General features: G+C 56.1%; 45 protein-coding genes and 2 pseudogenes (1 of these 47 running past the window's edge). 34 read left to right on the top strand and 13 right to left on the bottom strand.

What is annotated here, in order from left to right:
• The 5 genes from aceE to msrA all read left to right on the top strand — a co-directional run.
• Positions 1 to 3, top strand: the 3' portion of a protein-coding gene (gene aceE / locus KRR23_RS27425; protein WP_216744979.1) for a pyruvate dehydrogenase (acetyl-transferring), homodimeric type. The gene continues 2643 nt to the left of window position 1, outside the view; the window shows 3 of its 2646 coding nt (coding positions 2644–2646); the start codon falls outside the window, past its left edge; its stop codon occupies positions 1 to 3.
• Positions 4 to 14: 11 nt separating this feature from the next.
• Entirely contained in the window at positions 15 to 1670 is a 1656-nt protein-coding gene (gene aceF / locus KRR23_RS27420) for a dihydrolipoyllysine-residue acetyltransferase (protein ID WP_216744978.1), read from the top strand.
• A 334-nt stretch (positions 1671 to 2004) separates the two neighbouring features.
• Positions 2005 to 3399, top strand: coding sequence for an alkaline phosphatase D family protein (locus tag KRR23_RS27415; protein WP_216744977.1), 1395 nt, complete (start codon positions 2005 to 2007; stop codon positions 3397 to 3399).
• 234 nt (positions 3400 to 3633) lie between these two features.
• Positions 3634 to 6327 carry a GGDEF and EAL domain-containing protein gene (locus tag KRR23_RS27410; protein WP_216744976.1) on the top strand — a complete coding sequence of 898 codons (2694 nt, stop codon included), beginning with the start codon at positions 3634 to 3636 and terminating at the stop codon, positions 6325 to 6327.
• A gap of 77 nt (positions 6328 to 6404) precedes the next feature.
• A complete protein-coding gene (msrA, locus tag KRR23_RS27405; protein ID WP_054595296.1) occupies positions 6405 to 7052 on the top strand; it encodes a peptide-methionine (S)-S-oxide reductase MsrA in 648 nt (215 codons plus the stop codon).
• 152 nt (positions 7053 to 7204) lie between these two features.
• On the opposite strand, the gene KRR23_RS27400 is transcribed toward msrA, so the two are convergent.
• From KRR23_RS27400 to putP, 8 genes are all read right to left on the bottom strand, one after another.
• Positions 7205 to 8041, bottom strand: a complete 837-nt coding sequence (locus tag KRR23_RS27400; RefSeq protein ID WP_054595295.1) for a 23S rRNA (adenine(2030)-N(6))-methyltransferase RlmJ — start codon at positions 8039 to 8041, stop codon at positions 7205 to 7207.
• A 159-nt stretch (positions 8042 to 8200) separates the two neighbouring features.
• Positions 8201 to 8617: a hypothetical protein gene (locus KRR23_RS27395; RefSeq protein WP_253912281.1), complete on the bottom strand. Its 417-nt coding sequence runs from the start codon at positions 8615 to 8617 to the stop codon at positions 8201 to 8203.
• A 59-nt stretch (positions 8618 to 8676) separates the two neighbouring features.
• Positions 8677 to 9168: a hypothetical protein gene (locus KRR23_RS27390; protein WP_216744974.1), complete on the bottom strand. Its 492-nt coding sequence runs from the start codon at positions 9166 to 9168 to the stop codon at positions 8677 to 8679.
• Positions 9169 to 9260: 92 nt separating this feature from the next.
• A complete protein-coding gene (locus KRR23_RS27385; RefSeq protein WP_216744973.1) occupies positions 9261 to 9677 on the bottom strand; it encodes a hypothetical protein in 417 nt (138 codons plus the stop codon).
• Entirely contained in the window at positions 9674 to 14482 is a 4809-nt protein-coding gene (locus KRR23_RS27380) for an RHS repeat-associated core domain-containing protein (protein WP_216744972.1), read from the bottom strand. The genes KRR23_RS27385 and KRR23_RS27380 overlap by 4 nt, the downstream gene beginning before the upstream one ends.
• Positions 14482 to 15219 carry a DUF4123 domain-containing protein gene (locus tag KRR23_RS27375; RefSeq protein ID WP_216744971.1) on the bottom strand — a complete coding sequence of 246 codons (738 nt, stop codon included), beginning with the start codon at positions 15217 to 15219 and terminating at the stop codon, positions 14482 to 14484. The genes KRR23_RS27380 and KRR23_RS27375 overlap by 1 nt, the downstream gene beginning before the upstream one ends.
• Positions 15209 to 17218, bottom strand: coding sequence for a type VI secretion system tip protein VgrG (locus KRR23_RS27370; protein WP_216744970.1), 2010 nt, complete (start codon positions 17216 to 17218; stop codon positions 15209 to 15211). The genes KRR23_RS27375 and KRR23_RS27370 overlap by 11 nt, the downstream gene beginning before the upstream one ends.
• Before the next feature lie 340 nt (positions 17219 to 17558).
• Entirely contained in the window at positions 17559 to 19043 is a 1485-nt protein-coding gene (gene putP / locus KRR23_RS27365) for a sodium/proline symporter PutP (RefSeq protein WP_103320384.1), read from the bottom strand.
• A gap of 461 nt (positions 19044 to 19504) precedes the next feature.
• On the opposite strand from putP, the gene putA reads away from it, so the two are divergent.
• The 3 genes from putA to KRR23_RS27350 all read left to right on the top strand — a co-directional run bounded on the left by putA (position 19505) and on the right by KRR23_RS27350 (position 26399).
• Complete coding sequence (putA, locus tag KRR23_RS27360) at positions 19505 to 23458, top strand: trifunctional transcriptional regulator/proline dehydrogenase/L-glutamate gamma-semialdehyde dehydrogenase (RefSeq protein WP_216744969.1); 3954 nt, start codon at positions 19505 to 19507, stop codon at positions 23456 to 23458.
• 258 nt (positions 23459 to 23716) lie between these two features.
• Positions 23717 to 25519 (top strand): acyl-CoA dehydrogenase, encoded by a 1803-nt coding sequence (locus KRR23_RS27355; protein WP_216744968.1) that lies wholly within the window; start codon positions 23717 to 23719, stop codon positions 25517 to 25519.
• Positions 25520 to 25643: 124 nt separating this feature from the next.
• Positions 25644 to 26399: a hypothetical protein gene (locus KRR23_RS27350; RefSeq protein ID WP_216744967.1), complete on the top strand. Its 756-nt coding sequence runs from the start codon at positions 25644 to 25646 to the stop codon at positions 26397 to 26399.
• A 71-nt stretch (positions 26400 to 26470) separates the two neighbouring features.
• On the opposite strand, the gene KRR23_RS27345 is transcribed toward KRR23_RS27350, so the two are convergent.
• From KRR23_RS27345 to KRR23_RS27335, 3 genes are all read right to left on the bottom strand, one after another.
• The gene (locus tag KRR23_RS27345) at positions 26471 to 28408 is read right to left on the bottom strand and encodes a methyl-accepting chemotaxis protein (RefSeq protein WP_216744966.1); all 1938 of its coding nucleotides are present in this window, start codon (positions 28406 to 28408) and stop codon (positions 26471 to 26473) included.
• A gap of 100 nt (positions 28409 to 28508) precedes the next feature.
• Positions 28509 to 28811, bottom strand: coding sequence for a cell division protein ZapA (locus KRR23_RS27340; RefSeq protein WP_145018461.1), 303 nt, complete (start codon positions 28809 to 28811; stop codon positions 28509 to 28511).
• On the bottom strand, positions 28808 to 29038 hold the full coding sequence (locus KRR23_RS27335; RefSeq protein ID WP_019691434.1) for a hypothetical protein: 231 nt from the start codon (positions 29036 to 29038) through the stop codon (positions 28808 to 28810). Before KRR23_RS27335 ends, KRR23_RS27340 begins: the two co-directional genes overlap by 4 nt.
• A gap of 274 nt (positions 29039 to 29312) precedes the next feature.
• Here KRR23_RS27335 and KRR23_RS27330 point away from each other — a divergent pair, with 274 nt between their 5' ends.
• From KRR23_RS27330 to KRR23_RS27305, 6 genes are all read left to right on the top strand, one after another.
• On the top strand, positions 29313 to 30938 hold the full coding sequence (locus tag KRR23_RS27330; RefSeq protein ID WP_216744965.1) for a methyl-accepting chemotaxis protein: 1626 nt from the start codon (positions 29313 to 29315) through the stop codon (positions 30936 to 30938).
• 289 nt (positions 30939 to 31227) lie between these two features.
• Positions 31228 to 32970, top strand: coding sequence for a potassium/proton antiporter (locus KRR23_RS27325; protein ID WP_216744964.1), 1743 nt, complete (start codon positions 31228 to 31230; stop codon positions 32968 to 32970).
• A 34-nt stretch (positions 32971 to 33004) separates the two neighbouring features.
• Entirely contained in the window at positions 33005 to 36352 is a 3348-nt protein-coding gene (gene mscK / locus KRR23_RS27320; RefSeq protein ID WP_216744963.1) for a mechanosensitive channel MscK, read from the top strand.
• Between the two features lie 58 nt (positions 36353 to 36410).
• Positions 36411 to 37874 (top strand): protein adenylyltransferase SelO, encoded by a 1464-nt coding sequence (gene selO / locus KRR23_RS27315; RefSeq protein ID WP_216744962.1) that lies wholly within the window; start codon positions 36411 to 36413, stop codon positions 37872 to 37874.
• Between the two features lie 61 nt (positions 37875 to 37935).
• Complete coding sequence (locus tag KRR23_RS27310) at positions 37936 to 38295, top strand: hypothetical protein (protein WP_216744961.1); 360 nt, start codon at positions 37936 to 37938, stop codon at positions 38293 to 38295.
• A gap of 335 nt (positions 38296 to 38630) precedes the next feature.
• A complete protein-coding gene (locus KRR23_RS27305) occupies positions 38631 to 39269 on the top strand; it encodes a hypothetical protein (RefSeq protein ID WP_216744960.1) in 639 nt (212 codons plus the stop codon).
• Positions 39270 to 39424: 155 nt separating this feature from the next.
• Here KRR23_RS27305 and KRR23_RS29225 read toward each other — a convergent pair.
• Positions 39425 to 39582, bottom strand: a pseudogene (locus KRR23_RS29225) (thioredoxin TrxC); the annotation flags it as partial.
• Positions 39583 to 39678: 96 nt separating this feature from the next.
• Positions 39679 to 39852: a hypothetical protein gene (locus KRR23_RS27295; RefSeq protein WP_216744959.1), complete on the bottom strand. Its 174-nt coding sequence runs from the start codon at positions 39850 to 39852 to the stop codon at positions 39679 to 39681.
• A gap of 123 nt (positions 39853 to 39975) precedes the next feature.
• On the opposite strand from KRR23_RS27295, the gene KRR23_RS27290 reads away from it, so the two are divergent.
• The 20 genes and pseudogenes from KRR23_RS27290 (at position 39976) to KRR23_RS27195 (ending at position 57640) form a co-directional block, all read left to right on the top strand.
• On the top strand, positions 39976 to 40494 hold the full coding sequence (locus KRR23_RS27290; RefSeq protein ID WP_216744958.1) for an Hcp family type VI secretion system effector: 519 nt from the start codon (positions 39976 to 39978) through the stop codon (positions 40492 to 40494).
• Between the two features lie 352 nt (positions 40495 to 40846).
• On the top strand, positions 40847 to 41365 hold the full coding sequence (locus KRR23_RS27285) for an Hcp family type VI secretion system effector (RefSeq protein WP_216744957.1): 519 nt from the start codon (positions 40847 to 40849) through the stop codon (positions 41363 to 41365).
• A gap of 133 nt (positions 41366 to 41498) precedes the next feature.
• A complete protein-coding gene (tssI, locus tag KRR23_RS27280) occupies positions 41499 to 43553 on the top strand; it encodes a type VI secretion system tip protein TssI/VgrG (RefSeq protein ID WP_216744956.1) in 2055 nt (684 codons plus the stop codon).
• Positions 43550 to 44428, top strand: a complete 879-nt coding sequence (locus tag KRR23_RS27275; RefSeq protein WP_216744955.1) for a DUF4123 domain-containing protein — start codon at positions 43550 to 43552, stop codon at positions 44426 to 44428. The genes tssI and KRR23_RS27275 overlap by 4 nt, the downstream gene beginning before the upstream one ends.
• Entirely contained in the window at positions 44428 to 47892 is a 3465-nt protein-coding gene (locus tag KRR23_RS27270; protein WP_216744954.1) for a T6SS effector BTH_I2691 family protein, read from the top strand. Before KRR23_RS27275 ends, KRR23_RS27270 begins: the two co-directional genes overlap by 1 nt.
• Positions 47893 to 47912: 20 nt before the next feature.
• Positions 47913 to 48668 (top strand): hypothetical protein, encoded by a 756-nt coding sequence (locus tag KRR23_RS27265; protein ID WP_216744953.1) that lies wholly within the window; start codon positions 47913 to 47915, stop codon positions 48666 to 48668.
• A 423-nt stretch (positions 48669 to 49091) separates the two neighbouring features.
• Positions 49092 to 49835: a permease gene (locus KRR23_RS27260; RefSeq protein ID WP_216744952.1), complete on the top strand. Its 744-nt coding sequence runs from the start codon at positions 49092 to 49094 to the stop codon at positions 49833 to 49835.
• 257 nt (positions 49836 to 50092) lie between these two features.
• A complete protein-coding gene (locus tag KRR23_RS27255) occupies positions 50093 to 50359 on the top strand; it encodes a hypothetical protein (protein WP_216744951.1) in 267 nt (88 codons plus the stop codon).
• Positions 50360 to 50387: 28 nt separating this feature from the next.
• A complete protein-coding gene (locus KRR23_RS29220) occupies positions 50388 to 51197 on the top strand; it encodes a hypothetical protein (protein WP_253912280.1) in 810 nt (269 codons plus the stop codon).
• An 80-nt stretch (positions 51198 to 51277) separates the two neighbouring features.
• Positions 51278 to 51723: pseudogene (locus KRR23_RS27245) on the top strand (DUF4123 domain-containing protein); the annotation flags it as partial.
• Between the two features lie 103 nt (positions 51724 to 51826).
• Entirely contained in the window at positions 51827 to 52186 is a 360-nt protein-coding gene (locus tag KRR23_RS27240; RefSeq protein ID WP_216744950.1) for a hypothetical protein, read from the top strand.
• Between the two features lie 592 nt (positions 52187 to 52778).
• Positions 52779 to 53105: a hypothetical protein gene (locus KRR23_RS27235; protein ID WP_253912279.1), complete on the top strand. Its 327-nt coding sequence runs from the start codon at positions 52779 to 52781 to the stop codon at positions 53103 to 53105.
• A 65-nt stretch (positions 53106 to 53170) separates the two neighbouring features.
• Complete coding sequence (locus tag KRR23_RS27230; protein ID WP_216744949.1) at positions 53171 to 53605, top strand: SMI1/KNR4 family protein; 435 nt, start codon at positions 53171 to 53173, stop codon at positions 53603 to 53605.
• Positions 53606 to 53748: 143 nt separating this feature from the next.
• Positions 53749 to 54006 carry a hypothetical protein gene (locus tag KRR23_RS27225; RefSeq protein ID WP_216744948.1) on the top strand — a complete coding sequence of 86 codons (258 nt, stop codon included), beginning with the start codon at positions 53749 to 53751 and terminating at the stop codon, positions 54004 to 54006.
• Between the two features lie 138 nt (positions 54007 to 54144).
• Positions 54145 to 55119: a tetratricopeptide repeat protein gene (locus tag KRR23_RS27220; protein WP_253912278.1), complete on the top strand. Its 975-nt coding sequence runs from the start codon at positions 54145 to 54147 to the stop codon at positions 55117 to 55119.
• A gap of 110 nt (positions 55120 to 55229) precedes the next feature.
• A complete protein-coding gene (locus tag KRR23_RS27215) occupies positions 55230 to 55505 on the top strand; it encodes a hypothetical protein (protein ID WP_216744947.1) in 276 nt (91 codons plus the stop codon).
• Positions 55506 to 55657: 152 nt separating this feature from the next.
• Positions 55658 to 55996 carry a hypothetical protein gene (locus KRR23_RS27210; protein WP_216744946.1) on the top strand — a complete coding sequence of 113 codons (339 nt, stop codon included), beginning with the start codon at positions 55658 to 55660 and terminating at the stop codon, positions 55994 to 55996.
• Positions 55997 to 56148: 152 nt separating this feature from the next.
• Positions 56149 to 56595 (top strand): SMI1/KNR4 family protein, encoded by a 447-nt coding sequence (locus tag KRR23_RS27205; protein WP_216744945.1) that lies wholly within the window; start codon positions 56149 to 56151, stop codon positions 56593 to 56595.
• A 74-nt stretch (positions 56596 to 56669) separates the two neighbouring features.
• Positions 56670 to 57191 carry an SMI1/KNR4 family protein gene (locus KRR23_RS27200; RefSeq protein WP_216744944.1) on the top strand — a complete coding sequence of 174 codons (522 nt, stop codon included), beginning with the start codon at positions 56670 to 56672 and terminating at the stop codon, positions 57189 to 57191.
• Positions 57192 to 57475: 284 nt separating this feature from the next.
• The gene (locus KRR23_RS27195) at positions 57476 to 57640 is read left to right on the top strand and encodes a hypothetical protein (RefSeq protein WP_216744943.1); all 165 of its coding nucleotides are present in this window, start codon (positions 57476 to 57478) and stop codon (positions 57638 to 57640) included.
• Positions 57641 to 57671 lie beyond the last annotated feature (31 nt).

Genomic DNA, 57671 nt, shown 5'->3' with positions numbered 1-57671 from the left:
TGAGGAGAGACTCTGTGAGCGAACTCATTCGCGTACCTGACATCGGCAGCGGTGAAGGTGAAGTAATTGAATTGCTGGTCAAGGTCGGTGATCGCATCGAAGCTGACCAGAGCCTGCTGACACTTGAGTCGGACAAGGCGAGCATGGAGATTCCGGCCCCCAAGGCCGGCGTCATCAAGAGCCTGAAAGTGAAGCTGGGCGATCGCCTGAAAGAAGGCGACGAGCTGATGGAACTGGAAGTCGAGGGTGCCGCTGCGGCACCTCAGGCGACCGCTGCTCCTGCACCTGCCGCCGCTGCAGCACCTGCTGCAGCACCTGCTGCTGCACCGGCACCGCAAGCTGCTCCAGCGCCAGCCGCTGCGCCCGCTGCTGCCACCGTTCAGGACATTCACGTCCCGGACATCGGCTCGTCGGGCAAGGCCAAGATCATCGAAGTACTGGTCAAGGTTGGCGACACCGTTGAGGCTGATCAATCGCTGATCACCCTGGAGTCTGACAAGGCCAGCATGGAAATCCCTTCGCCGGCTGCCGGCGTAGTGGAAAGCATCGCGGTCAAGCTCGAAGACGAAGTCGGCACTGGCGACTTTATCCTCAAGCTGAAAGTGGCAGGCGCTGCGGCACCTGCTGCGCCAGCACCAGCTGCCGCTGCCCCGGCTCAAGCCGCTGCGCCTGCCGCTGCTGCACCTGCTGCGCCTGTTGCAAAAACCGAGGCCGCTCCGGCGCCGGTATCTGCTCCAGCGCCAAGCGGTGCCAAGGTTCACGCAGGTCCTGCGGTGCGCCAACTGGCCCGTGAATTCGGCGTCGAGCTGAACGCGGTGAGCCCAAGTGGCCCACACGGTCGTGTGCTCAAGGAAGACGTGCAGGTTTACGTCAAAGCCATGATGCAGAAGGCCAAAGAAGCTCCAGCTCCAGCCGCAGGCGCAACCGGCGGTGCCGGTATTCCGCCGATTCCGGTCGTGGACTTCAGCCGCTTCGGTGAAATCGAAGAAGTGCCGATGACCCGCCTGATGCAGGCTGGCGCCGCCAACCTGCACCGCAGCTGGCTGAACGTGCCTCACGTGACCCAGTTCGATTCGGCTGATATCACTGAGCTGGAAGCTTTCCGTGTCGCACAGAAAGCCGTGGCCGAGAAGGCTGGCGTCAAGCTGACCGTACTGCCACTGCTGCTCAAGTCCTGCGCGCACCTGCTCAAGGAGCTGCCGGACTTCAACAGCTCGCTGGCGCCAAGCGGCAAAGCGATCATCCGCAAGAAATACGTGAACATCGGCTTCGCCGTCGACACCCCTGAAGGCCTGCTGGTACCGGTCATCAAGAACGTCGACCAGAAGAGCCTGCTGCAGCTTGCGGCTGAGGCAGCTTCCCTGGCTGAAAAAGCCCGGACCAAGAAGCTCTCGGCTGACGAGATGCAAGGTGCCTGCTTCACGATTTCCAGCCTCGGGCACATTGGCGGCACCGGCTTCACGCCGATCGTCAACGCGCCAGAAGTGGCGATCCTCGGTGTTTCCAAGGCAACCATCCAGCCAGTCTGGGACGGTAAAGCCTTCCAGCCGAAACTGATGCTGCCACTGTCGCTGTCCTACGATCACCGTGTGATCAACGGCGCTGCTGCTGCACGCTTCACCAAGCGTCTGAGCGACCTGCTGGGCGACATCCGCACCATTCTGCTGTAAGACCGAGCGGCCCTCCTTCACCGGAGGGCCACTCGCGCTCCACGTTTTCCGAGCGCCACGCTCGTACCTCAACCCCGCCAATTTGGCGGGGCTTTTTTTGCCCGGAAAACAGCCGCCACTTAAGCATGCGTCAACGTTCGATCAAGCGTTGTATATATTCCTACCGCCGATAGCAGTCGAGACTACTTTCGTGGCTTATTCAGACCACAGCCAAAGTCCACTTACCTATCAATATTTATCACCCAACGAACAATAGGATAGTGCCAACAAAGCACACTGACTGCTTTCACAACACACTGTAACTTTCACCGCTACATTTCGAACGGATTCGAAAATGTTTAAACCGACTGTCGGCCCGATTATTGGCCATACCACAACTAACCATGTGCGCATTTTTTTACGCGGCGATATAGAAAACAATGCCCCGGCCTTTGCGGGGATACGTTATCGCCGCGCCGGTGATACTCACTGGCCCACCGGTCAGTTTGTTGCGTTAACAGCACTTCGCGACCTGTCCGACGTTATTGCGCTCAACAACCTCGACGCCGATACCGCCTATGAGTACCAGGCCGGCTGGTTCAGTACCATGAGCCCGGTACACACCGTGGAAACGGTGCAAGAGCTACTCCTGCAATGGCCGAAAGAGATCTACCACTTTCGCACCGCCTCAAGCAAAACCACTGCAGCACGCGGCTATATCGTTGGCTCATGCCGCTACCTGCGCATGACCGCGGGCGAGCCGTCGGCACCCGCCAAGGGCGACCGGATTTTTGCCGCTATCGGCGCCCTGGCTGAAACAGCATCGCCACCGATCAGCGCCTTGTTGATGACGGGTGACCAGGTTTATCTGGATGACCTGAACATAATCGCCCCCGACCGGGAGTACACGGACATTCTCGGCAAGTATCGAGCCGCTTTTTCCCAGCCACATATAAAGAAGGTAATGGCATCCCTTCCGACTTACATGATCCTCGATGACCACGAAATAGAAGACAACTGGCCCGCCAACGAAAGCGCAGACGACAAACTCCTCTACACCAACGCAATGGCCGCGTATGAGTTATATCAGGCCAGTCATAGCCCTGTTCATGAGTTACTGCCCAATGGGCAACCCAGCCGCGCACTAAAACATTACTGGTATCAGTTTTCCGAAGGGGATATCGAATGGTTCGTGACCGACAGTCGAACCCGACGCACGCTCGCGGCCGATGACCGACGTATCCTCGATGCGGAGCAGGAACAAGCCTTGTTCAAATGGCTGATCAACAGCCCGGCACGGGTCAAATTCGTGGTCACCAGCGTGATGCTCTACCCCGATCGCAAGCACTATGGCGACGACGCCTGGCAAGCCTTTCCCGAGCAGCGCCTGCGTCTGCTGGAAACCATCCGGACCCACAAGATCAAGAACGTCATCGTCGTTTCCGGTGATGTTCATGGTTCGCTCACCAGCCGCCTGAGTCACAGCGAAGACCCGGACTTCGAGGTTCACACCATCGTCTCGTCGCCTCTGTGCAACAGCGCACTGCTGCCCTACGCCAAAGCCTCGACCTTCGTACTCGACCAGCCACTGGTGCGGACTGCCGCGGGCGACTATCACCACCAACTGACCAGTAACGTGGTCAGCCAGGATAACTTTGCGCATCTAGTGGTCGACGCACAGCAGATTCGCGTCGGTTATCACGACCGGGAGGGCAACCCTCTGCAATCGACAAACATTAAATTGCGTTAAGCCTGGAAAAGATCGCAGCCTTCGGCAGCGCCTACAAGGCTGCGATCTTTTCGCTCTACTACATTACTTTCAGCCCCTCGCTGGAGAAAACCCCGCCCTCGCCGATACAGTCTTATAGCACTTAGCCTTCATCCTTACTTGTCAGTCAGTGCAGCATGATGCAACCTTGCCGCAGGCAACAGTAAAGAGGGCGCGAGCCCGGCGCGATCAGCATTTTCGAAGCGAGTTTCTTCCATGAAAAGCCATCCCGATGCCGCCAGCCGTATGGTGGCCGAGGTAGTGACGCAGTTGCCCGTGCCCTCGCGGCTCGGCATGCTGCGTTTCGAACGGCTGAATGAACCAAGCTGGGCGCTGCTGTTCCTTGACCCAAACTGCGAACGCCAGTTCGGTTTGCCCGCTGTCGAGCTGTGCGCTCTGGTCGGCTCACCCTATGCGAGCCTGATGGAGCCCGAAGCGCGCTATCAGTTGCACGATGCGATCCAGCAGCAATTGACCGCAAGCCCGCATTACCTGATCCGCTACACGCTTCACACCGCCCAAGGCTCCCTCAGCCTGCTCGAATTGGGCGAAGCCTATAAACAACACAATCGCCACCTGCTACGCGGCTATCTGCTGGTGGTCGACGGTTTGTTTACCGATGATCCGCTGCTACCGGTGCTGGACCTGGAAACCCAGAACTCGCGCCTGCAGATTGCCCTGGAACTGAACCAGCGCGCCCAGCAGGAACAACTGCTGCACCTGGATCGCGTTCGCGCCCAGCAAGACCTGATCCTGCTGCTCGCCCGCCAGCGCTACAGCACCGGCAACTCCTTGCAAGAAGCCGCCGAACTGATCACCCGCAGCGCCTGCGACATCTACGAAATCGACTGCGCGAGCCTGTGGAACCTCGAAGGCCAGATGCTGGTGCCGATTTCCGCCTACCACCGTGCCTCTCAAAAGTACTGGTTACCGGACGTGATTGACGCCAGCAACTTCCCCGATTATCTGGAAGCCCTGCATACCAGTCGTGCAATCGACGCCCACAATGCCATGCGTGACCCGCGTACCCGGGGCATGGCCGAGAGCCTGCGCCCGCGTGACATCAATGCCATGCTCGACGCCAGCATCCGTGTCGATGGTCAGGTAGTCGGCGTGCTGTGCCTGGAGCAAACCGGCATGACCCGCGCCTGGCAGTCGGACGAAATCGCCTTCGCCGGCGAGCTGGCCGACCAATTCGCCCAGGTCATCAACAACCACAACCGCCGCACTGCCACCAGCGCCCTGCACCTGTTCCAGCGCGCGGTCGAGCAAAGTGCCAACGCCTTTTTGCTGGTCAATTGCGACGGTGTGGTCGAGTACGTCAACCCGAGCTTCACCGCGATCACCCAGTACAGCACCGAAGAAGTCCACGGCCATCGGCTGTCGGAACTGCCGGCGCTGGAGAACCTCAGCGAATTGCTGTTCGACGCGCCCTCAAGCCTGGCCAAGAGCAACAGCTGGCAGGGCGAGTTCAAGAGCCGACGGAAAAACCTCGAACCCTACTGGGGCCAGTTGTCGATCTCCAAGGTCTACGGCGACAACCGTGAACTGACCCACTACATCGGCATCTACGAAGACATCACCCAGACCAAGCTCGCCCAGCAACGTATCGAGCGCCTGGCCTACACCGACAACCTGACCAACCTGGGCAACCGTCCGGCGTTCATCCGCAACCTCGACGAGCGTTTCGCCCGCGACAGCGACAGCCCGATCTGCCTGCTGCTGGTGGACATCGACAACTTCAAGCGGATCAATGACAGCCTCGGCCACCAGACCGGCGACAAACTGTTGATCAGCCTGGCCCGGCGACTGCGCAACAGCCTGAGCCCGAGCGGCAGCCTGGCGCGTTTCGCCAGTAACGAGTTCGCGGTGCTGCTCGACGACACCAGCCTTAAGGCCGGACAACAGATCGCCAGCCAATTGTTGATGACGCTGGATAAACCGATGTTCGTCGACAACCAGTTGATCAGCGTCACGGGTTCCGTGGGGCTGGCTTGCGCACCGCTGCACGGCCGCGATCCGCAAACCCTGATGCGTAACGCAGGGCTCGCGCTGCACAAGGCCAAGGCCAACGGCAAACATCAGGTCCAGGTGTTTACCGAAGCGCTGAACGCCGAGGCCAGCTACAAGCTGTTTGTGGAAAACAACCTGCGCCGCGCCCTGACCCAGAACGAGCTGGACGTGTTCTACCAGCCCAAGCTGTGCCTGCGCTCCGGGCGCTTGCTGGGGATGGAAGCGTTACTGCGCTGGAACCATCCGGAAAAGGGCATGATCCGCCCGGATCAGTTCATCAGCGTCGCCGAAGAAACCGGCCTGATCATTCCCATCGGCAAATGGATTGCCCGCCAGGCGTGTCGCATGAGCAAAGAGCTGACAGCCGCCGGGTTGGGCAATTTGCAGGTAGCGATCAACCTGTCGCCCAAGCAGTTTTCCGATCCGGACCTGGTGTCGTCGATTGCCAACATCCTCAAGGAAGAGCAACTGCCCGCGCGCTTGCTGGAGCTGGAGCTGACCGAAGGCCTGCTGCTGGAAGCCACCGAAGATACGCACTTGCAGCTCGACCAACTCAAGCGTCTGGGCCTGACCCTGGCCATGGACGACTTCGGCACCGGTTACTCATCGCTCAGCTACCTGAAAAAATTCCCGATCGACATCATCAAGATCGATCGCAGCTTCATCCATGAAATCCCGGACAACCAGGACGACATGGAAATCACCTCGGCCGTGATCGCCATGGCCCACAACCTCAAGCTCAAAGTGGTCGCCGAAGGCATCGAAACCGCCGAACAACTGGCGTTCCTCCGTCGCCACCGTTGCGACGTCGGCCAGGGCTACCTGTTCGACCGACCGATCCCGGGCTTTGATCTGATCGAGAAGCTGAAACGCTATCCGCGTGGCCCAATCGCCTGACAGCGCTGTAACACTCGGGCACACTGTGGGTCTTATTGCGTATATCGCTCATCCCAACCTGACTGAGAGGACTGATCATGGTTCTGCGCTCGGAAATCCTGGTGAACAAAAACGTGCTCCCGACTAAAGAACAAGCTCTGCCTGGCCGCGAAACCCCGATAAAAGTACCGGACGAACACTTCGTCAACGGCCATCCGCTGCTGGGTCCGTTTCCGGGCAATGTGGATTTCGCGATCTTCGGCCTGGGTTGCTTCTGGGGCGCCGAGCGGCGCTTCTGGCAGCGCGAAGGTGTGTACAGCACGTCGGTGGGTTACGCCGGTGGCTTCACACCGAACCCGACCTACGAAGAAGTCTGCTCGGGCCTGACCGGCCACAGCGAAGTCGTGCTCGTAGTCTACGAGCCGGAAAAGGTCAGCTACGAACAATTGCTGGCGATGTTCTGGGAACTGCACAACCCGACGCAGGGTATGCGCCAGGGCAACGACATCGGTACTCAGTACCGCTCGGTGATCTACGCCACCAACCCAAGCCAACTGGCAGCGGCCAAGGCCAGCAAGGAAGTGTTCCAGGCTGAACTGACCAAGGCCGGCCTCGGCACCATCACCACTGAAATCGAAGAAGCCCCGACGTTTTACTACGCCGAGGCCTATCACCAGCAATACCTGGCGAAGAACCCTGAAGGGTATTGCGGGATTGGCGGCACAGGCGTGACCTGCCCGATTTGATGGGTGAGCACGGTACCTGTGGCGAGGGAGCTTGCTCCCGCTGGGGCGCGAAGCGGCCCTAAAATCAGTGACAACGTTCTTTCAGATAGAACCTATATACCGATTTTACGACTGCTTCGCAGCCGAGCGGGAGCAAGCTCCCTCGCCACACATTACTCGGCGATCAACCAATCCATCTGCCACCCGCCCTGGGTCTGACCGAGTTTCTTCGACAGCCACGGCAGCAACTCGCGCAACTCTTCCTCTAGCCCCCACGGCGGATTGGCAATTGCCAGCCCGGAACCGTTCAGGCTGTTTGGCGTATCCAGCGGATGCACCAGCAACTCCACGCGCAGCAACTTCGGCGCACCGGTGCCCGCCAGGTCCTGGTAGAAACGACGCAACATGCGCTGGTCCTTCACCGGGTACCAGATCGCCGCCACGGTTTGACGCATCCGGCCAATCGCCTCTTTCAGCGACGCGGCACAACGCTGCATCTCGTCGAGTTTCTCGAACGGCGGATCAATCAGCATCAACCCACGCTTCTCCGGCACCGGCAACAGTGCCCGGGGCACGTGCCAGCCTTCGCCCAAGTGCACTTTGACCCGGCGATCGCCTTTCATGTTGTCCTTGAGCAGCAACCCGTCTTCCGGGTGTTTTTCGTTGAGCAACACCCGGTCCTGTGGGCGGGTCAAACGCCGCGCCAGCTCAGGCGAGCCAGGGTAGTAGCGCAACTCGCCATCCGGGTTCATCTCATGCAAGACGCGCATGTAGTCGGCGGTCAGCGGCGGCAGATCCTGCTCGCCCCACAAGCGTGCGATGCCTTCCAGGTATTCACCGGTACGGCTCGCCTGATCGCCCTGCAAGTCATACAGACCAATGCCGGCGTGGGTGTCGAGATAGGCAAACGGCTGCTCCTTGCGCGACATCAAGGCGATGAGGCGGGTCAAGGTCAGGTGTTTGAACACATCGGCGTGATTGCCGGCGTGGAAGGCGTGACGATAATTCATGGCTGCTCCTGCGAAGGAGGCGAAGTTTACCTTGTACCGCGTCCAGCGTCAGGGGGTCGCAGCTGAGCGGGCGGACAAACCACGATCATTGATGCGGGCCTGTAGAAGCAAGGCTGCCCGCGATCGAGTGCGAAGCGGTCGTAGACCCTTCCCTGATTATTACCAAGTGGACTGATCTTCGAGGCTGGCTTTATGAAGATCACTTTCCCAAGCCTCCAAAGCCAACGTATAAACATCTTGGAGAAAACCCCGAGGATCTTTCAATTCATACCACTCTCCCCGAGGCCAACTCGCAGCTTCTTCCTCATCAATTCCAAACAAACTCTGAAAATCATAGCTTTGGTCACTCAACTTTTCTGCCAGAGCTTCTATCAGTACAAATTTATGCCGATAGGACAAATAATTTAAATTCAGGCTGTACTTATTGATCAACACCGCCCTATCAGTCGCATTGTCAGGGTCATACACCTCAAGCTCTGCACCTAGGGTTTCTTCGCGATCATACACACCGAAAACGCCAATGAACCACATCAGCTCGGCCTCAAACTCTTCATTAAGAAAAGGATGGCGCAGCATCACTTAGCCTCTGTCGGGAAACCGGTATTGATGCTCGCTCCCACGTAAAGTGGGAGTGATCATTTAGACTCAAACAAACCCAGATCAAGCTTAGCCCAACACTCATAATAAAATTTCGAATCATTCGAAGTACGATCATGTCTAAAATCAAGAATCTGCTTATAAAGCGACTGAATTGCAGGATCATTGATATGCCGCATACTATCTAGCACAAGGCAAATTTCATAAAGCTCACCCTCTCGCTCCATATTCATACGCCTATAATCATCACGAGACATAATCCCAAGAAACCTAGAAAAATGAAAAGGCAACTCAGAACCACGTCTAAACATCCACAGAAAACGTCGCACAAGTAAATTTACGAAATAAGATCGAGCTAAACACGCAGGATCAGCAGCAAACGCCAACAATCCTTTAACACCAACTAACGCATTAACAGCAGCATCAAAACTCTCCGAGTCTCCAGCTTCGTCACTTTCATACAGTTCAATGACCGTATCCCCATAGGCCCACTCTTTAATCAGCTCCATGGTCAATTTTTGATCCGTCATTCTACCCACCATCCATTTTATTAAGAGTCAACTGCTTCAATCAGCTCAAGTAGCAGGCACCGTTCACGCAATTCTCTTCCCCATCATTCTGGTCACCAAGTCGACTGATCTTCGAGGCTGGCTTTTAGCAATTCATCTTTCCACTCATCACTCAGCACACTGTAAATGTCTTCAAAAAACGCTCGGGGATTTTCCATCACATCCCAGTAATCCGGAAATCGATTGGTGCTTTCGCAGTCATGCTCTAGCAATGCCTGAAAATCATATGATTCGTCTTGCAGTGCAGCCTCAAGCACAGCAACCAGTAAAAATTTATGCCTATAACTCAAATAATCGTAGCTTTCTACGATATATTTTTTCGTGAGTACTCTTCTATCAACAGAAAGATTAACGTTGTATTTTTCGAGTTCTAGACCAAGAGTGTGCTCCCGATCATAGATATCAAAATCACCGATAATTTCCCTCACCGTAGGCGCATATGGCACATCTAAAATTGGATCTTTAATCATTTAATTATCACCGGATGCGATGTAAAAGGTTTCTGAGTTCGCCCTTTACTAAACTTTGTTTCTGAACCATTCATATCCTCGATAAAAAGAGGATTTTCTTTGTCTTTTTTATTCGGCTTGTAACCTCGCCCAACATTTTTACTCTCCCTACGGACCACCCAGTATCCATTGACATCCTTTCCGGTAAACTGCGGAAGCCCTCGAACAACTCTTGTCATATCATCATTTAACGTATGCATATGTAAACTCCAGCTTTTATATTGCGAGCTCAAGTTCCCTCTTTTTTCTCTATGAGGAATTTTGGTTATGGGATCCGTACCATCTACCGAACGTTGTCGAATTACCGCATCAGGAACCTCGACACTATGCTTACCTATGGAATGCATTCCAGGGTACTCAGCCTCAAAACGCTCAACCCAACGCTTAGCAACCTCCTCCTTAAGAACTTCAATCCTCTCCCTCCGCTGCTCACCCGTCAGCTTCGGCAGTGGCGGCTCGCCCTCATCAACCTTAGCGCCACCCACATCATCCGGCGCCTTACAATCTGGCTTGTTCGGTGGCGGACATTTTCCGCTCAGCCCCAGCGGGTCAATCCACCCCGTCGGATTCGGGGTGTACTGGTAGCCGTTCAGCCCGCCCGCCAACTTGATCGGGTCGGGTGTCAGGTAGCGGCCGATGTCCGGATTGTAGTAGCGATGGCGGTTGTAGTGCAGGCCGCTTTCGGCATCGAAGTACTGCCCCTGAAAGCGTAACGGTTGCTCGAGTTGTTCTTCGCCGAAGTGCTTCAGGCTGGCGAGTTTGCCGTAGGCCTTGTAGGTCGCCGACCAGACGATTTCGCCACCGTAATCCGTCAGCTCCTGCGGGGTGCCGAGGTGGTCGAGTTGGTAGTAGAACGGACAGGCCTTGCGCGGACCGAAGCCGTCGAGCATGGCCAGGGGGCGGAAGCTGCCGGGTTCGTAGAGGTAGCTGCGGTAGTGTTCTTTGCCGCGTTCGGCGACGAGGTTGTCGCCTTGCCAGAAGAACTCGGTGGTGTGGTCGTCGACGGTTTTGGCGATGCGCCGGCCGAAGGCGTCGTAGCGATAGGTCGCGCTGTTACCATCGGGCAGCATGACGCCGATCAACCGGTGCTGGCAGTCGTAGCGGTATTCGGTGACGAGTTTTTGTGCAGTGCCGCGGCGCTCAAAGATCAGGTTGCCGAAGGCGTCGTAGTCGTAATGGCGGTCGCCTTGCAGCAGCAGGCGGTTGCCTTTGATCGTCGCCAGGCCTGGGCGATCGTGCATTTGCAGGTTGCCGGCCGGGTCGTGTTCAAAGCTTTGCGCCGGTTCGCCGCGGGCATGGCGTACGCGGGTCAGGCGGTTGAGCGCGTCGTAGTAATAGCTGCGCTGACCGTGGCGACTGTCAGCGATGGCAGCCAGGTTGCCATTGACCCCATAGCTGTAGTGGCGCATGTACAGCGGTCGGTCTGACTGGTTGACCGCGTGGGATTGCAACCGGCCCTGTTCGTCATGGTGGTACTGGCTAAGCAGTTGGCCTTGCTGGCGTTGTTGCTCACGCCCTGCGTTAAAGACGTGCGTGGTCAGCCGTGTGCCGTTGAGGTCGATAGCGGTGAGCGCGCCGCCCTTGACGTGGTGATAATCGAGTGTGCTGTTGTCCGGCAAGCGCAGGCGATTGAGCTGGCCGCAGGCGTCGTAGCCATAACGCAAGGTGCCCCAACCCTGATGTTCGGTGATCAGGCGGTCCTGCTGGTCGTACTCGAACTCCAACGGGTGGTCGTGACCGTCATCGACGCTGACCAGTCGGCCAAGACCGTCGTAGCAATACTCGACGTTGACGCCATCGGGCAGCGTCTTGAGCAGCAGTCGTCCTGCCGAGTCCCGCTGATAGGTGGTGATCAGCGTTGAGCCGTCATCGCCGAACTCGGTTTTCTCCAGCAGATGGCCGTTGAGGTCGTAGGCATAGGCGGTGCGGCGGCCGTCGAAACCGGTTTCCTGTCGGATCAGGCCATTGGGCGTGTAGTCCAGCTGGTACTTTTCGCCGGATTCGTTCTCGATTTCTGTCAGCAACAACAGCGCGTTGTCGTAGCGATAACGCAGTTGCGTGCCGTCGGCATTAATTCGACGGCTGACCAGGTGCAGGTCGTCGGCGTATTCATAGCGCGTGACCTGGCCCTGCTCATCGCGTTCGGCGATGATTTTTCCGTAGGCGTTGTAGCTGAAGGCGCGACTGGCACCGGTGGGAAGTGTTGTCTGAATCAGCCTTCCGACGGCATCCCATTGGTAGTGGGTGACGGCACCGTGTTCGTCCTGCCGGGTAATCTGCCGCCCCAAGGCATCATAGGAAAACCGACGCTGGCCGCCGTCTGGCAACGTTTCTTCGAGCAATTGACCCAAGTCGTTCCAGACGAACATATGCCGACTGGTGTCCGGATAACGAATCGACTGCAGCCGCCCCCGAGGGTCGTAGAGGTAATGCGTGACATGCCCATCGGGATCGGTCGATTCAGTGACATCACCCTGAGCATTGCGCCGATACATCCACACGGCTTTACCGCGATACCGCGCATGCAGGAAACCGTCGCGGTATTCGTAGGCCGTCGGTTCGTCTTCCGGTGGAATCAGCGCGACAAGCCGTCCAACCTCGTCGTAACGGTACTCAGTGACGGCCCCCAGCGGATCCTGCTCGGCAATCAGCCGACCTTTGTCATCGTAGGCCTTGAGATGTTCACCACCTTCCTGGTCGACCTTGCGCACTAGCCGCGCCCGATCGTCATGGACGTAAACCTCTTCGCTGCCGTCGATATTCAGGACGGTGACACCGCCCTGGTCATCCCAGACGTACTGCGCATCCATCTGCGAAAACGACGCCCAGTGGCGAATGCATCTGGCAGCCTTGCCGGACCTTTCCCACTCCCAGAAAAAGCTCGCGCCACCGGCCAATTGCCGCTGCAAAATGACGTGCTGATCGTCGTAGTCGTAGCGCTCGCTTTCGCCTGCGGCGTTGGTCGCTTCGATCAGTTGATCGCGTTCGTCGTAGCGATAATTGACCAGCGTCTGCTCGGTGTGCCACGCCTCGTCGAGGGTTGGAGCCGGGACAAAACGCTGGTAATCGACGGCGATCAAATGTCTGCGGTCATAGCGCAACAGCAAGGCGCGGCCCACGCCGTTATCGAGGCGCTTGATGCGCTCCTGACGGTCGCGGGTGATGCGCAATCGGTTGTTGTAAGCGTCGCTGACGGTCGTCAGCCGGCCGTTATGAAAGTGATAAAAACGCGCGTCGTCGCCGGCCTGGGCAAGGATCAGTTCCTCGGGCTCATCGCCCAGATAAATCGCCGCCCGCGACAGACTGTTGTGGATCGCCGGGCGCTCGACGTTCGGTAACGGCAATGCCGTACGACGGTTTTCGTGGTCGATCCAGACGACGTTGTCGCCGTCGATTTCCAGGCGGTGCGCCAGCGAATGGCTCCAGCCAAAGCCCAGTCCGCTATCGATCTCGGCGGCGCTGGTGCGATAGAGCCGGGTGAAGTCGAACGGCAGAATCCCGTCCAGCGAACCATCGACCAGGGTCAGCAGTTCTTCGCCAGTGACCATCGACACCGGGCACTTGTTGGTAGCGGTTTTATCTGCCGAATCGGCGCTGTCGCCGTTGGGGTTTTTCGCCTGCGCCGGGACGTCGACGTGAGGTTCGTGTTTATTCAGCGTGGAGTTCTTGCGGCCATTCCAGCGCAGTTGCATCCGACCTTTTTTCAGACCCGCCGCGATACCTCGTGCGGCGATTTTTTTGTAGCGGTCGACATAGCCCATGAAGTTGTTGATGATCGTGATCATCGACCTCACGAAGCCCATGGCGGCCTGAAAAATCTGCGGGCCGTACTTGGCCAGGCGCACCGTCAACCAGGCAACTCCGATGCCGACCACGCTCAGCACCAGGCCAATCAGCAGGTCGATGATCAAACCAACCACCACCTTGGAAATGGCCTCGGCCGAGGCACCGGCCAGTTGCGTCGGCGGCAACATTTCCAGCCACAGTGCTGCGGTGCGCATCAACAAACACAGCGCCGCCTCGTCACTGGCCAGCAACATGGCTTTTTCCATCAAGTCCGGAGCACTTTCGGCCAGCCTGACAAGTTGCCCGGCGCTGTCCCCAAGCTTTTCGGCAAAGGCTTCGGGATCCTTCAGGATCTCGCTCAGCTCGCCAATACCATCCCAAACACCCTGAATCGCCGCCCAGCTTCCCGCGAGCATTCCATTGCCCACCGCCGCCAGCGATGCCGACGCCGACTGCTGCGACCACTGCGGCTTAAAGCCTTTCCACTCGTTGCGCAGCCAGGTTTCCAGCTCATCGGTCAATCCGTCGTAAGCATCGAAAAGGTCATCGATTTGCCCCGCTGTCACTTCGCTCTGGACATGCACGCGATAGAACTTCCCGGCGGTCCCCTTAAACGTCCCTTTGCCGTTTTCATCCAGCCGGACCGGCGTCTTTTCACCGCCCTCCACGGCAATCACATCGACCTGAATATTCCCCAAGGGAATGTCGTAGACCGATTCGAACTTGCTCTCGATCTGCAACAGGCCGTTGGCCGGACACTGCGCCACACTGGAGATGAAATCGTCATCGCCGCTGCTCACCGCGGTGGTCGTGCTGCCGAACTTGATCAACCGCTCCATGCCCATCAGCGACGGCATATCCGCAGCATGGCTAACCTTGTCGGCGGCCTTGATGAACCAATGGTTGAGTTGTTCGCGGTAGAGGCTGAGGGTGTCTTTAAAGCTGTCGAGTTCCTGCTCGATACGTACGATCTGATCCATCAGCTACGCTCCGCCATCAAGAACTCCACCAAGGCAGTTTTCGGTGCTTGAGGCAGGTCTGGCGCGTCAAGAAAGATCGCGACTTTGTGCCACAAAACGCTTTCGGAAAACGCTTCGTACAGGTCCGGGCGAGCGTCACTCAGCCACGACAGCAGGTTGTTGATTCGGGTGGCGGCAGACTGCGCCGCGAGTTGCTCCAATAGCGCCTCGGGAATCTCCCACCATGGAAAAACCTTCGATGTTTTCAGCGCACAGCCACCGATTTCCAGGGCCTGCCCATTGATCAGGCAGCGCCCGATCGGCGGCATCAGTTGCGCGACATCAACCTGTGCAGATTGAAGAATCGGCAGCAAATAACGTCCGTCCCAGAAACGGAAAAATACTGCGTTGCCGTTGGGTAACAGGGCTTGCGTAAGGCTGCGCAGATGGTCGACAAAAGCCTCTTGAGGAGCAGAAGACACCGCCAGCCAACCCCAGTCGCGAGACTCCGTAGCGGCGACCCACTCCAGAAACTCACTGTCCGCAGCGACGACGCCGACATAGGGCATCACCGACATCCACTCGGCGTAAGCGCTGTCGGCCCAGATGGCGCTCGGTGCTTGCGTAGTGATCGAGCGTTGCCAGGCTTTAAGGGGCTCGGCAGAGCTCGCATTGCCGAACACCGCGAACAACAGCTCGGAAGGTTTCAGCGGATGGCGCTCCAGCCAGGCACGAGGTGACAAGGCATCAGGCTGCACAGACACCCTCCTTGCAGCGCTCGCATTCTTCGCAGAACGGCGCGTCGCTTTTCAGGCTCAGAATCTGTGCGGCGCTCAGCAGCGCAGCTGGCGCTGCGGTGAGTTTCAATGGAACGTCCGGCAACCTTGGTGCAGCAGCCATCGCCGCCATCGGCGCGCCACCCAGCTGAATCGGCACACTGCTGAAGATCCCGGCAGCGCTGATGTTGATCCACTGCCCGCCCGCCTGAATGGTCGCGCTGGCACCACCGTCGATGACCACTTGCTGTCCGGCGCTGACATGGAATTGCTGACTGGCATTGAGCGCCTGACTGGTCACCCGAATGTGCCGGTCGCCAACCACTACCAGATGATCGTCCTGCTTCACTTCGGTTTGGCGCTGACCGTGGGTGATGCGCTGTTCGTCAGCCTTCAGTTCATGGCGATCGAGACCCGCGACCACCACACTTCGCTGGTTGCCCACTTGCGTGTGCAAGTCGTGCAATACGTGTTGTGTCCAGTCGCGCTGTGCCCGCAGATAGATTTCCTCGGCGCCCTTGCGGTCTTCAACGCGCAGTTCGTTGTAACCACCGCCACCGGGACTGCTCTGGCTGCGGAAAATGCTGCGGGTCTTGTCTGCCGGCAGATCGAGCGGCACCGAATTGGCCCCATTTGCCAAGCACGCCATGACCAAGGGCTTGTCCGGGTCGGCATCGACAAACCCCACCAACACTTCCATTCCAACCCGCGGGATCAGCGCACTGCCGTAACCGTCATGAGCCCAGCCACTGGCGACTCGCAGCCAACAACTGGAATGTTCGTTGCGCTGGCCTTCGCGGTCCCAGGCAAATTGCACCTTGACCCGCCCAAACTCGTCGCAATGGATTTCGCTATCGGTCGGCCCAGTGACGACCGCGTTCTGATAGCCCGGAACCCGCGGCTTGTTTTCGGCCAAAGGCGGACGAAACGGTACGTCCCACGGCGTCGCCAGAAAGGTATTGCGATACCCCTGAAAATCACCGCTGTCAGCGGACTCTTCCAGCACTTGCGGTTGCCGGCCGTGGTGCTGAATTTCTGTCAGTAGCCACAGGTCATTCCACTCTGTGCGCGGGTGTTCGGCGATCTTCAGAAAATGGCCGGTGAGCAACGCCGATTGATCACTGCGACCTTCGGCCTGACGGAAATCCGCGCCATGGCGCTCCAGCGCCCGTTGCGCCAGGTGTTTGCCGTGGTCGCGATCGGTGAACTGACCGGGATAGCGGTAATCCTCCAGCACCGTACGCTGCTCGCTGTCGACAGCGCTTTGCAGCAACAGGCCGGGTTTGTTGAAGTCGTAGTCGCGACGGGTGACTGCGGTGGTGCGGGTTTCCAGGCGGACGTTGAAGCGCTTGATCGCAGGCTGGTCGGCGGCCATTCCGCTGCCTGGCAAGTAAAGGGTCGGCTGCGCCGGTTTGCGGAAAACTGTCTGGTCGTCACCGAACACCAGCAGATGGCCGTGCGGGCTGTGCTGGAAGTGGTAGTGAATGCCGATCTCGGCGCACAACCGCTGAATAAATTCCAGATCGCTTTCGGAAAATTGCACGCAGTACTCGCGCTTGGGGTATTGGCTGCCAAGCTGTAACTCGAATGCATCACCCAGAATGCCGTGATCCTTGAGCACCAGAGCAATGATCTCGGGAACGCTTTTATGCTGGAAGATTCTCTGGTTGGTGCGTTGACCAAGATAGGCCAGGCGCGGCACCAGACTAATCTGATAACGAGTCAGGCGCGTGCCCGAATCGCCTTGGGCGACGCGATAAACCTGACCGTGAACACCAGCGCCTTGCGCATCAAAACCGAGAAAAGCCTGGCGATACAGCAGGCTCTCGAGGTCGAGGTCCGGATGTTCACTGACCAGTTCCAGGTCAAAACGATAGGGTTGGCTGATGGCTTCCTTGCCCGTGAACTCAAGCACTTTGAGCTCATTCTGGTCGCCGTCGAGGGTCAACGTGAAATGCGGTTGATGGGCAGACGTGAGCATCCGATGCCTCTGAAGCAGAATGAAGGCGGGCGATTCTGCATGAGCGACAAGGGGGGGTGATCGAGGGTCAGAAAAATCAGATTTACCCTGATTTTTTAGAGAATTTTCCTTCAGATATCGGGATGAACCACTACAGACATTCCTGTCGAACAGGCTGTGTTGAAGGTTCTGGCGCCATCGCGGGCAAGCCTTGCTCCTACAGGTACGCGTGGTATGCAGGAGCAAGGCTTGCCCGCGATGGCGTCTTCAAATCTGAACCACGGAGGAAAAAAACGGCCCGCATCCATAAGGCTGCGAGCCGTTTTTATTCAGCGAAGGATTAGAGCATCAGCTCATCCGATCACTTGTTCAGGTGGAAATCTTTTTCCGCCGCGGCGAAACGCTGCAGCATACCGGCCGACGGCTCACCCATTTTGCTGACCAGCAAAATAGCGAGGCTGGCGAAGATGAAGCCCGGGATGATTTCGTACAGACCCAGCAGGTTGAAGTGCTTCCAGACGATCACGGTGAGCGCACCCACCACGATACCGGCGAGTGCGCCGTTACGGGTCATGCCTTTCCACAGTACCGAGATCAGGACTACCGGACCGAACGCCGCACCGAAGCCGGCCCAAGCGTAGCTGACCAGACCCAGCACGCGGTTTTCCGGGTTGGCAGCCAATGCGATGGCGATCAGTGCAACGGCCAGAACCATGGCGCGGCCGACCCAGACCAGTTCAACCTGGGAAGCGTTTTTACGCAGGAAGGATTTGTAGAAGTCTTCGGTCAGGGCACTCGAGCACACCAGCAACTGGCAGCTCAGGGTGCTCATCACGGCAGCCAGAATGGCCGACAGCAGCACGCCGGCGATCCATGGGTTGAACAGGATCTTGGCCAGTTCGATGAACACGCGTTCGTGGTTTTCACTCACTGGCATCGCCACGGCCGGGTTCGCCGAGAAGTAAGCGATACCGAAGAAGCCCACCGCCACGGTGCCGCCCAGGCACAGGATCATCCAGGTCATGGAAATGCGACGCGCGTTGGCGATCGACTTAACCGAATCCGCCGCCATGAAGCGCGCCAGGATGTGCGGTTGACCAAAGTAGCCCAGACCCCAACCCATCAATGAAATGATGCCGATGAAGCTGGTGTTTTTCAGCATGTCGAAGTTGCCTGGATCTTGTGCTTCGATGGCCAGGAACGTGGTGTCGATGCCACCAGTGGCCAGCAGCACGATGATTGGCGTCAGCAACAAAGCGAAGATCATCAGTGTGGCTTGTACGGTGTCAGTCCAGCTCACTGCCAGGAAACCACCGACAAAGGTGTAGGCAATCGTCGCCGCAGCGCCGGCCCACAATGCAGTCTCGTAGGACATGCCGAAGGTGCTTTCGAACAGACGGGCACCGGCCACGATGCCGGAGGCGCAATAAATGGTGAAGAACACCAGAATCACCACAGCAGAGATGATCCGCAGCAAGCCGCTCTTGTCTTCAAAACGGCTGGAGAAGTAATCCGGCAGCGTCAGCGCATCGCCGTTGTGTTCGGTCTGCACGCGCAGCCGGCCGGCCACGAACAGCCAGTTCAGGTACGCACCGACGATCAGGCCGATGGCGATCCAGCTTTCCGACAGACCCGACATGTAGATGGCGCCCGGCAGGCCCATCAACAACCAGCCGCTCATGTCGGAGGCGCCCGCGGAAAGCGCAGTCACGACGCTGCCCAGGCTACGGCCACCCAGAATGTAGTCAGAAAGGTTGTTGGTGGAGCGATAGGCCATGAAGCCGATCAGCACCATTGCCGCGATGTAGATCACGAACGTGATCAAGGTTGGATTGCTTGCACTCATTGAGTTACGCCCTGGCTTTGTTTTTATGTAGCAGCGGTCTGTCGAATCGCCGCCAAACGCTTGCGTTTGAGAGACGATCGGGTAATCCGCGCATTTATGACTGATGTTTCCCCAGGAAAGCCATCAGCCGATGAGCCGTCTGCGTGGACGGTTGCACCTTGGTGCGCGAATGCTATTCAACAAAGCAAATAAGGTGCAACCAGTTTCTGGGAATAAGTTGCACCTAATACAATTTTTCTTTTTAACAGCGGTTTTTGCTCCTTTTCGGAGCAAGAACCTTTGCTAACTGCTGCAAAAAGCACCAAGCAAGAGCAGAGGCCACGAACCAGAATTTATTTCCTGACAAGCTGCCGATTATTCCGACAAAAAAAGGGTTGCACCCGGTTGCACCTCTTTCAGCGCACGGCTAATCTTGCCGCCAGCTGATGCCACGCAGTCGTGGCAAACATGAGGATAAAAATATGGCTACCACCACCCTTGGGGTCAAACTCGATGACCCGACCCGCGAGCGCCTCAAAGCCGCCGCGACCTCGATCGATCGCACGCCGCATTGGCTGATCAAACAGGCGATTTTCAATTACCTGGAAAAACTCGAGGGTGGTGCAACCCTGACCGAGCTGAGCGGCTTGACCCGCTCCGAAGCCGATGAAGGCGCCGAGGTCCACGTCGATCACGCCCATCAGTGCTTCCTCGAATTCGCTGAAAGCATCCTTCCGCAATCGGTACTGCGCGCCTCGATCACCGCCGCCTACCGTCGTCCGGAGCCGGAAGTGGTGCCGATGCTGATCGAGCAGGCTCGCCTGCCGGCACCAATGGCCGAAGCCACTAACAAGCTTGCCGCCTCGATTGCTGAAAAACTGCGCAATCAGAAGAGCGCCGGCGGCCGTGCAGGTATTGTTCAGGGCCTGTTGCAGGAGTTTTCCCTGTCGTCCCAGGAAGGCGTGGCGCTGATGTGCCTGGCCGAAGCGCTGCTGCGCATCCCGGACAAGGGCACTCGCGACGCGTTGATCCGCGACAAGATCAGCACCGGTAACTGGCAGCCACATTTGGGCAACAGCCCGTCGCTGTTCGTCAACGCTGCTACTTGGGGTCTGTTGCTGACCGGCAAACTGGTCGCCACCCACAACGAAGCAGGCCTGACTTCGTCCCTGAGCCGGATCATCGGCAAAAGCGGCGAGCCGATGATCCGCAAAGGCGTCGACATGGCCATGCGCCTGATGGGCGAGCAGTTCGTCACCGGCGAAACCATCGCCGAAGCCCTGGCCAACGCCAGCAAGTTCGAAGCCAAAGGCTTCCGCTATTCCTACGACATGCTCGGTGAAGCCGCACTGACCGAACATGACGCGCAGAAATACCTCGCGTCCTACGAGCAAGCCATCCACTCGATCGGCAAGGCTTCCCACGGTCGTGGCATTTATGAAGGCCCGGGCATCTCGATCAAGCTCTCGGCCCTGCACCCGCGTTACAGCCGTGCCCAGTACGAGCGCGTGATGGACGAGCTGTACCCGCGCCTGCTGTCGCTGACCCTGCTGGCCAAGCAATACGATATCGGCCTGAACATCGACGCCGAAGAAGCCGACCGCCTCGAGCTGTCGCTGGATCTGCTCGAGCGCCTGTGCTTCGAGCCGCAACTGACCGGCTGGAACGGCATCGGTTTCGTGATCCAGGCCTACCAGAAGCGTTGCCCGTACGTGATCGACTACGTGATCGACCTGGCTCGCCGCAGCCGTCATCGCCTGATGATCCGTCTGGTGAAAGGCGCCTATTGGGACAGCGAAATCAAGCGCGCCCAGGTCGAAGGCCTGGAAGGCTATCCGGTCTACACCCGCAAGGTGTACACCGACGTTTCCTACATCGCCTGCGCGCGCAAACTGCTCTCGGTACCGGAAGTTATCTACCCGCAGTTCGCCACGCACAACGCCCATACCCTGTCGGCGATTTATCACATTGCCGGTCAGAACTATTACCCCGGCCAGTACGAGTTCCAGTGCCTGCACGGTATGGGCGAACCGCTGTACGAACAGGTTGTAGGCAAGGTTTCCGAAGGCAAGCTGAACCGTCCGTGCCGCGTGTACGCGCCGGTCGGCACTCACGAAACCCTGTTGGCGTACCTGGTACGTCGCCTGCTGGAAAACGGCGCGAACACTTCGTTCGTCAACCGTATCGCCGACCAGTCGATCTCGATTCAGGAGCTGGTAGCCGATCCGGTGAGCAGCATCGAGCAGATGGCCACGCTGGAAGGCGGCTTCGGTCTGCCGCACCCGCGTATCCCACTGCCGCGTGACCTCTATGGCAGCGAGCGCGCCAACTCCAGCGGCATCGACCTGGCCAACGAACATCGCCTGGCATCGCTGTCATGCGCCCTGCTGGCCACTGCCCACAACAACTGGAAAGCCGCGCCGATGCTGGGCTGCGCCGCCAGCGCCGAAACACCGGCACCGGTGTTGAACCCATCGGACCTGCGCGACGTGGTCGGTCATGTGCAAGAAGCCACCGTCACCGACGTCGACAACGCCATCCAGTGCGCACTGAACGCTGCTCCGATCTGGCAGGCCACCCCGCCCGCCGAGCGCGCCGCGATCCTCGAACGTGCCGCCGATTTGATGGAAGGCGAGATTCAGCCGCTGATGGGCCTATTGGCTCGTGAAGCCGGCAAAACCTTCGCCAATGCCATTGCCGAAGTGCGCGAAGCCGTGGACTTCCTGCGTTACTACGCGGTGCAGGCGCGCAACGATTTCACCAACGACGCCCACCGCCCATTGGGTCCGGTGGTGTGCATCAGCCCGTGGAACTTCCCGCTGGCCATTTTCAGCGGTCAAGTCGCCGCCGCACTGGCCGCCGGCAACCCGGTCCTGGCCAAGCCTGCGGAACAAACGCCGCTGGTCGCCGCTCAAGCCGTGCGCTTGCTGCTCGAAGCCGGGATTCCCGAAGGCGTGCTGCAACTGCTGCCGGGCCGTGGCGAAACCGTCGGTGCCCGCCTGGTTGGCGATGATCGGGTCAAAGGCGTGATGTTCACCGGCTCCACCGAAGTCGCGCGGTTGCTGCAACGCAACGTCGCCGGTCGTCTGGATAGCCAGGGCCGTCCGATCCCGCTGATCGCCGAAACCGGTGGCCAGAACGCGATGATCGTCGACTCCTCGGCGCTGACCGAACAAGTGGTCATTGATGTGGTGTCCTCGGCCTTCGACAGCGCCGGCCAACGCTGCTCGGCCCTGCGCGTACTGTGCTTGCAGGAAGATTCCGCCGACCGCGTGATCGAAATGCTCAAAGGCGCCATGGCTGAATGCCGCCTCGGCAACCCTGAGCGCCTGTCCGTGGACATCGGCCCGGTGATCGATGCCGAAGCCAAGGCCGGCATCGAGAAACACATCCAGGCCATGCGTGACAAAGGTCGCAACGTCTACCAGGTCGCCATCGCCGACCTGGAAGAATGCAAGCGCGGCACGTTCGTCATGCCAACCCTGATCGAGCTGGAAAGCTTCGACGAATTGCAGCGGGAGATCTTCGGCCCGGTGCTGCACGTGGTGCGCTACAAGCGCAAAGACATCGATCAACTGATCGGGCAGATCAACGCTTCCGGCTACGGTCTGACACTGGGCGTGCACACCCGTATCGACGAAACCATCGCCAAGGTGATCGACAACGTCAACGCCGGTAACGTCTACGTCAACCGCAACATCGTCGGTGCCGTGGTCGGCGTGCAACCATTCGGTGGCGAAGGCCTGTCGGGTACCGGCCCGAAAGCCGGTGGTCCGTTGTACCTGTACCGCTTGCTGTCGACGCGTCCTACCGACGCGATCGAACAATCCTTCGCTCGCGGCGATACCCTGAGCGCGCCGGATGTGCGTCTGCGTGACGCCATGAGCAAACCGCTGACCGCCCTGAAAACCTGGGCCGACAGCCACAAGCTGACTGAACTGAGCGCGTTGTGCGCGCAGTTCGCCACACAATCGCAAAGCGGTATCACCCGTACGCTGAACGGCCCGACAGGCGAGCGCAACAGCTACGCCATCCTGCCGCGTGAACACGTGCTGTGCCTGGCGGAAGTCGAAAGTGATCTGTTGAGCCAACTGGCTGCAGTACTGGCCGTGGGCGGCTCGGCGGTGTGGCCGGAAGGTGAACTGAGCAAAGCGTTGTTGGCTCGCCTGCCGAAAGACGTGCAAGCGCGCATCAAGCTGGTCGCCGACTGGAACAAGGATGAAGTGGTGTTCGATGCAGTCCTGCATCACGGCCACTCCGACCAGTTGCGCGCGGTCTGCCAGCAAGTGGCCAAGCGTGCTGGCGCGATCATTGGGGTTCAGGGCCTGTCGCAGGGCGAAACCAACATTGCGCTGGAACGCCTGGTGATCGAGCGCGCGCTGAGCGTCAACACCGCTGCAGCGGGTGGTAATGCCAGCTTGATGACCATCGGTTAAACCGCAATACGACCGGGTGCCTGCAATGGGCGCCCGGTATGCAAATCCCTGTGGGAGCGGGCTTGCTCGCGAAGAGGTCGGCACATTCAACATAGATGTTGGCTGTCAGTCCGTCTTCGCGAGCAAGCCCGCTCCCACATTTGATTGATGGCGCCCGCTAAGCCGTTGTTCTGCCCCTCCATCACCCACATCAATCATCCTGTTCAGCCCGCTCTCCCCGCGCCTAGACTCGGTCCATTCCAATATAGGTAGGCCGCCATGTCCGAGACGTTGCTCAGTTCCCGCAATCTGGCTTTCGAGCTGTATGAAGTCCTTGATGCCGAGGGCCTGACCCAGCGCGAGCGTTTCGCCGAGCACAATCGCGAGACGTTCGACGCCGCCATTGGTACGGCGCGCAGCCTTGCCGAGAAGTTCTTTGCCCCGCACAACCGCAAGGGCGACGAGAACGAACCGCGCTACGAAGACGGCAAGGCGATCCTGATTCCGGAAGTGAAACCTGCGGTGGATGCATTCCTCGAAGCTGGCTTTCTCAACGCCGCACGCAGTTTCGAGGCCGGCGGCATGCAGTTGCCGACGCTGCTGTCGCAAGCCTGCTTCGCGCACTTCCAGTCAGCCAACGCCGCGACGACTTCCTACCCGTTCCTGACCATGGGCGCGGCCAACCTGATTGAAAGCTTCGGCAGCGATGAGCAGAAACGGCGCTTCCTGCAACCGATGATCGACGGCCGCTTCTTCGGCACCATGGCCCTGACCGAACCTCACGCCGGCTCCTCGCTGTCGGACATCCGCACCCGCGCCGAGCCGGCCGCCGATGGCACATACCGACTCAAGGGCAACAAGATCTTCATCTCCGGCGGCGACCACCCGCTGTCGGAAAACATCGTGCACATGGTGCTGGCAAAGCTGCCGGATGCACCGGCCGGGGTGAAAGGCATTTCGCTGTTTATCGTGCCTAAATTCCTGGTCAACGATGACGGCAGCCTGGGCAAGCGCAACGACGTGTTGCTGGCCGGGCTGTTCCACAAGATGGGCTGGCGTGGCACCACCTCCACCGCGTTGAATTTCGGCGATAACGGCGAGTGTGTCGGCTACCTGGTGGGCAAGCCGCACCAAGGCCTGAGCTGCATGTTCCAGATGATGAACGAAGCGCGAATCGGCGTCGGCATGGGCGCAGTGATGCTCGGTTACGCCGGTTACCTGTACTCGCTGGAATACGCCCGCGAGCGCCCGCAAGGTCGCCTGCCAGACAGCAAGGACCCGAACACAGCGCCGGTCTCGATCATTCAGCACGCCGACGTCAAACGCATGCTGCTGACCCAGAAGGCTTACGTCGAAGGCGCCTTCGACCTCGGTTTGTATGCCGCACGACTGTTCGACGACACCACCACGCTGGAGACCGAAGCCGAGCGTAAACAGGCCCATGAATTGCTCGACCTGCTGACGCCGATCGTCAAATCCTGGCCGTCAGAGTTCTGCCTGAAGGCCAATGAACTGGCGATCCAGATCCTCGGCGGCCACGGTTACACCCGCGAGTACCCGGTGGAACAGTACTACCGCGACAACCGCCTGAACCCGATCCACGAAGGCACTCACGGCATTCAATCGCTGGACCTGCTGGGTCGCAAACTGGCGCAAAACGGTGGTGCCGGGCTCAAGCAGTTGATCCGACTGATCGCCAATACCGCCAAACGCGCCCATGCGTACGAATCATTAACGCCACTGCGTGAGCCGCTGGAAAAACTGGTGGCACGCCTGCAAACCGTGACCATCGGCCTGCTGACAGATCTGGGCCAAGGCAAGGTCAACAGCAGTCTGGCGAACTCGGCGCTGTATCTGAAAGTTTTTGGCCACACGGTGATCGGCTGGCGCTGGCTGGAACAGGCGATCCGCGCAGAAGAAGGGTTGGCCAAGGGCAATGCGGCGGATATCGGCTTCTATAAAGGCAAGCTGCAAGCGGCGCGGTATTTCCTGACGTGGGAAGTGCCGGGTTGTCATCATGAACTGGCGATTCTAGAGGCGCGGGATGATACGTGCCAGAGCATGCAGGATGAGTGGTTCTGAGTTCACCTGTTATTTCTGACAGGTGTGCATTCAGCATTGATTCGATAGGCTCATTGTCCGACGTGAAGTTTGCTCGGCAACGACGGACAAGGCCTGTCCGCCTCATACTCCTGAATGAGCGCTCATGATGAACAGCCCAATTGTTAACGCAGAGAAAATCATCAAAATCCCAGGACTTGTCGACCGTGACTACTGCATTCTGGCATCCATTTCAGGCACGCCTCAAAGGGTCGGAACGCTCTGGATCGACTCCGATGGGTTCGAATACATCGTCAATGCCAAAAACCATCATAGACCTTCCAACGAAAGGTCTCTGATCACTATTGAGAGAGGACGCCTCAGCGCAACCGACCAGACAACCGAGCATGCTACGGACAGTGCAGAAACTACTGCCAAGGTAATGTTTGAGATCGCCTCGGTCGATGACCGGTATGAGTGGCAGTACCTCATTACGTACAAGGACTATGAGCTCATCTCTGACAACCAGTGGCGATCCGTTGTTTACGGTACCCCTGCTGCAATAGACACAGTAGGTGTAGACCCTTACGTACATCTCACCCACGACGAATTCATTCAGTCGTGCAGAGTGGGTGACAAGATAAGAGGTGGCCGCAACAGCACAGTTACAAGCAAAGAATATCGCTGGCAAGCCGAAAACGGTTATCGCATAACCGTCAAAACTGATGGCGACACCCAAATTGGTAACCGGTTGTTCAACCGCGATGAAATATTCAGGTCAATGACCGCTGGCGACATCTATATCGATACCCAGAGTTCCTGGACAGTATTGGAAAAGCGAGTTTTTTATATTGATACCGTTAACAATTTCAAGGTTTATGGAAAGGAGCTTTTGGTCACGCCAAATGTCTCCGATTTGTAACCAGTGATCCGAGAGCGCGCCAAGCTATTGTCGCGCCCTCGATCAGACTGTATGTGCCAGATAGTAGAAATTCAGCTCAACCGAAACCCACCCATCTGCCGCGCCAAATCATCCGCCAACCGCTGCAACGTCTGGCAATCCTCACGACACGCCCTCACCTCACCCGCCGTAGCCCGCGCCAGATCGGAAATCCCCTGCACGTTGCGGTTGATCTCTTCAGTCACCGCCGACTGTTCTTCGGTAGCCGTCGCCACCTGATGGTTCATGTCGCTGATGCGTTCGACCTGCCCGGTAATCGCGGTCAACGACGCCCCGGTGCGCTGGCTCGACTCGACGCCGGTACCGGTTGCCGCTTGCCCGGAGTGCATCGACGACACGGCATTCTCCGCGCCCTGCTTGAGGCTGCCGATCATCTGCTGGATTTCATCGGTGGACGATTGCGTACGGCGCGCCAGTGTCCGCACTTCATCCGCCACCACCGCAAAGCCCCGGCCCATGTCTCCGGCCCGCGCCGCTTCAATCGCTGCGTTCAATGCCAGCAAATTGGTCTGTTCGGAGATCCCGCGAATCACCGCCAGCACCTGATCAATGGACGCTACCTGAGTCGCCAGCTCACCGACGGCACTGGCGGCAATGCCGATTTCATCGGACATGCTTTCGATATGCCGAATGGAACCGCCGACGACCTCTCGCGCCTGCAACGCTTCATCGCGGGCCGTTTGTGAGGCGACCGCCGCGTTGCCGGCGTTCTGCGCGATTTCCTGTACGGTGAGGCCCATCTCGTGCACAGCGGTGGCGACCATGTCGGTCATTTCCTGCTGCCGACCGGAACGCTCGGCGGTGTTCTCCACCACTCGCGCGACTTGCCCGACGGCGGTGCGCAAACGCTCGCTGGTGGTCAGCACTTCGCCGATCATATTGCGTTGATTTTCAAGGAAACGGTTGAAGCCGCGAGCCAGGTCACCCAGCTCATCGGCGCGACTGGAATCTAACCTGTGGGTCAAATCGCCACCACCGCTACCAATCGCTACCAGTGCCGCTGTTACCTGCCGGATCGGCCGAACCAGACCGCGAGCCAGCAACACCACCAATAACAGGCACACCAGCGCAACGCCCAAACCGATGGCGCTGGTCAGCCACATCGCGTGTCGGGCCTCGGCGTAAATTTGCGATTGCGGCACTTCGGCCACCAGGGTCCAACCCAGATCGCGCAATGGCAGGCTCAGGGCCAGATAATCTTCACCATCGCGCACAAAGCCGCTGCTGGTCGGGCCTTGATGGCCCATCACCGCTTGCGCTGCCGAGTCGCCGATCTGTTCGGCTAGCTGGCGTTTGTTGCTGAGCCCGGCCTCGGGATGGACCTGGATCAACCCGTCGGAACGCACCAGATAGACCTTCCCGCGCTCGCCAAAGCTGAAGTTGTGAATCAGCTCCGAGAGTTCCTTCATGCTCAGGCCCAGCCCGGCAACGCCCACGACTTTACCGCCCTGCGAGACCTTGAGGTCGATGAACAAGGCCAATTCGCCGGTCGCCGTATCGTTGTCGATATTGAGGGTGCGCGGCTGGTTGCCGTCGAGGAAGGCGTAGAACCAGGCGTCTGCGGGATTGGATCGACTGAGGGTCCGATCAAGCCCTTTTTCGGTGAAGTAGTGGCCCGACGCAGTGCCTGCGATCAACGCGGTAAAGGCTTTATGCTCGGCGCGGATACCTTCCAGGTAGCTGACGAAGCCGCTGGCCCGGTCGGCGTTTTCTCCTTCGGCCAACCACTCGCGCACCATGCTGTTGCTGGCGATGTCCTTGGCCGCGGTGAGCGGCTGGACCAGAATCCGCTCGATGTCGTTGCGCATCGCTTCGATGCTCGACGGCAGCGCTTGCTCGACCAGATAGCGCTGGGCGAGGCGGTTGACCACCAGGGTATAAATGCCGACCACGATCAGAATACTGACCAGCAGGGCGGTGCCCATACTGAGGATCAACTGCCATTGAATACTGCGTCGCCAGAACTGCATGAAGCACCCCCAAAGAGTAAGAGGCAAAAACTACTGCAACAGCCATGCCGATTGTATACAACTAAATCGACAATCTACTCTTTGGTTGTGCGCAAGCTGATCAAGCCTGATTGATCGTCTTCGAAATCACTTCAACCGTGGCGCTGACTTGCTCTTGGTAACGGTCGAGTTCCCGCTGATGACGTTTCTGCATGTCGAGCTGCTGCGAGCACAGGTTCATTGCCGTCAGCACCAGCAGTTTGTCCCCGATCAGGGTCGGGTATTTCTTTTTGGTCTCGGCCAGCACCGCTTTCAACATTAATGCGGCGTCCAGCAGGGTCTGCTCTTCCCCGGCCGGCGCCTTGATCGAATAGTCTTCCCCAAGAATCGAGACGACTTTTATCCCGTCGGCACCGTGTCTCATGCGTTCACAGGACCTGCGCTCACGCGCTCAACCAGCGCTTGAATGCGCGCGACGGTAGCGCCCTGTTTCTCTTCCTGTTCCATCAGGCTCAGTTGCAGGCTTTCGTTTTCATCCTTGGCCTGGGCCAGTTCTGCGCTCAGTGTTGCGTTCGTGCCGAGCAGCTCCTGGTTCTGTTGCACCAGATCGCTGACCAGTTGTTCCAATTGGCTTAGGGATGCTTCCAACATTTTGATTTTCCGAGCATTTTCAAAGGGCGCGTACGATAAAGAAAAGTCACCACTGGCGCCAGGGTTATTCAGGCGTAAAGCCTTGATTTCCCTGGCGGCAACCTTGCTTGCGAGTTTTAAAGACTGCGTTTGTCCGCTCTGGTTCCTGACAGCTCGTCAGTACGACTGATCTGCGGCAAAAGCGCACAGCGGCTCAAGACTTTAGTCGTATGACCGATAAGTCATACATACCTCGTCTCAGACTCGTGCCAATGCGCGCTTTACGGTGAACACCATGTCCCTTCGCAATATGAATATCGCCCCTAGGGCGTTCACAGGCTTCACCCTGATTGGCGCACTGATGTTGATTCTGGGTGTGTTCGCCTTGAACCAGATGAGCAAGATTCGCGCTGCCGGCGAAGACATCGTTCAGAACAGTGTGCCGAGTATCAAGGCCCTGGACGAGTTCACTCAAATCGGCCTGCGCCAGCGCACTCTGGCCTATCGCCTGCTGGTCAACCGCGAACCGGATATCCAGCAAAAAACCATAGAGTTGCTCGACACCCGCAACCAGCAGATCCGTACGGCGCAGACCGCCTATGAAAAACTGATCAGCAGCCCTCAGGAACGCGCGGCCTACGACCAGTACGTGCAATTGCTGGGTCAATACCGCCAGATTGAAGACCGGATGAAGACGCTGTCGCGTAATAACCAACTCGACGAACTGCGCACGCTTCTGAATACCGAATTGCTGACCAACTCCGATGCGATTAACACCACTCTGAACCGCCTGGTGGAGATCAACAACGATCAAGCCGCCGACTTCAACCAGAAAGCCGCCGACCAATATTCCTCCGCCTTCAATCTGGTAGTGACCCTGCTGGTGATCGCCACGGGTTTGACCCTGCTGTTTGCCTGGCTGCTGACCAACAGCATCACGCAGCCCATCGCCAAGGCACTGAGCGCCGCCGAAGAAATCGCCGAGGGTAATTTGACCCGGCCGATCATCGTCGACGGTAGCGACGAAGCTGGCCGCTTGTTGCAGGCCATGTTGAAGATGCAGGAAAAACTGCGCGACACCCTGCAGCGGATCTCGGGTTCGGCGACTCAGCTGGCCTCCGCCGCCGAAGAGCTGAACAGCGTCACCGACGAAAGCGCCCGTGGCCTGACTCAGCAGAACAACGAAATCGAGCAAGCCGCAACGGCCGTCAACGAAATGACCAGCGCCGTGGAAGAAGTTGCGCGCAACGCGGTGAGCACCTCCGAAGCGTCGAAAAACGCCACCACTTCTGCCGGTGACGGCCGTGACCTGGTGCAGGAAACCGTCAGCGCCATCGAACGCATGAGCGCCGATGTACAGAGCACTGCCACCCTGATCGGCGATCTGGCCAACGAGTCGCGCGACATCGGCAAGGTGCTGGACGTGATTCGCGGCCTGGCTGACCAGACCAACCTGCTGGCACTGAACGCCGCCATCGAAGCTGCACGAGCCGGTGAAGCCGGTCGCGGTTTTGCGGTGGTGGCCGACGAAGTTCGCGCCCTGGCGCATCGCACGCAGCAATCGACCAGCGAAATCGAACGCATGATCGGCAGCATCCAGAGCGGTACCGAACACGCCGTTGATTCGATGCGCAACAGCACCGAGCGCGCTGAATCGACCCTGAACATCGCCCGTGGTGCCGGCCTGTCGCTGGACACCATCAACAGCGCCATCGTCGAAATCAACGAGCGCAACCTGGTGATCGCCAGCGCCGCCGAAGAGCAGGCCCAGGTGGCCCGTGAAGTCGACCGCAACCTGGTGAACATCCGCGACCTGTCGGTGCAGTCGGCCACTGGCGCCAACCAGACCAGCGCCGCCAGCAACGAGCTGTCGCGTTTGGCGCTGGACCTGAACAATATGGTTGGGCGGTTTAGCCTTTAACAGTCACTGAATACCCTGTGGCGAGGGAGCTTGCTCCCGCTCGGGTGCGCAGCAGCCGTAAAATTGCTGATGAGTTTTTTCTGGAAGACCGCAGCGTCTGTTTTGGGGCCGCTGCGCGCCCCAGCGGGAGCAAGCTCCCTCGCCACAGTGATCGCGCCCGACCAAAGGGGTTGTGGTCGATCGCCGTCAAAAGCTTTTTGACAGCATCACATTTCAACAGGTTAGAATCGCTGGCACGCAGACTGCATGGTCAGTTTGCGCCCGCCTTTAGCTTTCTGGAGTACTGCCATTGAATGCGACGACCATCAACAGCCTGTTCTTGATCGGCGCGTTGCTGGTAGGTGCGAGCATTCTGGTGAGCTCACTTTCGTCCCGCCTCGGGATCCCGATTCTGGTGATCATCCTGGCCGTGGGCATGGCTGCCGGCGTCGACGGCGGCGGCATCATCTTCGATAACTACCCCACCGCTTATCTGGTCGGCAACCTCGCGCTGGCCGTGATCCTGCTCGACGGCGGGTTGCGCACCCGGGTCGCGAGTTTCCGCGTGGCGTTGTGGCCCGCATTGTCGCTGGCCACGGTCGGGGTGCTGATCACCACCGTGCTGACCGGCATGGCCGCCGCCTGGTTGTTCAACCTGAACCTGATCCAGGGCCTGCTGATCGGTGCCATCGTCGGCTCCACCGACGCCGCGGCGGTGTTCTCGCTGCTGGGTGGCAAAGGCCTGAACGAGCGGGTGACCGCCAGCCTGGAAATCGAATCCGGCAGCAACGACCCGATGGCGGTGTTTCTCACCGTCACCCTGATCGACATGCTCGCCAGCGGCCAGACAGGTCTGCACTGGAGCCTGCTCGGGCACCTGGTCCGCGAGTTCGGCATCGGCGCAATCATCGGTCTGAGCGGCGGTTGGCTGATGCTGCAAATGGTCAATCGAATCCACCTGGCTGCCGGTCTGTACCCGATTCTGGTGATCGCTGGCGGTCTGGTGGTGTTCGCCCTGACCAACGCCTTGCACGGCAGTGGCTTTCTTGCGGTGTACCTGTGCGGCCTGGTGATCGGCAACCGTCCGGTGCGCAGCCGCCACGGCATTCTGCACATGCTCGACGGCATGGCCTGGCTGGCACAAATTGGTATGTTCCTGGTGCTGGGGCTGCTGGTGACACCTCACGACTTGCTGCCCATCGCCCTGCCCGCCCTCGGCCTGGCGCTGTGGATGATTCTGTTTGCGCGTCCGCTGTCGGTGATGGTCGGCCTGCTGCCGTTCAAGGCTTTCCATGGGCGCGAAAAGGCCTTTATCTCCTGGGTTGGCTTGCGCGGTGCGGTACCGATCATTCTGGCGGTGTTCCCGTTGATGGCCGGGCTGCCGAATGCCCAGCTGTATTTCAACCTCGCGTTCTTCATCGTGCTGGTTTCGCTGCTGGTGCAGGGCACCAGCCTGCCGTGGGTCGCCAAGCTGCTGAAGGTGACTGTCCCGCCTGAACCCGCGCCGATCTCCCGGGCTGCCCTCGAAGTGCATGTCACCAGCGAGTGGGAGTTGTTCGTTTATCGCCTTGGCGCGGAAAAATGGTGCATCGGCGCCGCCCTTCGCGAGCTGAAAATGCCCGAAGGCACGCGTATCGCGGCGCTGTTTCGTGGCCAGCAACTGCTCCATCCGTCGGGTAGTACGGTGCTCGAAGTTGGCGATTTGCTCTGCGTTATCGGCCATGAACACAACCTGCCGGCACTCGGGAAGCTCTTCAGCCAGGCACCCCAACGAGGTCTCGATTTGCGCTTCTTCGGCGACTTCGTTCTGGAAGGCGACGCCCAGCTGGGCGCGGTTTCAGCGCTGTACGGGCTGCAACTCGAAGGGGTCGATCCGGACATGCCGCTGGGTCGTTTCATCACCCAGAAAGTCGGCGGTGCTCCGGTGGTCGGCGACCAGGTGGAATGGAATAACACCATTTGGACCGTCGCGGTCATGGACGGGAACAAGATCGCCAAAGTGGGCGTCAGATTCCCCGAAGGAAGTCGCCCAGGCCCCGGATTGTTCCTCTAAACTCCTTTTTTCGTTACGTTTTCGATCGGTCTCTATGCCAACTTTGCGCACATTTTTAGCTATTGCCCTGCTAGGGCTGAGTCTCTCCGTCGGCACCCTGCAAGCGGCCGAACCACCGTCCGCCGAGTCTGTCCAGAAGAGCCTGGACAAGATCGCCGAGCGCAAACTGCCCGAGGCCGATCAAAAAGCCCTGCAACTGGTGCTGCAACAGACGCTGACCCAGTTGTCCAACCGCGACGATTATGAAAAGCGCCTGGACAACCTCAAGCAGCAACTGAGCACGGCACCCAAGCAGAACATCGAAAACCAGCGTGAGCTGGAGCGCCTCAAGGCCAGCAAAGCCGTACCGGTCGAGCAACGTTACGCCAACCTGTCGGTGCCACAACTCGAGCAGATGCTGACTGAGCGCAGCACCCAGCAAAGCGATTTGCAAAAAGCCCTGGCCGATGCCAACAGCCTGATCATCACCGCCCAGACCCGCCCCGAGCGCGCCCAGGCCGAGATCAGCACCAGCCAGACACGGATCCTGCAAATCAACGGCATCCTCAAGCTGGGCAGAGACAACGGCAAAGCCCTGACGAATGAACAACGCGACACCCTCAACGCCGAGCTGGCCGCGTTGAATGCGCTGATCCCGCTGCGTCGTCAGGAACTGGCTGGCAACAGTCAACTGCAGGACCTGGGCAGCAGCCAACATGACTTGCTGCTGGAAAAAACCGCACGGATGGAGCGGGAGATCCAGGACCTGCAAACCCTGATCAACCAAAAGCGCCTGGCCCAGTCTCAACAGACGGTGACCCAGCAATCGATCGAAGCGCAAAAGGCTGGCGGCAGCAATCTGCTGGCCACCGAAAGCGCCGCCAATCTCAAGCTCTCCGACTACCTGCTCAAAAGCACCGACCGTCTCAACGAACTGACCCAGCAGAACCTGCAGACCAAGCAACAACTCGACAGCGTGACCCAAAGCGACGCCGCGCTGGACGAGCAGATCAGCGTACTCAAGGGCAGTCTGTTGCTGTCCAAGATCCTCTACAAACAAAAGCAGGCCTTGCCCCGCCTCAAGCTTGACCGGGACCTGGCCAATGACATCGCCGACATTCGCCTGTACCAGTTCGAGGTCAATCAACAACGCGAGCTGATCAGCACGCCCGGCGCCTATGTGGATAACTTGCTGGCGAGCCAGCCACCCGATCAGGTCACCCCGCAACTGCGCAAGAACCTGTTGGACCTGGCTGTCACCCGCGCCGACCTGCTGGAGCGCCTGAGCCGCGAACTGAGTGCGCTGCTCAACGAATCCATCACCCTGCAACTGAACCAGAAACAGTTGCTCACTACCGCTCAGAACCTGCGCGCGACCCTCGACGAACAGATGTTCTGGATTCCCAGCAACAAGCCGCTGGATTTCGAATGGATGCGCGGCGTGCCGGACCGCCTGGAGAAACAGGTCGTCACTCTGCCGTGGGCTTCGAGCCTGAGCGAGCTGGCCGACGGGCTAACCCAGCGGCCACTGCTGTTTCTGCCGCTGGTGCTGCTGATCGGCTTCCTGGTCTGGCGGCGCAAGTACCTCTATGCGCGACTGAACAAGGTGCACCAGGACATCGGTCACTTCAAACGTGACAGTCAATGGCACACACCACAGGCGATCCTGATCAACGTGCTGCTGGCAATGCCGGTGTCCCTGGCCCTGGCCCTGTGCGGTTTCGCCTTGCAGATCGACGCCCGCGGGCAAAACGCCAACCTCGGCGCCGCCCTGTTGCAAATTGCCCAAGCGTGGCTGGTGTTCTACACCGCGTACCGGGTCCTGGCACCGGGTGGGGTGGCGGAACTGCACTTTCGCTGGGAAAGACCGCAGGTGGAGTTTCTCCGCGGCTGGATCCGCCGTCTTGGCCTGGTCGTACTGGCGCTGGTCGCCGTGGTGGCAGTGGCCGAATTACAACCGGCGGCCCTGACGGACGACGTAATCGGCATCGCCGTGGTGCTGACCTGCTACGCCTTGATGGCCTGGCTGCTCAGCCGCCTGCTGATCAACAGTCCGACCCATAACAGCGCCTCCCTGTTTCGCAAAGCTGTCGGCGTTCTATTCACTGTGCTGCCGATCGCCTTGTTTATCGCCGTGTGCTTTGGCTACTTCTACACCGCACTGAAACTCAGCGACCGGTTGATCAACACCCTGTACCTGCTGATGTTCTGGCTAATCATCGAAGCCACCTTTGTGCGCGGTCTGGCCGTCGCGGCGCGGCGCCTGGCCTACCAGCGCGCCCTGACCAAACGCCAGGCCGCCAAGGAAGCCGGCGACGGTGAAGCGGTCGTCGAAGAGCCGACACTGGACATCGAGAAAGTCAACGAACAGTCCCTGCGCCTGATCCGTCTGGCCTTGCTCGGCGGCTTCATCGCTGCGTTGTATTGGGTCTGGAAAGACCTGATCTCGGTGTTCTCGTACCTGGACAACATCACATTGTACGAATACACCAGCGGCGTCGGCGCCAACATGAGCATGGTGCCGATCAGCATCGGCGACATGCTCGGGGCGTTGATCATCATCGGTATTACCGTAGCCCTGGCGCGAAACCTGCCGGGGTTGCTCGAGGTGCTGGTGCTGTCCAAGCTAGACCTGGCTCAGGGCAGTGCCTACGCCACGACCACCCTGCTGACCTATGTGATTGCCGGTGTGGGTTTCGTTTCCACCCTGTCGACCCTCGGCGTGAGCTGGGACAAACTGCAATGGCTGGTGGCCGCGCTCTCGGTCGGCCTGGGTTTCGGTATGCAGGAGATCTTCGCCAACTTCATCTCCGGGATCATGATCCTGTTCGAACGCCCGGTGCGGATCGGCGACACGATCACCATCGGCAACCTGTCAGGCACGGTGAGCAAAATCCGCATCCGCGCCACCACCATCACCGACTTCGACCGCAAGGACATCATTGTCCCGAACAAGACGTTCATCACCGGGCAACTGATCAACTGGTCGCTGACCGACACCGTGACCCGGGTCACCCTCAAGCTGGGTGTCGGCTACGATTCGGATCTGGAGCTGGTACGCACCCTGTTGCTCAGAGCGGCCATGGAAAACCCGCGCGTGCTGAAGGACCCTGCGCCCTCGGTGTACTTCCTGAACTTTGGTGAAAGCACCCTGGATCACGAGCTGCGTATTCATGTGCGCGACCTCGGCGACCGTAACCCGGCACTCGATGAAATCAACCGGTTCATCAACAGCGAGTTCAAGAAGCACGACATCAACATCGCTTTCCGTCAGGTGGATATCCACCTGAAAAACCTGACAGGCCAGGAACAGTTGTTGCTGACCAGCGATGCGGTCAAACCCGCCACGTCTCCCGATAAAGGCAAGACTCCACCCGAGCCACCGTCGGTGCATCTCGACTGACTGGACGCCACGCGCCATTCCCCAGCAGAATGCTCGGACATTCTGCTGGAGATGGCCGTTGAAAGCCCTCGACGAACTGACCTTCGACAACCGCTTCGCCCGCCTGGGCGACGCGCTCTCAACTCATGTACTGCCTGAGCCCATCGGCGAACCGCGACTGGTGGTTGCCAGCCCTGCGGCCATGGCCCTGCTTGACCTCGACCCAAGCGTTGCCGAAACGCCAGTGTTCGCCGAATTGTTCAGCGGTCACACGCTGTGGGCAGAAGCCGAGCCGCGGGCGATGGTCTATTCCGGGCACCAGTTCGGTTCCTACAACCCGCAATTGGGCGATGGTCGCGGGCTGCTGCTGGGCGAGGTCTACAACGAGGCCGGCGAACACTGGGACTTGCACCTCAAGGGTGCCGGGCAAACACCGTACTCGCGCATGGGCGATGGCCGGGCGGTGTTGCGTTCGTCGATTCGTGAGTTTCTGGCGTCCGAAGCGTTGCACGCACTGGGCATCCCGACCACCCGCGCACTGTGCGTCATCGGTTCGAACACCCCGGTCTGGCGCGAGAAACAGGAACGCGCGGCCATGGTCCTGCGCCTGGCGGCGAGCCATGTGCGCTTCGGGCACTTCGAATACTTCTACTACACCAAACGGCCCGAACAGCAGAAAGCCCTCGGCGAGCACGTGTTGGCGATGCATTTCCCCGAGTGCCTGGAAGCGCCTGCACCGTACCTGGCGATGTTCCGCGAAGTCGTCGAGCGCAACGCCGAGCTGATCGCCAAATGGCAGGCCTATGGCTTCTGCCACGGGGTGATGAACACCGACAATATGTCGATCCTCGGCGTCACGTTCGACTTCGGCCCGTTTGCCTTCCTCGACGACTTTGACGCCAATTTCATCTGTAACCATTCCGATGATCAGGGTCGCTACTCGTTCAGCAATCAAGTGCCGATCGGCCAATGGAACCTCAGCGCACTGGCCCAGGCCCTGACACCGTTCATCAGCGTCAAAGCCCTGCGCGAAACCCTCGGCCTGTACTTCCCGCTGTATCAGGCTCATTACCTGGACCTGATGCGCCGTCGCCTCGGCTTGACCACTGGCGAAGAAGACGACCAGCAACTGGTCGAAAACCTGCTGCAACTGATGCAAAACAGCAGCGTCGACTACAGCCTGTTTTTCCGCCGTTTGGGCGATCAAGCCGCCGAGCTTGCCGTCACCCGCTTGCGCGACGACTTCGTCGACATCAAGGGCTTCGATGCCTGGGCCGAGCGCTACTGCGCACGTGTCGCCCGCGACGGCAACAGCGATCAAGCACAGCGCCGCGCCCGCATGCACGCGGTCAACCCGCTCTACATCCTGCGCAACTATCTGGCGCAGAAAGCGATCGATGCGGCGGAGAGTGGCGACTATGCCGAGGTCCGCCGCCTGCATGCAGTGCTGAGCAAGCCGTTCGAGGAACAACCTGGGATGGAAAGTTATGCAGAGCGGCCGCCGGAGTGGGGCAAGCATTTGGAAATCAGTTGTTCGTCTTGAAACCCGTCAAGTACCGACCGGCCAGCTAAATGTTTACTCCAAAAATGAACAGGGACGTTCCATGCATTACCAACAGCATCTCAGCATCGGAGAACTGATCGGACTTCTCAGACAACAGGAAAAAACCCTGCATTTCTGTGTCTATGGCACTCAGGATTCCAGCACCATCACCTTGCAAACCGTGTGCGTGATCGAAGCCTTTCCGCAAATCACCGACAACGACGAAGAAATCTATCCGGACTTTGTCATCCGCCAGGGTCTTGAGTTCTGGTTCAGTGACGACTTGCTCGAAGATGTGGTGATGAGTGCACTGCAGCACAAACCCTCGGTAACAGACGTCGAGTTGCTCAAGGCAATCAGGTATTACGCCGAGCACGATTGCTTCATGAGTTTATACACCCCCCCTCCTGCCACCCCGTAACAACACGCGACAAGGACGTTCCCGTGCAAGGATTGCTGTCAATCGGCATCATGCTGCTCCAAGTGCTGTCACTGGCGATTTTCATCGGCGGCATTTGGGCGTATCGCTTCAAGTTCAAGTGGTTTCGTGGCTTACGCCAGTGGCGGGCTATGCATTGCTTACGGCATCAACATGTTACGGCGGATTCGCCAACGTCGGCCTCATGCCGAAGACGCTCAAACGTCCATTGCTACAACGATGCCCCTTTCTAACCAAGACGAGGTATCGGAGTGATGAGCAACGGCGGCAAAAACGACTTCCTTGCACAAGGATCGGACTCGACTGAGTCCGCGCTCATGAGCTGGTCGATCAACGTTCAAACACGACCGACCGGTGCATGGGATATCACGATGGCGTTGCTGATGCTGCTCGGAGTCGTCTCCCTGACAAACGGCCTCTATGAAGACCACTTCAGCGCACCCGGCTGTGAGGCAAAGTCCGTGCTGTTCAGCACTGGCTTTGGCGCGGCCTGGCTGTTCATCACCGGTTACCTGTGGACCATGGTGGTTCACCGCAAAATCACCTATCACTACAGCATCCACACCGGTAATGGTTGGTGCCTGCAGCATTTGGCCGTCCCGAACCATGCAGGCCGGATCCTTGAACTGCTGCAGATCGGCGTCCCTCTACTGAGTTTTGTTCTGATACTCGACAACCCGCCACTGGCCTGGTTGCTCGCACTGCCCGTCGCAGTGACCCTGATAGGTCCACGCTCTTGGTTGGGATTGGACGTCAACACGCGCTCGAAAATCTCGGCACCCTGGAGCACCTGTCAACGCGTGCTAATCGACCGCCAAAATAACCGGGTTATCGCCTATCAGGCTGACCGCAATGACATGTTCGAGGTTTATCTGCCAGAACACCTGCTGGAGAGCTACCTGAAGACACTGGGTTCGTTACTGCCAAGCAATGCCCTGTTCGAGCAGGCTCACTAACTCCGCGCGCGATCCTGACAGCGTGCGCCAACCATTCCAGCGAATGTCCCCGGCAACTTGATATTCGCCCGCGCGCCACCACTTACCCTACTTCTTATCGTTTTTTGTGGAGCTGCACGCATTTCCGAGCTACTGCTCATCCCCTGCCCCCACTGCAACGACCTCAATCGCATCCCCGCCGAGCGCCTCGCTGTCGAGCTTGGCCAACCGACACTTGCCCGCCAACTGCCCCGCCGCTTGCTCGAACACCGGCGTAATCGCCTTGCGTCAGCTCAAAGGGTTTGCCCAGCAGGACTTCTGATTTGCAGCGCCCGCCTGAGTGGGGCAAGCATCTGGAGATCAGCTGTTCGTCTTGAGGGCGGTCAGATAAAGGTTTCTATCGCCGTTCTGAAGCCGGCACTACAGGCAGTCACATGGCCATGATGCGCAAGAACTTGCGCAGCATGCCTGTGGATAACCGGCTTTTGATCAGGCTCGCAGCATCGCCTGTATGGCTTTCAAGGCACTGCGCAAGTTCTTGCGCTGTGGTGCGCAAGAACTTGCGCACTTTTCTTGAAAATTTATCGATATCAGCTTTAGACAAACTATAACTTATTGATTTTTATAGATTAAATTTAAGTGGCATGAAGCTTGATCACTATCAGGTGTGCATCGGGCGATTTTCCTCTCCCGGATACCTTCGATTGATCAGGCAAGGAAACCATTCATGCCAACACCCGCATATCTGTCCCTATCAGGCGCCACGCAAGGATTCATCACTGAGGGCAACCTCACTCGATACTCGGTAGGGAATGTCTATCAGGACGCCCATCAAGATCAGATTCTGGTTCAGGCATTCAGTCACCAGGTCATCATCCCTCGCGACCCGCAGTCCGGACAGCCAACCGGTCAACGCGTTCACAAACCCCTGATGATCACCAAAATCTTCGACAGGTCCTCGCCACTGCTTTTCGCGGCCCTGACCAGCGGCGAGCAAATGACCGAATGCCACATTGAGTGGTACCGAACCTCAACTCTTGGTACTCAGGAGCTCTACTTCACCACCACCCTCGAAGACGCCATCATCGTAGAGATCCAGTCGCGCATGCCCAATTGCCAGGATCCTGGCAACGCGCACTTCACTCACCTGGAAGATGTGTACTTCAGCTACCGCAAAATCACATGGGAGCATGTCATCTCCAATACATCCGGTTCTGATGACTGGCGTGTTCCAATCCCAGGCTAAGGCTGCACCACCGATTCGTTGCAGCGGCCAGCGTTGCTAATGGCATCCAAAAACCCAAGTGCGCAAGAAGTTGCGCACTTACCTTCTGAAAAACACCACCCCATCCTGCTCCAGGCCACACCACACAAGGCCTGTAGCCAAGTGCGCAAGAAGTTGCGCAGCACTGTGCAACTTCTTGCGCACATTAGCGACTTTTCCTACAGCAAAACAGGGCAAGTCCGACGCTGGCAACGCATATCTACTTGATTTATATGCGAAATGTACTACATGGCACGAAGCTTGAGATGTAGGAGTACCCACCGGGCGATTTCGCCTCCCGGGCACCCTCATTTATTTAGCAAGGAGAGCATCCATGGCTACACCAGCGTATATGTCCATCACTGGCACCAAACAAGGCCTGATCACTGCCGGTGCATTCACCGCTGATTCGATTGGCAACACCTACCAGGAAGGTCACGAAGACCAGGTCATGGTTCAGGGTTTCAGCCACGAAGTGATCATCCCGCGTGACCCGCAGTCCGGCCAACCCACCGGCCAGCGCGTTCACAAGCCAGTAAAAATCACCAAGGTTTTCGACAAGTCCTCGCCACTGCTGCTGGCTGCCCTGACTTCCGGCGAGCGTCTGACTTCTATCGAAATCAAGTGGTACCGCACTTCGGCTGCCGGCACCCAGGAGCACTACTTCACCACCAAGCTTGAAGACGCGATCATCGTCGACATCAAAGACTACATGCACAACTGCCAAGACCCGGCGAACTCGCACTTCACTCACCTGGAAGACGTAGAGTTCACCTACCGCAAAATCACCTGGACCCACGAAGTCTCCGGTACTTCGGGTTCCGATGACTGGCGCTCCCCGGTCGCTGGCTAAGTCTGGCCGACCGTTTCAAGACATCGGCCAGATCTGCTGGTCGATGTTGTTTGCGCCACCCAAGAATTCTTGCGTTCGTTGATCGCCCACTCAGGGCTTGATGGATGCTGCTGCACTGCATGAGGAACAACGGATGTTCGCGCCGGCCAATCAGACTCACTTCGCCTTGACCGTAGAAGGTCTGGCAAACGGTCTCCAGGTACTTGCCCTCACCGGTCGAGAAGCCATCAGTCAGCCATTTCAGTTCGACGTCGAACTGGTCAGCGAAAACCCGTCCCTGGACCTCGAAAGCCTGTTGCACAAACCGGCGTTTTTGCAGCTCGCGCAAAACGGCACGGGCATTCACGGGCAGATCTATCGCGTGGCCCAAGGCGATACCGGTAAACGGCTGACCCGCTACTCGGTGACCCTGCGCCCGCAGCTGTCTTACCTTGCGCACAGCATCAACCAACGCATCTTCCAGAACCTCAGCGTGCCGAAAATCATCGGCCAGGTCCTCGAAGAGCACGGCATCCAAAGCAATGCCTACGAATTCAAAGTCGGGGCGATTTATCCCGAGCGCGTGTATTGCGTTCAGTACGATGAATCGGACCTGCATTTCATCCAGCGCCTGTGCGAGGAGGAAGGTATCCACTACCACTTCCAGCACAGCGCCACCGCCCACAAGCTGGTGTTCGGCGATGACCAGACGGTGTTCCCGAAACTCGCGCCCGTGGCCTACCAGCAAGACTCCGGCATGGTCGCCAACGACCCGGTGATCAAGCGCTTCGACCTGCGCCTGGAAACCCGCACCAGCCGCACCACGCGCCGCGACTACGACTTCGAAAAACCACGCATCACCCTCGAAAGCGAGTCCCGTGGCGACACAAAACCGGACCTCGAAGACTACGACTACCCAGGCCGTTTCATCGACCGCGAACGCGGCAAGCACTTGGCCAAGCGAAGCCTTGAACGGCATCGCAGCGACTACCAACTGGCCGAAGGCAAAAGCGATCAGCCGCTGCTGGTCAGCGGGCATTTCCTCGCCCTGAGCCAACACCCTAAGCCTAAGTGGAACGACCTCTGGCTGCTCACCGAAATCCTTCACGAAGGCAAGCAGCCGCAAGTGCTGGAAGAGTCGGTAACCAGCAACACCACCGACCTCAAGGACGACTTCCACCAGGGCTACCGCAACCGCTTTCGGGCCACACCGTGGGACGTGCCCAACCGCCCGCCGCTGGTGCATCCGAAACCGCGCATTCTCGGCAGCCAGAGCGCCGTGGTCACCGGCCCTAAAGGTGAAGAGATCCACTGCGACCAGTACGGTCGGGTGAAGGTGCAATTTCACTGGGACCGCATCGGTGCGGCCGACGACAAGACCAGCTGCTGGCTGCGCGTCTCGTCCGCCTGGGCCGGCGCCCACTACGGCGGCATCGCCATCCCGCGGATCGGCATGGAAGTGCTCGTCACCTTTCTCGAAGGCGACCCCGACCAGCCGCTGATCAGCGGCTGCCTGTACCACAAGGAAAACGTCGTCCCCTACGACCTGCCGGCGAACAAAACCCGCAGTACTTTCAAGAGCCTCAGCTCACCCGGTGGCGGTGGCTACAACGAGCTGCGCATCGAAGACAAGAAAGGCCAGGAACAGATCTTCCTGCACGCCCAGCGCGACTGGGATGAAAACATCGAACACGACCAGAAGATCCGCGTCGGCAACGAACGCCACGACACCGTCGAGGCCAACAGCTATAGCGAGTTCAAGGCCGAAGAACACCACACCGTCCACAAAGACCGCAAAGTCGAAACCCGCGCCAACGACCACCTGACCGTCGGCATGAACCAGCACATCAAAATCGGCACCGGCCAGTTCATCGAAGCCGAGCAGGAAATCCACCTCAGCAGCGGCCTGAAAGTGGTGCTCGAAGCCGGCAGCGAACTGACCCTCAAGGGCGGCGGCAGTTTCATCAAGATCGACGCCGGCGGCGTGACCCTCAGCGGGCCGGCGATCAACATGAACAGCAGCGGCAGTCCGGGCAGCGGCACGGGTGCTGCGCCGATATTGCCGGGGCCGTTGAAGCAGGCGGATTCGGACAAGGCCGGGCAGTTGCTGGTGCCGGCGCAACGGCAGGCGCTGATGCGCGGTACCCCACGCTGTGAGATCTGTGAGCAAGCGGCGAAGGAGCCAGCGGCGAAGGAGAACGCTAAGTGAACAATGTTTCCCAGGCCAATTTCTTGCTGATTGATGGTGTATTGCGGCCCGACGCGATTACCCATCTGTACCAGCGTAGCGAACCGTTGGAGATTGAACCGCTGTACATCGGAACGCGATGGCAAGAGCTGCATGACCTGGGCCCGATATTGGTATCGCTTCGAGGCTCATCCCTCTTGATCAGCGAGACGCTCCAAAACGCCATTCAACCGGCAGACGCCAGTCTTTTGTACAGTCTCGCGCCGATGAATATCGTAGCGGGCCATTTGCGGCGCTTCATTGCTCCGCCGGATGTACTTGGCAGCAACGCTCTGCTGCGTTTTGCCGACCCATTGGTGGCACGTTATTGGTTAGGTAGCTATCAAGGTGCGCACTTGGATGCAATTCTTGGCCCGATAGAAGCCTGGCACGTGCCTGAAAGCCAGCACTCCTGGGAGCTTGCGGAGTCATCCGAATGGCGAAGCATTTTTCGTGCTGCACCTCCCCCTGAGTGGGTGGATACCTACGCTCAATTGGGAGAAGTACAGCTGAGTGCGCTGGACCAGGCAGCCCGTTGGCGCTTCATGGAACGGCTAAACCAGAGTTTCGAGCGACGCCATCCTCAGCTCCTGGCACAACTGGATAACAGTACCCGGACTCAGTGGTTCAATAAGCGGTTGGATGAAGCCGATGCCTGGGGCCTGTCGAGCGAACGTAGCCTCGCGATCTGGGTCGAATACACTTTGCGATGGGGCGAAGGATTTACGCTACGCCCCAACTCCCCCTATCAGCACTGGTTGGCCCGTACACCCAAGGCGCTGAAGCTTTCACCAGAGTTGCGTATCCAGCAGATGGATGATGATTGCCTGGACGTCGAAATGATCAAGGAAGTGTGATGACTCAGCCCGCAACAGAAGCCCAACTGAAACAGGCTAGACGTAACCAAGAGTTTACCAACACCCCTATGGGGAAGGGCCAATGTCCATTGATGCAGGGGGAAGTAGCTATATTTCCGGTGCGTTATGCTTTGGACGAGTCCCCGATAAAAAAGGGCAGCCGCCAAGGGCCACATCCACTGCCAAAAAACTGGTCAAGCAAACCGCCAGAGCTGAAAACACGCAGTTATACCCTGCGCCAATTGCGCGACGGTTGGCTCTATGTGTGGAACAGTATCGACAAGACCTTTCATGAGTACCAGATAAAAGCCGAACAGTTCATTCGTCACAAGTGGACCGACAGCCAGCTTAACAAGGACGTGCGCAACAACCCGGGGGAGACGCACCCGTACCTGCTCTATCCGCGACGTAGCCAATTGCGTATCGCTTACTCGCCTGTGCAATGGACCTGGCGCATGTGCGAGTTGATGCGCAACAGTGCCACCGAACAAATCCCATGGATGCGTAAGATTGATCTGCCAGCGTTTTGCGGCAGCGGGAAAGTCGCCCACGGTGACGCGATCACAGAGCTTGGTAAAAGTGTCGCGGATATTCTGGTTTCGGGCAAAAAAGCCCCGACCTTCACCAGCACCCTTTTGCCGACCAAAGCAACAGACGCTGGCGCTCCGTTCAAGCCGGCCTTTGAAGAAGCCCTGGTACGCGGCAAAGTTCCAGCACAGGATACTGCCCTCTTCGTCGCTCTGGATGATCCACTGGCGATGGTCGATGACCTGAACATGAACCTGATCGGTCGGCTCATGGAACAAAGTCAATTCGAAGCCCTGCATCAACACAAACTGCAAAGTGCGTTTGCCGTGCAGAATTTGTGTGGGTTCGATGCCGATCCTTTCATTCCGCCCTCGATCAAAGACCCGATTCAGCGGCAAGCCTATACCGATGACCTGTACACACTTCTGAAAACCAATGATGAAGTCGAACGGGGTAAGGATCTTGTATCTGCCGAGGATAGTTGGCAGGTAGATTTGGGAGCCGCATCGACAGTTTCTGCCGCCCAAACCCCATTCAAGGCTAAATGGGGGCAACTGCCCGATCAAAACAAATGGCAAAAAGCCCTTGAAGAATGGAACGCCAAACGCTTTTGGCGCGAGGACGTGCGCTTTGACGAAGTACAGAAGTACCTGAGCCAGACCACCACCGAGGCACAACGGCTCCACGACCATTGTCAACGCAGCGAGCGTGATCTGATCACCTGGCTCGACCAACTCAGCCCCAGCGCTGAGGCGGTCTACCACGATACCTGCAATGAAGACCAAGCCAGTCTGCTTCTGGAGACCGCCCACGCTATTTACACGGCACTGGGCAATGGGGAGAACGGGCAAAAGTGGTTGTGCAAACAGGCCAGGCAACCGAGCACACTGTTCAGCTTGGCGCTGTTCAACTTCAACCCGGAAGTCGCCACTTTGATCAAGAAGGTGACGCACAACTTCAGCACTACCGGCAAGCTTGATGACCAGGGCAGTGAAGGCGACGGCAGCTCACCCGCGTTGGCTCCGACCTCCTCGGGCGATGCCACGAACATTGGCACCCGCACCGGTGAAATCAAAGCGGTCTTCGACCTGGAGGTCGTCAAGAACAGTAAGTTATACAAGGCCATGAGCAGTGCCGCCAAGCAAGCCATGACCACGCTGATCAAGGTCGCCAACAACCAGGCCAGGGACGCCTGGCATGGGCTGAGCACTCTGCTGTTACCGGCGATGAAACAACAAGCGGCGCTGACCCTCGCCGCGCCCCAGGTGTTGATTTCCACCGAAATTTCCAGCGCCACCCAACTGACCTTCAACCCGACCTACCAGCGCGACTACCAGGCCTGGCTGCTGGAGGTCGTAACCGTGAAGAATAAAATAAGGGGCGAAAAAGGAGTATTGCGCCGTCCCGGTGCGGCTTACGATCAACGCTCAGCGCGCCTCTCTCTGCAATCCCATGAAGAGCAATTGAAAAATCTGCTCTTGAAACGTCCCAATCAGATCATCGCCAAAGCGTCTGGCAGCACTCGTCTGCGTGTCGGCATACCGCAAATCAATAGTTGGCTCGCCGACCTGGGACAATCCGAGGTGATGGCGCAACTGAAAGTTGCAGGCACCCAGGAGTATCTGACACGCACCAAAGCCTGGATGGGCCAGAACCTGGGCAATGCCCTGCCCGCCTTGGTGGTCGGTTTGAACCTGTGGAATGTCTATAGCAGTGCCAAACAAGCGCAAAACGACGGTAAGTTTTCTGCCGATGAATGGCGCACTGTGGGTGCTAACGCCGCCTACGCTGCCAATGCTATTGCGGCGCTGTGGGTCGGGCCGGCGTGGAGTCGTGCGGGAGAGATGACAGCTAACCTGGGTACTGAAACCCGGAAGGTGGCTCAGGCTGGGTACTCAGAATGGTTACACGAGGCTAAAACCACGTCCGGTGGGAGCGCCCAAGCAACAGCTGCTAACGAGATGGCGACAGTATCGAAAGGCTTGATTTGGCGCACAGTGACGTGGGCGGCATTGGGAGGCATGGCGACCGGGCTTGAGGCTTGGCAGCTGTCCAATGACATTGATGGCGCCACCAGTGAGGAAGAGAAAAACGCACTTAAGTGGAAGTTTCGTATAGTCACAGGGATGTCTATTGTTGCCACGGGCCAACTAGTTGGCGCAGGCCTTGGCTCTTGGTTTAGCTTTGCCTGGGTGATGTCCACTCCGGTGACGATCATGGTGGCGGTCCTCGGGATTGCCTATTTGATGATCACCATGGCCGCCAACCGCTACAAACGCGAGGGACTGCGTCTGTGGCTGTACCGTTGCAGTTGGGGACGCGGGGCAACACCTGAATGGCTAGGTGATGAGGGCCATCCAAAACAGATGCAGGCCCTGCTGGAGACCCTGCAACGACCGAGCGTCGTGGGCAGAGCCTTGTATTACGGCGGCGGTAGTACCCCGAGAAAATGGTTGGGCTTCTGGGTGCAGGTCCAAGTGCCTAACGGGTTGGCGGGCAAAGAAGTGACCTTGCAACCGGCGATGATCGAAAAGAACTATTTTTCTAAAGATGAACTGCAAACCACAAAAAGCAGCTTTTACGACCAGTTCCTCAACGGAAACTGGGTAGATCCGAAGCTGCTCGGACAGTTGCCCGACGGCGCCGGCAGTAAAACCAGCCCGGCTGACTTCAGTTACACCAGCACCGAACAGCACCGTCTTTGGCAAGTGTGGATCGACACCTCGACAAACAGTCCGGTCCTTGAATTGGAGATCAAGTATCCGGCCGGAGTGCTTCAGCGCACTGACGGACGCGGCTATATGTTTCGATTGGCGCTTGAGTGGGCCGCGAGTGAAGCTGACCGAGCCAACAATGCCTTTAGTGGTGAGCTAAAGGACGACATCGTACTGACCAAAAAAAGCACACAGCTGTTGAAGCTGGCCGTCCCTAACTGAATGAATCAATGAGCCCTACGATGTTCAATTTTGACAAAGCACTTGAGCTGCCGTCGCAACTCCAATGGAAGTATGCCGACGAACCAGAACTGTTGGGATGGACGATTCGGGCGCGCAATTACAATACGCTTGTGGCTAATAGCATGTTTGCATTTATGTCAATTGTAATAATGGGGGGGGCGTATGCCGTATATTCTGTTACGACTCCTGGTGAGAGTTACCTTTCTCGCATATCGGCTAGTGTGGGTTTTTATCTGTTAATGTCATTTACGATTTCGGGCATGACCCACCAACGAATGAACTTTGCTTATCGCTTTACTCAATCCGGAGTGGAGTATTGCAAGTGGAAAAATTTCCCCAAATGGGCATTGACGTTTTTAAAATGGTTTGCCGGCATAACGGCGATTATTTTTATCTTCCTGGCGACCATTGATCCGACATTCCTGATCGGCGCGCTGATAGGCCCGGGAGGGATGGGCTTGATGTATCTCTCGATGGCGAACTCAAAGAGCTACCAAGAAATGCAAACTGAATACCATCACTATGCATTCAAGTGGGCAGAACTCACACAGCTCGCCATTGCTACCAATAGAGAAGTAGTCGATTTAAAATACAGCATCACCCTAGAGGGAAAAGACTATATAACCAAATGGAGTCTTAATGTTTTTTGCAAGCGAAAACAAAAAGAAATCGTAGCAGGGCTCATCAAACCTTATTTATCTCCTGGCGTACCGTTTATCAAAGCCAAAGTTAATGTGCCGCTTAGCACTGACTAACGTTTGGTATGTGTGGTGCATACAACTACTTTTGTTACCGCCAACCGCCTCGCGCAAATAACCCCGCCCGGCGGCGCCCGCGCCTTCAGCTACAACCCTTATGGCCGCGTTACTGCCGAACACGAGGAACCGGGCCTTGAAGAGCCTGGAATAGGAGCGGCGTGCTGGCTGCATGAAATCCCTGCTTAAAAGGCTAGAACTTGCATTTTCGCCCCCTTTCCACTTTACTTCATCGAACTGCAAATTTGGTACCCTACACAGGTGTTAGCAACCAGTGCAGAGGACCAAGGCTATCTCTATCAATTAGAATTTTAAGCAACGGGAAAAACAGCAGCCGATGGCTTAAACACTACACAGCTTCAAGTGAAATTCTCTAGTCGCGCCGGAGCGATGGTTTTAGCCGTTGCGGAATAAGAAACTGCTATGACACAAGCAAGCGGAAACAAATCTTTGAACAAAAGTCATACTGATAAAAACCCAGATAGTTCGAAAGAAGAAAGCAGCATATGCCCCAGCCTAGCTGGGGAGGCACTTATGAGTTGGACAACGAAAACTATTAAGTCACCTCCTAAAGAAATCATAAAAGCACAATTATGGCTGATTGCAGGCGCAACACTGATGAATCTCCTCGCGACTTTTATTGCATGGAGCAACTTACCGAAATACACTCCCGGATTGATTAGCGCATATATATTGTCATACAGCATGACGATATATTTTATATTGATATTAAGGCAAAAAACCATCTTCAACTATTGCATCACAAGACAAATGGGGAAAATAGAATACTTTCGCCACTACCCAAACTTTGCCGCACCCATGTTCAAATATCTTGCTATTTTCACAGTGGTTTCATTTTTTATAGCAGCACTCTATACAGGCTCATTTTTACTTTTGATAGGTCCGGCGGCGATGGCGCTGGGAGCTGCAAGAATGCTTTTTGGTTGGAAGAATGAGGTAAAGCACCTGCAAAGCTCTCCATGGAATGAATATAACTTCGTAACGATAGATCGCAAGCGGCTCATAATTATTGCCCATCGAACAAATCAAACTATCGGATTCGAAGCGCGCTTTCCGAATAAACAGCTCCTCGATCAATACTTACAAACACTAAAAACCGTAATCCCGACCACCGTTACACACACCGAAAAAAGTTGGGAATGGTAACTACTAAATCCCCATGGACTTGATCACCCATTTGCACTCCCACCGAACAATACTAACGGGGCTCCCTCTTCACTTCGTGGTTATCGTGCAACAGTTTCAACTGAATTACCTTCAGGTACAGATAGCCCATTGAAAGTATTGACGATCTGACGCCTGTATTTCAAGCCAATGTGGATAGTTTCATTACGGCTATAAAAAACGCAGGAGGTAGCGTTGCAGTTTCTGCAACTTATCGCCCCAAGGAGCGTGCTTATTTGATGCACTATTCGTTAGCAATATCGAAAGGAATTATTGCACCAGAAGACGTGGCTACAATGGACGGCGTAACCATTGACTGGGTTCATAGTACATCAGCACAATCAATTAGCGCCGCCACCAGTATGGCGTCGGGCTACGGAATTGTTTATCCACCGGCTCTTGCAAATCGGCACACAGAGCGTAAAGCTATAGACAAGACAACCTCCAACATGTCTGGAAAAACAATCATAGATGCTTCTGGCGCCTCTATTTTGATTAATAACTGAAGCGACTTAAACCCCGTAGGTGCTACATATGGAGTTAAAAACCTTGTTTCCGACCCACCACGTTGGTCACCAGATGGACATTAAACATGTTCTATTCATCCTTTTAACCATTTTTTCAACGTCAGCGCCTGCCCAAAATATCGGGTTTGGATTCATTAAAAATGATCCGGACGGGAAGACTTATTTATATACCACTCAGGAAGTTGCAATCGGCGAAGCCATTTCAGTCCAGGCCCCTGAAGCTAACGGAACCGCTGCTTGCTGCAAGTTAACAAAGTCAAATGGAGAAAAATGGCAACCGGGCGATGTAACCGACCTGCTCAACGAGTCCGACATGCACGTCTACGGGCTCGACATTCAATATAAAGAACCTTTTATCGGCATAGCTGTAGTTGGCAAAAACGCAAATGGAAATGGCGCCACAGCGGTTGAGGTTAAGGGTCAACGTACAATAATCAGCACCTGTTTAAGCCAAGAAGGTATCCATCTCTTCTCAAGAAAAAATGGAATGTTGAACGGTCACTTATACTTAAACCTTGGATACGATATAGAGCCAAGTTCTAATTCTTGCGAAACGGAAAAGCACCGTTCCGCACCGACCGACGTATCCAGCTACATCGAAAGTAGAGATAACTGTGACTCTCTACGCGGCGATATCCCTGAGCCGGCCCCCACCGACCCGGGCAACCTCAACCGTGTCATCAGCGATATCAATAAATACTGCAAGGGCACAGACCAAAAACTGAAGCAGTTGAAAGAGAAATATTCTGGCAACGAAAGCATTATGAAATTGCTCTCTACTTATGAAGAGAACATTGAAGCGGACATGAGTTTTTAGATTCCCTCATCAGGGACGGCTGTCGTGACATCTGAAAACATCATTCCACAGGTTTGGTTATCCAAAAACCCACTGCTACCGACTGGCAGCCGGTGATGCCGTACCTCGCCGAGCTGAAACCCCGCTCGGCGTTCCTTGAATAGATTGCCGAAACCGATGCCGAAGATTGGGGCTGGCTGGCGGTTTTCAGCAGTATGCCGGACGTGGTGTTCGAACACCTGCGCAGCCTGACTCAGGTGCGCATGCCGGACGGGACTGGAGTGATTTTCCGGTTTTGGGATGGGCGGCATATCTATCGATCCTCGAAGGCCTCGGCGCTGGGGCCGGTGAAATTCTGCCGGTGTTTGATCGCTACCTGATCAATGGCCAAAACCTGGAAGTCGGTGTACGAAGCGTGCCGCCGGCCAAGGCGTGGCCGTGGTGGGAGGTGCCGCAGACGTTGCTGGATCGCCTCGCGACCGAAGACCCGTCGACTCTGATCGACAACCTGATGCAATGGCTGAGCGAGGAACGCCCAGACATTTACGCCACTTACGAATATGACGCCTTCGGCCGCCGTATTGCCAAATACTGTCGAAAAAATGAGCAAAATCTCTTATCCTTAAACTCTCCAAGGGAGCAACTACCAAATGTATCCAAAAGACTTTGTTGCCGGACTCAAAACAACTGTCATAGACGAAAACATTTCTATTTACAAAGATATATTTTTCAACACACCCATTGAGACTGCAACCGACGAGTACTGGAAGCGAGCATTATCCCTATTCAAATCGTTGCCCATCGAACAGCAAGACGCTTTTTTTGAAATTGTTAGGCAGGCCATGGTTGACACGACATCGAATATCCTTGGAATTATCGATGGAGTTAGTACAATTGATGGTGCACATGATGAATTCTCACTTACTTACGGCGAGGATCACAAAACACTAACTGGTGACTTGCAGAGTTTATTTTTGGCAGAGAAGAAAGGTGACGGATTTATTTCCTAGGCACACGGTAAAAATAAATCCGCCCCCCCTTTTTGTTTGTGATTACTAAAAGTGAAACCCATCCCCGACCTATCCAGCCTGCGCAACTTGCTTTTCATTTTCGACATAGACTACACAGTTGACGAAGAACGCGAGGAAATAATAGCGTCAAAAAATGTGAACGACAGTAGAGAACTATCAGCGTTATTTGATCAGGTATTACGACCAGAGTTCGTCGCCTACTCTAAGAGCGCCCGCGACCGTTCCATACACACTTTAAATATTTGCTTGGAAAAAGACGAAAATTTCAACTCAGTTTTCGACAAGTTAAGCACCTACTTTGATGATGACGTTGAAGATCACCGACATTTTATGAAAATACTTCTAGAATGCTTAACCAGGTATGAGCGGAGCGTCCCCAAGCAGCCATAAAAAACCAAAAGAAAGGTCGAATGCGATCGACCGGTCACCCAATGTACACTTTCTGTTCATTGATTGGGGCTGGTAAAATAAGAAAAAGGAGATGTATTTATTTTCTAGGTGTTCAATGAAAATAAATCCCCTTTTCGGGATGAATCCTTGGAGGAGCTGCCGAAAGCAAATGGCGAACCAAATGAAAAAGATAAAATTTGCTGATGTACTTTCTGATGCTGAGAACCTAGACTGGGAAGACGCACTTTATTTACCAAAAAATAAAGAAGAATGGGCTCTGGATTGCGAAGCAATTATCGAAAATCCAGACAACTTCGAAGATTATGATACTGATGACAATCCGATAGAAATATCGAAAATAAATTACAGACACGTATTACTTTGCGACGACCTAACATCTATTATAAAAAACCTACAAGAGCAAAACATCTCATATGATTTAGATTTGACCTACAAAGCGTTTATTTTTTACATCGAGAATGACAGCTTTATTAAATTGAAGACTTAGCTCGAAAGACAAAGAAAGGGGACAAGGTTCCTCAATATTGGAGCGGAGTACAACCGAGGTAAAAAATGATACCCAAACACTTAGTTAGTCTGATAGAAAAACAACCAGGCAACACACATAGAACAAACAAGGACTTGGCTATAAGCGCCCTTGAAACACTTGGAGTCTCTCGAGACAGTGAGTTCGGTAGATTTTATATAAATTACCTACCTGATAATTTCCAGAGCTCTGTGTCTGACGAATACATCTGTGACGTATCCGAGCCCACAGAGCAGATCCTGATGGGAACCGAATTCATTCACAACGTATGGGAGCTACCAGAAAGCTATATAAGCTTTACCTCCTTGCAAGGTGAGGGAGGTTACTTGCTTGACAAGAGGAGTGGTGGTGTTTGGGACTTCGACTTAGCTCAACGGGAAGACTTCGTATCCGGCCTGATTCCTCCCAAATGGAATAGCTTCTTTGAGTTTATCAGGTGGTATCTTTCACCTGCCGAATAAAACAAGCAATAACAAAGGGGCAGACTACGTTGTTTTAAGAGAAGTTATTATCTAAAAAAGCAAGAAAGGAGACGGATTTATTTTATAGGCGCTCAATGAAAATAAATCCGCCCCCCTTTCTCTTTTATTCAGCGAACTAAAACATGGAAGAATATTATTGGTACAACAGCTGCCCAGTTTGCAACCAAGGGCGATTAATAATCACCAACGACATCACAAACGACAGACTTTACCTACACTGCGAGGAGTGTGAGATGGGCTGGCTTAACCCAGGCGATGCCGACAACAACAAAAATGGCTTCCTTACACTACTAGTAGAATTTGAGACAGCGAATCCAGACCTTGAGTTCATAAAAGAGAAAGAGTGGTTGAGCCTTGCAAAATATTCATTTGAAGAGTAGCGCCCGCACAAACACACCTTAAGATAAAAATAAGTTAAATAGACTAATTTAGTCTCCAGATGCTACACTAAAAAATTAGTTTATTTTTCTATTTTCCGCACAGCAAACAACTAAATAAAAACACAAGGAAGTCATCGTTTGATTCTCAATACACCACTGTTCAAATCCGTCAGTGCGATAGCTGCTGCTTTTTTTGTCACCTGCAACGCCTGGGCTCTAGAGCCCCGCGAGATGTATGCGGCGATGAAAACAGGGGCGTGCACGCCTAACTCCGAACTGTTGCATGAACAAGCCGTCAACGGAGTGGTCGAGGCTCAACTGGAGTTCGGTCGCGCCATCAACCAGAACCTTTGCGGCGTGGTCGAAAGCTGGTCTCCGGGCATGCCCGAAGATTGGTTCCGCAAAGCCGCTGAGCAGGGCAATGCAGAAGCGCAAGCCGAGCTAGGGAAAGAACTGGTAGGCAATTGGACGGTCGAGGGCGAGGATGAGGGGGTTTACTGGTGCCTGAAAGCCATTGAACAAGGGAACGCTGCGGCCCAGTTCAGCTTGGCCCAGGTCTACCATCGGGGCGGTCTATCGATACATAATCTCAAGGACATGAACAAGGCGTTGCAGTATTACAACCAGTCAGCGGCACAGGGAAATGTGTCGGCATACATGCTGTTAGGTGGTATCTACGAAGAAGGTAAAGAAGTACCCGAAGATAGTGCTGTAGCCGCTCAGTGGTATCGAAAGGCTGCGGAAGCTGGCGACTCCTATGGGCAGCTCAACCTCGCCGATATGATTGCCGAGGGACGAGGCGTCAGCCGTGACGACAAGGAGGCTTTTGCCTGGTACAGCAAGTCAGCAGCGCAAGGCAATGATGTCTCCCAATACCGAATGGGACGGATGCTGGAGCAGGGGGTTGGCACCACTCGCAACGAACGCAAGGCCGCCCAGCTCTATCAACAAGCCGCCGAAGCTCAATTCGGTAAAGCGCAGCTTGCACTGGGCAAAATGTACGCGGCAGGACGAGGCGGTCTTCCAAAGAGCAAAGCCAAGGCGAAATACTGGATAATCAAGGCCATTGATCGAGGAGCTCCACAAGCTAAAGAGGAGCTTCAGAAGCTTTGAATCAGAAAGGGACAGACGACGTTACTTTAAGCGTGGTCCTTAACCACAAACGTGGACTGTCCCTTAATGGCCAATACTGGTCTCCCCCTAAAGTCTAGAGTTTCGCACCAATGATACGAGACAAACTATATGAGACAGTCAAACGCTATGGCTTTACCGTAGCGTCATTTATCGACCACCAAAATGTCTTTTCTTCTTGGTCAATCACTGTCAGAAAAAATAATAACAACTACATCATTGAACACGAAGGAAGAGATAATTGGTTAATCATTTATTGCGAAAGAGCGCCAAACAAACTCGAAGAGCTTGATAAAAAAATTTCTCATGCAATGACTGACGATGACAAAATTTTTCAATGTGGAATATGGTTGTCAGCCATTGTATAGACCGTCCCAATTCAGATTGGTTACAGAGCCTTGCGCAAAGCCGGAATAAAGAAAGATGATGCAAAAACCTTGATCAGAAGTGCTGATGAGCACTTCAAGGCTATTGATGTTCAGTCGGAGACTCCGACTCGCATACCAGGGAGCAGACGAAAATGAAGATTGAGAAGAGTCTCGAATTGGAAATAATTGATCTGATTGAGGCACTAGTTAATGGCGACTTCGATAAAATCTCTGCCAAAAACTGGTATGGCAGACTCAACAAACCGGATATCGAGGCAAGAATCTCTGAGCACGCTAATACATTGGTATTACCTCCAGCCTCTTTCGTAGAGAAGATAGATACTTATGAGTACAAGGATGGCTCTGGCTTAGCGCTCGACGTTCCACTGTGGACAGAGGAAGAAGGAATGAGCGACTTGACCCTTTCCCTTGAGTTGATATATGAAGAAGCCAAAACAAAGCTTCAAATGACTGACCTTCGTATCCTATGAAAACCTGCGGCGCATTATCTCAAGTAAAAATGGACGGATTTATTTTCTGCGGACTCAATGAAAGTAAATACGCCGCCCTCTTTCCTCCAGCATAAAAAGTTTAGAACAACTTATTGAAAAAAACAAATCGACGACTTTAAACCAGGTGAATCATGCAGAGCTATCAAGACCTGACAAACAAACTAGATACATCTAGCGAGGAAACATTCTGGTTCGGCGCTTGCAGCAAAGACCAAATAGCCAAGCTTGAAAAAATTCTAGAGCTAAAGCTTCCTCAAGACTTTATTGATTTTTTGGAAACCTGCGGTGGAGGAGGTGTAGTTGAATCTGAGATCTGCGGCATTGAGAACAATGACGCTAGTCTAGAGTCCGGAGCAACGGTTAACTACAGCACAACGTATTGCCAAGCAAACTATGAGCTACCAAACAACTTAGCAGTAATTTACCTCAAGAATGATGAAGTTTGTTGGGCCATTGACTGCAGCACTACTGGAAATGGAAAAGTGCTGAGCTACGACCTTCTCAAAAATAAGATATCTAAAGTCATAGCAGTAAATTTCTATTCTTTCTTTGAAGAGTACGTCGAGCTCAGGTCATAAAGGCGAAAAATGGGGGACAACATTATTTTCTAAGCACTAGCAAAAATAAGCCCTCTCTCTATGAGAAAACAAATATGCCGCACGAAAAAATAATCGAACACCTTGGCGCTGAAACAAGGTTTTTCGAAGAAAAAGATCTGAGCACCCTCCACAAAGAAAATATCGCCATTCCAACAGAATTGGCCGAATTACTGAGCCATTTCAAAGGTGCGATTATTTTCACACGTGGTGCAAAATTCAAAACGCAAAGTAAAATCCCAGTCCGAGACAAGGAAAGATATATCGATTTAGACATAATCTACGGCCTAAACCCTGATTCAAACAATATATTCCTAAAAAACAAAACCTACGGCAACCAGATAGACAATGACTTTTATATTTTTGGCGAATCAGGTGGTGGCGATCAGTTTTGCATTAGCAAAAGAACAGAAAAAATCTATTATTGGTATCACGAAGCGACGAGCGACGACTGCTCATTATTCTACATAGCCCCATCTTTTATCGAATTCATAGAAAACCTAGTGCCCGATGATGAGAACGCAAAAATCGATTTTGACGAAGATGATGGAGTAATCAGTGCCCACTTTGATTTCTAGAAAAAGCAAAGATAAAATATTCTGAAGGGGGATGAGTTTATTTTCTAGGCACTTAGTGAAAGTCAATCCGCGCCCTTTTCCTGCTCCTCCCCAAAAAAGCCGTCCTAGGCCAAGTCTTAGGACATTTCCCGCATGCTGTAGCGACTTAGGTGAACTTGTTCCAAATCGATCACACGGATAGTCTTCACGAGTCGCCGCAAACTCAGCGGCCAGTTTTGACAGACTGAACAGTATCAAGGCATGCAAATGCCGCTATGCGGCTCCATAGCTCACGGAGCTTCACCATGAAAAAGATCACCCTCAAACCACTCAGCCTCACCGCCACCGATCCCCTCGACACCCAAAACCCGACCCAACGTCCCAACCCCATCTTCACCGTTACCCCCAACATCGACACTGAAACCCTGCGTAAGCGCTCCATAAACCCCACATTCAAAGTCACCATCTGATCCCCGATGCTGTGCTCCCGATTCCTTTCCG

It is taken from the genome of Pseudomonas sp. CVAP#3, assembly GCF_018986375.1.
In the GTDB taxonomy this organism is placed as follows: domain Bacteria; phylum Pseudomonadota; class Gammaproteobacteria; order Pseudomonadales; family Pseudomonadaceae; genus Aquipseudomonas; species Aquipseudomonas helvetica.
This window is presented reverse-complemented; position numbering and strand designations above follow the sequence as displayed.

What these genes read in the sequence shown, in the direction of transcription:
- msrA (WP_054595296.1), top strand. Translation starts at nt 6,405, where the DNA reads ATGGTTCTGCGCTCGGAAATCCTGGTGAACAAAAACGTGCTCCCGACT.
- KRR23_RS27260 (WP_216744952.1), top strand. Translation starts at nt 49,092, where the DNA reads ATGACACAAGCAAGCGGAAACAAATCTTTGAACAAAAGTCATACTGAT.
- KRR23_RS27235 (WP_253912279.1), top strand. Translation starts at nt 52,779, where the DNA reads ATGAAAAAGATAAAATTTGCTGATGTACTTTCTGATGCTGAGAACCTA.
- mscK (WP_216744963.1), top strand. Translation starts at nt 33,005, where the DNA reads ATGCCAACTTTGCGCACATTTTTAGCTATTGCCCTGCTAGGGCTGAGT.
- KRR23_RS27225 (WP_216744948.1), top strand. Translation starts at nt 53,749, where the DNA reads ATGGAAGAATATTATTGGTACAACAGCTGCCCAGTTTGCAACCAAGGG.
- tssI (WP_216744956.1), top strand. Translation starts at nt 41,499, where the DNA reads ATGTTCGCGCCGGCCAATCAGACTCACTTCGCCTTGACCGTAGAAGGT.
- putA (WP_216744969.1), top strand. Translation starts at nt 19,505, where the DNA reads ATGGCTACCACCACCCTTGGGGTCAAACTCGATGACCCGACCCGCGAG.
- KRR23_RS27400 (WP_054595295.1), bottom strand. Translation starts at nt 8,041, where the DNA reads ATGAATTATCGTCACGCCTTCCACGCCGGCAATCACGCCGATGTGTTC.
- KRR23_RS27345 (WP_216744966.1), bottom strand. Translation starts at nt 28,408, where the DNA reads ATGCAGTTCTGGCGACGCAGTATTCAATGGCAGTTGATCCTCAGTATG.
- KRR23_RS27255 (WP_216744951.1), top strand. Translation starts at nt 50,093, where the DNA reads ATGCACTATTCGTTAGCAATATCGAAAGGAATTATTGCACCAGAAGAC.
- KRR23_RS27195 (WP_216744943.1), top strand. Translation starts at nt 57,476, where the DNA reads ATGAAAAAGATCACCCTCAAACCACTCAGCCTCACCGCCACCGATCCC.
- KRR23_RS27215 (WP_216744947.1), top strand. Translation starts at nt 55,230, where the DNA reads ATGATACGAGACAAACTATATGAGACAGTCAAACGCTATGGCTTTACC.
- putP (WP_103320384.1), bottom strand. Translation starts at nt 19,043, where the DNA reads ATGAGTGCAAGCAATCCAACCTTGATCACGTTCGTGATCTACATCGCG.
- KRR23_RS27240 (WP_216744950.1), top strand. Translation starts at nt 51,827, where the DNA reads ATGTATCCAAAAGACTTTGTTGCCGGACTCAAAACAACTGTCATAGAC.
- KRR23_RS27205 (WP_216744945.1), top strand. Translation starts at nt 56,149, where the DNA reads ATGCAGAGCTATCAAGACCTGACAAACAAACTAGATACATCTAGCGAG.
- KRR23_RS27385 (WP_216744973.1), bottom strand. Translation starts at nt 9,677, where the DNA reads ATGATTAAAGATCCAATTTTAGATGTGCCATATGCGCCTACGGTGAGG.
- KRR23_RS27210 (WP_216744946.1), top strand. Translation starts at nt 55,658, where the DNA reads ATGAAGATTGAGAAGAGTCTCGAATTGGAAATAATTGATCTGATTGAG.
- KRR23_RS27285 (WP_216744957.1), top strand. Translation starts at nt 40,847, where the DNA reads ATGGCTACACCAGCGTATATGTCCATCACTGGCACCAAACAAGGCCTG.
- KRR23_RS27305 (WP_216744960.1), top strand. Translation starts at nt 38,631, where the DNA reads ATGAGCTGGTCGATCAACGTTCAAACACGACCGACCGGTGCATGGGAT.
- KRR23_RS27265 (WP_216744953.1), top strand. Translation starts at nt 47,913, where the DNA reads ATGTTCAATTTTGACAAAGCACTTGAGCTGCCGTCGCAACTCCAATGG.
- KRR23_RS27370 (WP_216744970.1), bottom strand. Translation starts at nt 17,218, where the DNA reads ATGCTCACGTCTGCCCATCAACCGCATTTCACGTTGACCCTCGACGGC.
- KRR23_RS27335 (WP_019691434.1), bottom strand. Translation starts at nt 29,038, where the DNA reads ATGTTGGAAGCATCCCTAAGCCAATTGGAACAACTGGTCAGCGATCTG.
- KRR23_RS27200 (WP_216744944.1), top strand. Translation starts at nt 56,670, where the DNA reads ATGCCGCACGAAAAAATAATCGAACACCTTGGCGCTGAAACAAGGTTT.
- KRR23_RS27390 (WP_216744974.1), bottom strand. Translation starts at nt 9,168, where the DNA reads ATGACGGATCAAAAATTGACCATGGAGCTGATTAAAGAGTGGGCCTAT.
- KRR23_RS27340 (WP_145018461.1), bottom strand. Translation starts at nt 28,811, where the DNA reads ATGAGACACGGTGCCGACGGGATAAAAGTCGTCTCGATTCTTGGGGAA.
- KRR23_RS27330 (WP_216744965.1), top strand. Translation starts at nt 29,313, where the DNA reads ATGTCCCTTCGCAATATGAATATCGCCCCTAGGGCGTTCACAGGCTTC.
- KRR23_RS27270 (WP_216744954.1), top strand. Translation starts at nt 44,428, where the DNA reads ATGACTCAGCCCGCAACAGAAGCCCAACTGAAACAGGCTAGACGTAAC.
- KRR23_RS27355 (WP_216744968.1), top strand. Translation starts at nt 23,717, where the DNA reads ATGTCCGAGACGTTGCTCAGTTCCCGCAATCTGGCTTTCGAGCTGTAT.
- KRR23_RS27395 (WP_253912281.1), bottom strand. Translation starts at nt 8,617, where the DNA reads ATGCTGCGCCATCCTTTTCTTAATGAAGAGTTTGAGGCCGAGCTGATG.
- KRR23_RS27310 (WP_216744961.1), top strand. Translation starts at nt 37,936, where the DNA reads ATGCATTACCAACAGCATCTCAGCATCGGAGAACTGATCGGACTTCTC.
- KRR23_RS29220 (WP_253912280.1), top strand. Translation starts at nt 50,388, where the DNA reads ATGGAGTTAAAAACCTTGTTTCCGACCCACCACGTTGGTCACCAGATG.
- KRR23_RS27290 (WP_216744958.1), top strand. Translation starts at nt 39,976, where the DNA reads ATGCCAACACCCGCATATCTGTCCCTATCAGGCGCCACGCAAGGATTC.
- KRR23_RS27230 (WP_216744949.1), top strand. Translation starts at nt 53,171, where the DNA reads ATGATACCCAAACACTTAGTTAGTCTGATAGAAAAACAACCAGGCAAC.
- KRR23_RS27410 (WP_216744976.1), top strand. Translation starts at nt 3,634, where the DNA reads ATGAAAAGCCATCCCGATGCCGCCAGCCGTATGGTGGCCGAGGTAGTG.
- KRR23_RS27350 (WP_216744967.1), top strand. Translation starts at nt 25,644, where the DNA reads ATGATGAACAGCCCAATTGTTAACGCAGAGAAAATCATCAAAATCCCA.
- KRR23_RS27415 (WP_216744977.1), top strand. Translation starts at nt 2,005, where the DNA reads ATGTTTAAACCGACTGTCGGCCCGATTATTGGCCATACCACAACTAAC.
- KRR23_RS27380 (WP_216744972.1), bottom strand. Translation starts at nt 14,482, where the DNA reads ATGGATCAGATCGTACGTATCGAGCAGGAACTCGACAGCTTTAAAGAC.